This is a genomic window from Pantoea sp. USMM079 (assembly GCF_037153115.1).
In the GTDB taxonomy this organism is placed as follows: domain Bacteria; phylum Pseudomonadota; class Gammaproteobacteria; order Enterobacterales; family Enterobacteriaceae; genus Pantoea; species Pantoea communis.
The window spans coordinates 1-57,671 of sequence record NZ_JBBCKX010000010.1 but is presented as its reverse complement, the minus strand read 5'-3'; the positions used below and the strand labels follow the sequence as shown (position 1 = coordinate 57,671).

Below are 57,671 nucleotides of genomic sequence, written 5' to 3'. Positions count from 1 at the left end.
GGATGATTTCAATCATCTGGCGACCCTGACCGAAACTGTGAAGAGCGAAGAGCTGATTGAGCTGCCTGCGACGGATGTGCTGTGGCGCCTGTATCATCAGGAAGAGGCCACGGTGTTTGATCCGACCCCGGTCAGTTTCAAATGCACCTGTTCACGCGAGCGCTGTGGCGAAGTACTGAACACACTGCCGGTTGAAGAAGTGGACGAAATCCTTGCAGAGGATGGCAAGATCGATATGCACTGCGACTATTGCGGTTCGCATTATGTTTACGATGCCGTAGACATTGCTGCGATTCGTAATTCACCTACAAATAACAGCGATCAATTGCACTAATTCCCCTACGGGCGGCATCGCCGCCCGCATTTCTGTCAGGAATTAACCCATCAACTTCCGCGTAATTTAACTAACTTACACTGACTTTAGTTTCTTAACTGGCAGAATTCACTGCTTGTCACGTTCCAGCTCGCATTTTTAACTCTCTTCACTTTTACGCCCTGCTCAGACGTGTACACTGCGCGCGATCTGCCCTGTCCGGCCATGCACGACAGGACGCAGACCCCCTCATAAAAATGCTATGAAGCATCGATCTAAGGAGCAGCCACATGCGCGTTCACGGCCTGACATCGCAAGACCTTGCCGCTTTGGGCATTAGCGGCACCACAGAAGTGGTGTACAACCCTGACTTTGATACGCTGTTTCAGGAAGAAACCCGCCCGGAACTTGAAGGTTATGCGCGAGGCACCCTGACGCAGAGCGGCGCCATTGCCGTGGATACCGGTATCTTTACCGGACGTTCGCCAAAAGATAAGTACATCGTGCGCGATGACACCACGCGTGACACCTTGTGGTGGAATGATGTCGGCAACGGTAAAAATGACAACCAGCCGCTGTCGCAGGAAACCTGGCAGGCGCTGAAAGATCGCTGCACCGCACAACTCTCTGGCAAACGTCTGTTTGTCATCGACGCCTTCTGCGGTGCGAATCCGGATACCCGCCTCAGCGTACGTTTTGTGATGGAAGTCGCCTGGCAGGCGCATTTCGTCAAAAACATGTTTATCCGCCCTGATGAAGCCGAGCTGGCCTCCTTTAAGCCGGATTTCGTGGTGATGAACGCCGCGCAGTGCACCAACCCGGACTGGCAGGCTCAGGGGTTACACTCTGAGAACTTTGTCGCCTTTAACCTCACCGAACGCATGCAGCTGATTGGCGGCACCTGGTACGGCGGCGAGATGAAGAAAGGCCTGTTCGCCATCATGAACTACCTGCTGCCGCTGAAAGGCATCGCGTCAATGCACTGCTCGGCGAACGTGGGTAAAGCGGGTGACGTCGCGGTGTTCTTCGGCCTTTCTGGCACTGGCAAAACCACGCTGTCCACCGATCCCGATCGTCAGCTGATTGGCGATGACGAACACGGTTGGGATGATGATGGCGTGTTTAACTTCGAAGGTGGCTGCTATGCCAAAACCATCAATCTGTCAGAGAAAGCCGAGCCGGAAATCTATCGCGCCATCCGCCGCGATGCCCTGCTGGAGAACGTGGTGGTGCGAGCGGATGGCAGCGTTGATTTTGCCGATGCCAGCAAAACAGAAAATACGCGCGTTTCCTATCCGATTGAGCACATTGAAAACATCGTGCAGCCGGTATCCAAAGCGGGCCATGCGCAGCGCGTGATTTTCCTGACCGCGGATGCCTTTGGTGTACTGCCGCCGGTTTCGCGCTTAACGCCAGAACAGACCCAGTACCACTTCCTGTCGGGCTTTACCGCCAAACTGGCCGGCACCGAGCGTGGTGTCACCCAGCCAACGCCGACTTTTTCAGCTTGTTTTGGCGCGGCCTTTCTGACATTGCATCCAACGCAATATTCCGATGTGCTGGTGAAGCGTATGGAAGCGGCGGGTGCAAAAGCGTATCTGGTGAATACCGGTTGGAATGGCAGCGGTAAACGTATTTCACTGAAAGATACCCGCGCCATCATCAATGCGATTCTGGCGGGTGAGCTGGACGACGTAGCGATGGAAACGCTACCGGTATTTAACCTGCAGATGCCTGCGACCCTGGAAAAAGTCGATGATGCGATTCTGGATCCACGTCGCAGCTGGCCGGATGAAGCCGCGTGGCATGAGGCCGCGCAGGGTCTGGCGCAGCGTTTTGTCACCAACTTTGAGAAGTATACCGATAACGATGCCGGCAAAGCGCTGGTTCAGGCTGGCCCGCAGTTGTGAAGTGAATGAGCCGCCAAATGGCGGCTCATTGATACTCAGTCTTAAGCGGCGTGATTTTTACGCTCATGCTAACAACTGGGGTGCTGAGGGCTACGCAGCCAGTCGCGGATGCCTGCAGGCGAAACAGTCATCGCTCCACATTTATCTGAGCGAAGCGTTAACTGTGATGCGTGCTGACTAACGCCGTACCGTTATTCTCCGGTATCGGCAACCACGCGCGAATGCGCAATCCGCCATGCTCGCTTTCACCGATCTCCAGCGAGCCTTCATGCGCGTCGATAATACGCTGCACAATCGCCAACCCTAAGCCGGTGCCGCTGGTGCTGCGTGCGCTATCGCCACGTACAAAAGGCTGGAACAGATGCTGAAGCTGATCGGGCTTAATACCCGGACCATCATCTTCCACCTGGAACCAGGCGCGATTCAGTTCCTGACCGCTGCTGACTTTGATCCAGCCGTTACCATAACGCGCGGCATTCACCACCAGATTCGCCACGGCACGCTTAATCGACAGCGGGTTGATATCAAGCATCAACTCTTCCGGCATCACCGCATTTTCAATCTCACGCTCATAGCCGCTTTCTGCCGCCACCACTTCGCCTAACACGCTGTTGAGATCGGCGCGTTCGGTCTGCATCTCCTGCCCTGTACGCAGATAGTCGATGAACTGCTCGATGATGGCGTTGCACTCTTCGATATCTTTATTGATCGACTCGGCCAGATAGCCATCCTGTTCACTCATCATCTCGGTGGCGAGACGAATGCGTGTTAAGGGGGTGCGCAAATCATGACTGACACCCGCCATCAGCAGCGTACGGTCATCGGCAAGCTGTTTGACGCCCGCCGCCATCTGGTTAAAGGCTCGCGTTACGGAACGCACTTCCGATGCGCCATACTCACGCAGCGGAGGAGGAATGATGCCTTTACCGACCTGAAGCGCTGCATGCTCCAGGTCGACCAGGGGTCGGTTCTGAATGCGGATAAACAGCCAGGCACCGCCGATCGCCAGCAACATAATCGCTAGGGTGTAGCGGAACAGTGGCGAGAAATCGCCCTGATGGATTTCAGTCAACGGCACACGCACCCAGATGTCTGGCGACAACCAGGTTTTCAGCCAGACCACGGGGGAATTCTTGTTAACCTCGACACGGACATCGGTCGGGCCACCCAGCTGTTGCGCCATCTGCTCGCTAAGGAATTCGTAATGCTGTGCCCAGCGCAGGCCACTCTCTTCTGCCGCTGCGTTGGTGTACAACGAAATACCCAGTTCACGATAAATTTCACGCCGGAAGGCAGGTGGCACTTCCAGTTGCGTGCCATCTTCCAGCTGCAGTCGATCGGTCATCAACATACGCACTTCGTAAGCGAGGACTTTATTGAACTGCTGCAAACTTGGAAGAATGGCGAAATTCAACACCACCAGATAGGTCGTTACCAGGCTGACGAACAGCAAGGTAACGATCAATAACAGGGTGCGGGCAAACGAACTGCGAGGAGAGAAGCGCAATCGCCTCATGCTTTACTGCCGTCCGGAACGAAGACGTAGCCAAGACCCCAAACGGTCTGGATGTAGCGTGGATGCGCCGGATCTTCTTCTACCATGCGGCGCAGACGGGAAATCTGCACGTCGATAGAACGTTCCATCGCACTATATTCACGGCCACGCGCCAGGTTCATCAGCTTATCGCGTGATAACGGTTCGCGCGGATGGCTCACCAGTGCTTTCAGCACTGCAAACTCACCGCTGGTCAGCGGCATTGGCTCATCTTCACGGAACATTTCACGCGTGCCGAGGTTCAGTTTGAACTTACCGAAGGCGATAACCGCTTCTTCCTGTGAAGGCGCACCTGGCAATTCATTGGCCTGACGGCGCAGCACGGCACGAATACGGGCCAGCAGTTCACGTGGGTTAAACGGCTTCGGAATGTAATCATCAGCGCCGATTTCCAGCCCAACGATACGATCCACTTCTTCGCCTTTTGCCGTGACCATAATGATCGGCATCGGGTTGCTCTGGCTGCGCAAACGGCGGCAAATGGACAAGCCATCTTCGCCTGGCAACATCAAATCCAGCACCATTAAATGGAATGATTCACGAGTTAGCAGACGATCCATCTGCTCGGCGTTGGCGACACTGCGCACCTGAAAGCCCTGCTCGGTGAGATAACGTTCGAGCAGTGCGCGCAAACGCATATCATCATCGACGACCAGAATTTTGTAGTTCTCTTGCATTGTTCAACTCCCAAAGGCGCCATTGCCTGAGTCAATATTGTGTAAAAAAGATGCCTGCTTGTGACAGTTATTAATGGTTTATATTCTAGCCGAAATTGTTACAAAGCATATTAAACAGCAGCTTATATTTAATTTAAGCCCTGAAATGCGCGTTGTCTCCCGCTTTTTATCGGGGCTTTCCAGCCGCTTAGCGCTAATCCGAAAATTTACGCGGTTTTCTTTTCGAAAATGGATCACCGGGCCGAAGACCGCTCGTTATCACAGCATTTGGGGCCATTTGGCTTAAGTCGACAGGCCAGAATCATTCGATGGGCGATCATTCGCAGCATAATATCTGGCTCTTTTCGTTTTCAGTGCTCATCTGCTCTCGGAACAATACGCATCTCGCGCCAGATAAGGCCAGTGTTAAATAAAGTCCGATTAATCAGACACTAATCAGCACTTTCTTCCCGCACAACGATCTCAGAAACTGCAAGGGTTCCTGCTGATATTGCGCATCTTTGGAGAGAAAAAAATGAAAAAAACTGCGGTCTTGCTGAGTGTACTGGTGCTGGTCAGCCTTTCTCAGGCTCATGCGGCCACCAGCGCGGGTGAAGCGGCGGGAGCCGAGGCCTCCACTACCGCCAAAGGCAATTCAGACGCGATTGGTGTGGGTGCCGTGGGTGCACTGTTAGGGGTGGCACTGGCAACCATGGGCGGCGGTGACAAAGGCACCAGCAGCACATCGACCACCACCGCGACCACGCCAGGCAAATAATCCAAATCTTTCAGGCGCGGCAATGCTGCGGCGCTTCCCCTTTTACGCCAGCCCATTTCGCCACCGGAGAATAAGTTGCACCCAAGGCTTTTTTACCCAAGCCATTATTCTCCGCCTCTTTTTTACTCTGGGTTCTTCACATACTCGATGCAGTTAACAAACCAGACTTTCTGTCCTTCCGGCGTATTCACCACGACTTCGTCATCCACCTCTTTCTTGATCAGCGCACGGGCCATCGGTGAATCAATGGAGATGTAATCCTTAACCGCATCGCCATAGATTTCATCCGGCCCCACAATGCGGAATCGCTTTGCATCACCCTGTTCATTCTCCACCTCAACCCAGGCACCAAAGAACACCTTTCCTTCCTGTTGCGGCGCATAATCGACAATTTTCAGATCGGCGAGGCATTTGCGCAGATAGCACACACGGCGGTCTATCTGCCGCAACAGGCGCTTGTTGTAGGTGTAATCGGCGTTTTCTGAACGATCACCAAGGCTGGCCGCCCAGGAGACAATTTTTGTGATTTCCGGACGCTTCTCGTTCCACAAATGGTCGTGTTCGGCACGTAATTTGTTATAGCCTTCGCGGGTAATCAGTTGGGTTTTCATGACGTCTACTCGTGATAACAAGGTATCGTTACTGCAAAGAGGCCAACAATAAGCGACTGCTTTGCTCTCAGCAAGGTGTGCACAGCGATGTGCGCGCTGCATTCAGAAAAAGACGGATTCACCTGTCCCCGGCTGGCAATTTGCCGCCCCAATCCGTATAACTGTCCCCTGTTTTCCAACCCTGTGTAAGCATTGTTAATGATGATGAAAGATTCACTGAGCCAGATTATCGCAAGTGAGCTGAAGGCTCGCGCCGACCAGGTTGACGCCGCTGTAAGCTTGCTGGATGAAGGGAACACCGTGCCGTTTATCGCACGTTATCGTAAGGAAGTGACCGGTGGGCTGGATGATACCCAGTTGCGTCAGCTGGAGAGCCGCCTTGGCTATCTGCGTGAGCTGGAAGATCGCCGCCAGTCAATTCTGAAATCCATCGACGAGCAGGGCAAACTCACCCCAGAACTCGCCACGGCCATCAATGGCACGCTGAACAAAACTGAACTGGAAGATCTGTATCTGCCTTATAAGCAGAAACGTCGCACGCGTGGGCAGATCGCCATCGAAGCGGGCCTGGAGCCACTGGCTGAAACGCTATGGAGCGATCCTTCTCAGGAACCCGAGTCATTGGCTGCAAGCTATGTGAATGCGGATAAAGGCGTCGCCGATGTGCGCGCAGCGCTGGATGGCGCACGTTATATCCTGATGGAACGTTTTGCCGAAGACGCCACGCTGCTGGCAAAAGTGCGTGATTATCTGTGGAAAAACGCGCATCTGGTTGCGCGTGTGGTGGAAGGTAAAGAGGAAGAAGGCGCGAAATTCCGCGACTACTTCGATCACCACGAACCTCTCAGTACCGTTCCTTCTCACCGTGCGCTAGCGATGTTCCGTGGTCGCAATGAAGGCGTGCTGCAACTCTCTCTGAACGCCGATCCACAATTCGAAGAAGCGCCGCGCGAAAGCCACGGTGAAACGCTGATCGCCGATCACCTGCAACTGCGTCTGAACAATGCTCCGGCAGACAGCTGGCGTAAAGCGGTGGTGAGCTGGACCTGGCGCATCAAAGTGCTGCTGCATCTCGAAACCGAACTGATGGGCACCATTCGCGAACGCGCAGAAGATGAAGCGATTAACGTATTCGCCCGCAACCTGCACGATTTGTTGATGGCGGCTCCGGCAGGCATGCGCGCCACCATGGGCCTCGATCCGGGCCTGCGTACCGGCGTGAAAGTCGCCGTGGTGGATGCCACCGGCAAACTGGTGGCACATGACACCATCTATCCGCACACCGGGCAGGTGGCGAAAGCCGCATCGGCTGTGGCAGCACTGTGCATCCAACACCAGGTGGAGTTGGTGGCGATTGGTAACGGTACCGCTTCACGTGAAACCGAGCGTTTCTTCCTCGACGTGCAGAAGCAGTTCTCGCAGATCAACGCGCAGAAAGTGATTGTCAGTGAGGCTGGTGCATCGGTCTACTCCGCATCGGAACTGGCCGCGCTGGAATTCCCGGATCTGGATGTTTCCATTCGCGGCGCCGTCTCCATTGCGCGTCGCTTACAGGATCCGCTGGCCGAGCTGGTGAAAATCGATCCGAAATCCATCGGTGTCGGCCAGTATCAGCATGATGTGAGCCAAAGCCAACTGGCGAAGAAGCTGGATGCGGTGGTGGAAGACTGCGTAAACGCCGTCGGCGTGGATCTGAATACCGCTTCAGTCGCCTTGCTGACGCGCGTGGCAGGCTTAACCCGCATGATGGCGCAGAACATTGTCACCTGGCGTGATGAGAACGGCCGCTTCCAGAATCGCCAGCAGTTGCTGAAAGTCAGCCGTCTTGGGCCAAAAGCTTACGAGCAGTGCGCCGGCTTCCTGCGCATCAATCACGGCGATAACCCGCTGGATGCCTCCACCGTGCACCCGGAAGCTTACCCGCTGGTCGAACGTATTCTGGCCGCGACTGAACAGGCGCTGAGCGAGCTGATGGGCAATCCGGGTGGGTTGCGTGATCTCAACGCGCGCGACTTCACCGACGAGCGTTTTGGTCTGCCAACCGTCACCGACATCATGAAAGAGCTGGAAAAACCGGGGCGCGATCCCCGTCCGGAGTTCAAAACCGCACAGTTTGCCGAAGGCGTGGAAACGCTGAACGACCTGCTGCCGGGCATGATTCTGGAAGGCGCGGTCACCAACGTCACCAACTTTGGTGCTTTCGTGGATATCGGCGTGCATCAGGATGGTCTGGTGCACATCTCTTCACTGTCAGACAAGTTCGTCGAAGATCCCCATCAGGTGGTGAAAGCGGGCGATATCGTCAAAGTGAAGGTGATGGAAGTGGATATGCAGCGTAAGCGCATCGCCCTCACCATGCGACTTGACGAACAGCCCGGCGAGAGCAATGCGCGCGGCGGCAATAATCGCAGCAGCGGCAAAGAGAATGCACGTCCCGCCGCTAACAGCAAAGGACGCGGTAAACCTGCCAATGCACCTGCAGGTAACAGCGCGATGGGTGATGCGCTGGCAGCAGCATTTGGCAAAAAACGCTAACGCCCAGCCCTGAATAACGCGCGGAGACAGCTTCGCTCCGCGCGTACACAGTTGATAAATCCCCTCATCCGTCTACGCTGAAAAAATCCGTGTGAAAAAATGACCTTCCGCGTGGCCCGACGATCTGATGGACATAATCAACGCCCTACTTGATGAGATTTACGCAGGCCGCTTCCCCGTCGCCGCACGTGAGCGTCTGCTTTCCCACATTCGTGCAGCGCGAGATACCGCTAAACTGCCACGCAAAGCCCACTGGGATGAAAAGGATGTGGTGCTGATTAGCTACGCGGATCAGTTCCGTGAATCCGATCAGCCCACGCTCGCCAGCTTCTCGCACTTCTATCAGCAGCATCTGCAATCCACTTTCAGCCTGGTGCATCTGCTGCCGTTCTTTCCCTACTCTTCCGACGATGGCTTCTCCGTGATTGATTATCACCAGGTGAATCCTCTCTGTGGCGAGTGGCAGCATATCGCAGCGCTGCACAGTGAAACCCGGCTGATGTTCGATTTTGTCTGCAACCATATGTCGGCGCACAGCCAATGGTTTCGCCACTTTCTGGCGCAGGATCCCGGCTGGGACGACTTCTTTATTAGCATGCCACCGGCCACCGATCTCAGCGCCGTGACGCGTCCCCGCACCTCGCCGTTGCTCACGCCCTTTGAGATGGCTGATGGTGAGACACGCTTTATCTGGACCACCTTCAGCGCTGATCAAATCGACCTTAACTTTGCCAATCCTGAAGTGCTGATTCGCATGGTCGACGTATTGCTGGATTACCTGAACAAAGGCGCCGATTACGTTCGCCTTGATGCAGTGGGATATATGTGGAAGACGCCGGGTACAAATTGTATTCACCTGCCCAAGACCCACCAGCTGGTGAAGCTGTTTCGCGCCATCGCTAACGAAGTCGCACCGGGCACAGTGATCGTCACGGAAACCAATGTGCCGCACAAGGACAACATCAGCTATTTTGGTAACGGGCACGACGAAGCGCAGATGGTGTATCAATTTTCACTGCCGCCGCTGGTGCTCTATGCCATTCATTCAGGATCCGCACGCGCGCTGCGTCAATGGGCCAGCACGCTGGGCACCGGTAACGGTACCACCACGTTCTTCAACTTCCTTGCCTCGCACGATGGCATTGGCCTCAATCCTGCGCGCGGTATTTTGTCTGAAGTGGAGATCGTAGCACTGGTGCGAGATTTGGCGCTGGAAGGGGCGCTGGTGTCTTATAAAAACAATCCCGATGGCACCACCAGCCCTTACGAAATTAACGTCACCTATTTCGATGCTCTCAACCAGCAGAATGATGACGATGACACGCGTCTGCGCCGATTCCTGCTGGCACACGCCATTCTGCTCGCCTTTCCGGGCGTGCCGGCGATCTATATCCAAAGCATTCTGGGATCGCGCAACGACAATGAAGGCGTGCGCGCGGCAGGACACAACCGCGCCATCAATCGCCAGAAATACAGTTTGCGTGAAATGGAACAGTGGATCAGTGGCGAGGACCCGTTGCGTCAGCAGGTGTATGAACGACTCAGCGCATTGATCCAGCTGCGCACCCGCCAGAGTGCGTTCCACCCGGATAATGCGATGACGCTACTGGAGAGTGAAAATACCGTGCTGATGTTGCGACGACATGCGCCAGGCAGTGATGACGGGCTCTTGTGCGTGTTTAATCTCAGCAGCCGGGAAGTCACCACGCATCTGCCACAGACACGACATTTCCAGGATGTGATCAGCGGCGAGAAGATCGACGGCAGCCAGCCGATGACACTGGCTGCGTGGCAATTTATGTGGCTGCGTGGATAAACTGCTGCACCTGCTGACAAAACGCATCAGGATGAGAGATAAAGGGAGCGTGGGCGGCCTTCTCCATCACAACCGATGGCGACGCCGGCCAGCGCGCATCCAGCTCCGCCGCAATACGACGCGGCACCAGGCCGTCGAGTGATCCATAGATACGCATAAACGGCAGCGCAAGATTATCCAGCGCCGTACGCAGATCGTCCTGTCGCAAAATCTCTAACCCACCTTCCAGCACCGCGACCGAAGGCATTGGCTGCGATAGCACCACATCTTTGAGCTGACGTGCATCCTGGCGCGCATTTTCCGTACCCATGGTTTGCAAGGCCAGGAAACGTTCTACGGTGCGCTGGAAATCATTGCTCAGCTGCTGCTGGAAGCTCTCCAGCGTCTCAGGCTTGATGCCCGGCCAATCCTCGTGCGCGGTAAAACAGGGCGACGACGCCACGCTAATCAGCGCGGTGACACGTTCAGGCTGCGTCAGCGCAATCTGGCTGGCAACCAGTCCCCCCAGCGACCAACCGAGCAACACTGCACGCTCAGGAAGTTGCGGAAGCAGCTGTTGAGCCATGTCGGCTAAGTTCAGTGCACCAAATCCCTGGCTGCGGCCAAAGCCAGGCAGATCCACCAGGTGCAGACGAAAATGCGGGCTGAGTCGTGGAACAATGTTCTGCCACACTTCGGCATTCAATCCCCAGCCGTGCAGCAGCACAAGATCGCGATCGCCAGTGCCTGTGGTGTGCCAGTAAAGCGAACTCATCGGTTACACTCCCGAAAAGTGAAAAGAGGCCGCTATGCTATCAATCCCTGCCTTGTGTTGGCTATGCCGCCTGCCATTACAGATTGCCAGACACGGGCTATGCAGCCGCTGTGTGCAACAAATCCCGGCGCTGCCCGCGATCTGCCCCTGCTGTGCACTGCCGGCCAGCGGCACCCGATTGTGCGGCCGCTGTCTGCGTCGTCCACCGCCGTGGCACAGCCTGACTTGCGTGAGTGATTACCTGCCGCCGCTGAGTGATTGGGTCATCCAGCTGAAATTTTCTCGGGCAACCGCACTCAGAGTGATGCTGGCACGACTCCTTTTGTTAAAATTTTTAAATAGTCGCCGCGATAACCTTACGCCGCGCATCGATTTGGTGTTGAGTGTGCCGTTACATCGGCGTCGTGCCTGGCAGCGTGGCTATAATCAGGCTGAGCTGCTGGCAAAACCGCTGGCACACTGGCTAGGTTGTGAATATCGTGCGGGGGTGCGCCGCAGACGGCGGGGATTGGTCCAGCATGCATTGCGCGCTTCGGCGCGGAAAAAGAATCTGCGCGGGGCCTTTTCCCTTGAAATGCCGGTGCGCGGACGCCATATCCTGCTCATCGACGATGTGGTTACCACCGGAAGCACGGTGGCAGAAATCAGCCGCATTTTGCTGGCGCAAGGCGCGGCCAGCGTGCATATTGGCTGCCTGTGCCGTACCTTGTAGAGCGTCGGCGTTGGGCGTATTATAACCAAGTAATTTAGTCAACTATTGAGCAATCGCCATGATCGTTATTACTGATGCTGCGCAAGAGCACTTCTCAAAATTGCTGTCAAAACAAGAAGATGGCACGCAAATTCGCGTATTCGTCATTAATCCGGGTACGCCAACCGCGGAATGCGGTGTTTCTTACTGCCCACCCGATGCAGTAGAAGCCACTGATACTGAAATGAAGTTCGAAAAGCTGTCAGCCTATGTTGATGAGTTGAGCGCGCCTTATCTGGAAGATGCTGAGATCGATTTTGTCACCGATAACCTCGGTTCCCAGCTGACGCTGAAAGCGCCAAACGCCAAGATGCGTAAAGTGTCTGATGATGCGCCAATGGTTGAGCGCGTGGAGTATCTGCTGCAAGCGCAGATCAACCCACAGCTGGCGGGTCACGGTGGTCGTGTATCCCTGATGGAAATCACCGATGACGGTTACGCGATTCTGCAGTTTGGCGGCGGCTGTAACGGCTGTTCAATGATCGACGTCACGCTGAAAGATGGCATCGAGAAAGAGTTGCTGGCAGCGTTCCCTGAGCTGAAAGGTGTGCGTGACCTCACTGAACACCAGCGCGGCGAGCACTCTTACTATTGATTTTCTTGCGGCAGCGTACCCGCGCTGCCGCAGATTTCTACCTCGCTTTGCGTCCGTCATTCACCGCTTTCAGAACTTGCTTCACGGCTTTGTCGGCAAACATCTCTTCCAGCGTGACACATAACTTGCGCCGCCAGTTGGGATACTCATCCACTGTGCCAGGCACGTTGACCGGCATTGTCATGCCGAGCCAATCTTCCGGCTGCAATCCCAGTAATGCGCTTTCCGTACGGGCCAGGTAACGGTGCATCGCCACATTGATCGCCGGCGTCAGCGGTTGCTTCAACGCAGGTAGACGACTGCGAGCTGGCATGGCCCCCGCCAGCTGTAAAGCATCCAGCAATGCCTGCTTTTGTGCCGTGCGCTGCTGTTGCAGGGAATGCAGTACGCTATCGCGGTACATGCCGAGCTTTTCACCCAATGCCAAATCTTCCGCCTGCCAGAATCCGCTCAACGTGGGCAAATCATGAGTACTGGCGCTGGCAATGGACTGACGTGGATAAGCCGCAGGCAGGCGGTAGCGGCCATCGCGCGCCTGCTCAAAGAACAGCACTTTCCACGAGAAAATGCCGTGGCTGCGCATCATGCGAACGATGATCGGCGGCACAATGCCCAGATCCTCACCGATCACCATGCAGCGATGGCGCTGACTTTCCAGCGCCAGAATCGCCATCAAATCCTCCACCGGATACGAAACGTAAGCGCCTTTATCCGCTGTCTCACCGTACGGAATCCACCACAGACGCAATAACGCCATCACGTGATCGATACGCAACGCACCGCAATCGCGCATGTTGGCGCGTAGCAAATCGATAAAGGGCTGATAGCCGCGCGCGCGCATCTCATGCGGATCAAGCGGCGGCAACGCCCAGTTTTGCCCCAATGGCCCCAGGCGATCCGGCGGTGCCCCCACCGAAGCCCCCAGCTTATACAATTGCGGGTCCTGCCAGGTTTCTGCGCTGTGCTGCGCCACACCGACCGCCAAATCCCGGTACAATCCCACCGTCATGCCGAGCTGCTGGCTACGCTGCCAGCAGGCGGCAAATTGCTGCTGCGCCAGCCACTGCAACCAACACCAGAATTGAATCTCGTCCTCATGTGCAGCACACCACTGCTGCACCTCAGGCTGATGCGCATTGCGCCAGGTTTCCGGCCATGACGCCCAACCCCACTCCTTCTCCTGCTGAGCGCTGCGTTCTGCCAGAATGCCGTCAAACGCCGCCTGATAGCGCAGATGATCGCCACCCTCGGCGACAAATTGCAGGAATTCCTGCTCAGGCTGATAATGCTGCCAGGACAGGCGTAGCGCGGTGATTTTCAACTCAGCCACCGCTCGATAATCGATAAAGTCAGTGGCGCGCGCGGCTTGCACAGCCTTGCGCGTTTTGGCGCGTTTCCACCAGCGCTGTGCTTCAGCGCTTTGAGCGAATGCCGCCACCTGATTAACGTCGATATACAGCATATTCAGCCAGCGACGCGAGGTGGGGCTATAAGGGCTGGCGTGGTCAGGCTGCGCAGGATAAAGCGCGTGTAGCGGGTTGAGGCCAACAAAATCGCCTCCGTGAGCGGCGATCTGCTCCAGCATTTGCGCAAGATCGCCAAAATCACCTATCCCCCAATTGCGATCGGATCGCAGCGTATAAAGCTGTACCAGCGCTCCCCAGCGTTTTTCGCCTTGCGCTAGCGGTTCGGATAAATAGCAGCGACGCGGCGCGATGATGATGCGCGAGTGCCACTGCTGACGCCCTTGCCGTAGGGTCAAACGGTGATAACCCTGCGGCAGACGCGGCGGCAATGTGAAAGTCTCTCCTGCCTGAAGCAGGCCACTGTAAGTTTTGCCGTGTTCGGTTTCAAACTGCCAGTTAAACTCGCCTTTGCCCTGCGGGCAACACTGACGCGGACGGCGCGGAGTGAAAACCAGCACCGGTGGCAGTGGTGGCGTTTTACCTTCCGGCGTATTCATCACCGCCAGCAGTGCACGTTTGGTGTCGTCGCTAATGCGCACCCGCTCACCGTTCGCATTGGTAAAATCTACCGCAATACCCGCTTCCTGCGCGGCCTGATCCAGTTTGCTGAACGTCATCACGTCTCCTTGGGTGCAGTGCGCATCAATACGTATCCGACGAAAACCTTATCGAAACCATGTCGAGCGGCCATCAATAGCGAGCTGGAAATCAGCGCGCGGCCTGCCAGATGCGTTGCTGGTAATCGCGAATCGAACGATCGGAACTGAATCGCCCGGTGCGCGCGGTGTTGAGAATCGCCGCTTTAGTCCAGGCTTCCGGGTTCTTCCACAAGGCTTCAACCTGTTGCTGCGCGTCGAGATAAGCGTCGAAATCGGCCAGCACCAGCCAGGGATCGCCACCTTTGGTCAGGCTGGTGAGCAGCATATCGAATGCCTGCTTATCACCTTCGCTGAACTTGCCCTTCTCCAGATCTTTCAACAATCCATCCAGATACTTATTTTGCTTGCGCAGTTTTTTCGGGCTGTAACCGTTGGCTTTGAGCGCCTTAACCTCATCCACGGTATTGCCGAAGATAAAGATGTTCTTCTCGCCCACCGCTTCGGCGATTTCGACGTTCGCACCATCCAGCGTGCCAATGGTCAGCGCGCCGTTCAGCGCCAGCTTCATATTCCCGGTGCCGGACGCTTCATAACCGGCAGTCGAGATTTGCTCTGAGAGATCGGCTGCCGGAATCATCAACTCGGCGGCGGTAATGCGATAGTCAGGGATAAACACGACTTTTAACCGATCGCCGACTTTCGGGTCGTTATTGATCACCTCGGCCACTTTGTTAATGGCGTAGATGATGTTCTTGGCAAGGTAGTAGCCCGGCGCGGCCTTGGCACCGAACAGGAATACGCGCGGCACAAAGTCGGGGTTTTCAGGATTGTCCCGCAGCTGACGATAGCAGTGCAGCATATGTAGCAGGCTGAGGTGCTGACGTTTGTACTCGTGTAGCCGCTTAATCTGCACATCGAACAGCGCATCAGGATTCACATCAATGCCGGTCACGCGTTTGATGTATACGGTCAGGCGCAGCTTGTTCTGCTGCTTGATGGTGCGGAACTGCTGACGAAAAACTTTTTTACGCGCATAGGGCGCCAGCCACTCCAGCGCATCCAGATCGTTGGCCCACTCCACCTGCAACGTTTCGTCAATCAGGTTCGACAGCAATGGATTGCACTGCTTCAACCAGCGGCGCGGCGTGATGCCATTGGTCACATTATGGAATTTGTTTGGCCACAGAAGGTGGTATTCCGGGAACAGATCCTTCACCACCAGCTCAGAGTGCAGCGCAGCCACGCCATTCACGGCGAAGCAACTCACCACACACAGGTTCGCCATACGCACCTGTCCATCAGCCACCACCGCCAGCTTTTGCCATGTCGCGCTATCGCCGGGCCACTGCTTCTTGACGATTTTTTTCAGACGCTGGTTAATTTCGCGGATGATCAGCATATGGCGCGGCAGCAGATCGCGCACCAGCGACTCATCCCAACGCTCCAGCGCTTCCGGCATCAAGGTGTGATTGGTATAGGCGAAAACGCGGCTGGTGATGTGCCAGGCTTCATCCCAACTCAACTGATGCTCATCCAGCAGGATACGCAGCATCTCCGGGATGGCGATAGTGGGATGCGTGTCGTTGAGCTGGATGACTTCAAAATCGGGCAAGGTGTGGATCGAGCGCCCGGCAAGATGGTGGCGGCGCAGAATATCGCCCACCGCACAGGCGCACTGGAAATATTGCTGCATCAGGCGCAGGCGTTTACCTTCTGCGTGATTATCGTTGGGATACAGCACCTTGGTGAGTTTGTCAGCATCAATGCCGGGCTGTTCGGCCTGCAGGAACTTGCCATCATTGAACAGGGTGAGATCGAACGGGTGCACGCTGGTGGCTTGCCACAAACGTAACGGCAGTGTCACGCCATTGCGGTAGCCGACCACCGGCAAATCCCAGGCTTCACCTTTAAGATGAAATTTAGGTCGCCACTGTAGCGAGCCATCGCTGTTTTTCTTCACTTTGCCGCCGATGCCAACCTGCACATCCTGCGCGGCGTTATGGCGAAACCACGGATAACTGTTGCGCTGCCAGTCGTCCGGCGCCTCTTTTTGCTGGCCATCGTCAAAGGTCTGGCGGAACAAACCGTACTGATAATTAAGGCCATGTCCCATCGCGGCCTGCCCGACAGTGGCCATCGAGTCCATGTAACACGCGGCCAGTCGCCCCAATCCACCGTTGCCAAGCGCCGGATCCACCTCTTCCTCCAGCAACTCACTGAGTTCTACCTGATGCGCGGCCAGCGCTTCCTTCACCTCGTCGTACCAACCCAGATTCAGCAAGTTGTTACCGGTCAGGCGGCCGATAAGAAACTCCATCGACAGATAGTTCACATGGCGTTGGCCTGCGCGCGGTGTAGCGGGCGGCTGCGTGGCGAGCATCTCGGTCAGCACACGGCTTAATGCCTGCCACCACTGATGCGGTGTCATTTGCTGGGCGGAGGTGAGTCCAAGGTGCTGCCATTGGCGGGTAAGTGCGGCGTCGAAACGTGTTTTATTAAATTTTTGCTGCGACATATCAATCCCTTCGAGTCCGTTAACGGTAAAGACGGGCGAGCGCATAACCAGAAAGGATAAGTAAAGCCGGGGGCGAAGAAAAAAGCGACAGAGAAATGCGGATGGAGGGAAAAAAAGTGGATTTACGCGTGGCGCGCAACCAGATGCCATCCTGCGGGCGGCACAGCAACCGCCCCGACAGGATGGATTAGCAGAGTTCGAGATGGACTTCGTGTTGCTCAATCACCTTCAGCACGCTGGCGGGCGGCGTCTGATCGGTATACATGTAGTCAATCAGGCTCATATTCCCCAGGTTCACCATTGCATTACGGCCAAATTTCGAATGGTCCACCACCAACATCACGCAGCGTGAGTTTTCGATTATCGCGCGTTTGGTGCGGACTTCGTGGTAATCGAACTCCAGCAGTGAGCCATCCATATCGATGCCGCTGATGCCGAGAATGCCGTAATCGAGGCGAAACTGGGAGATGAAATCCAGCGTCGCTTCACCCATGATGCCGCCATCCCGCGTACGCACTTCGCCGCCAGCGATGATGACGCGGAAATCCGGCTTCGCCATCAGCAAAATCGCCACATTGAGGTTGTTGGTCACCACGCGCAGATTGTTGTGATTCAGCAACGCATGCGCCACCGCTTCAGGCGTAGTGCCGATATCGATAAACAGCGTGGCACCATCCGGAATCTGGCTCGCCACACGCTCGGCAATGCGCGCTTTTTCCGCCGACCACATCATTTTGCGGTCCTGCCATGCGGTGTTTTCAGAGCTGGAAGGCAGCGCCGCGCCGCCGTGATGACGCTGGATTTTATTCTGATCGGCCAGATCGTTCAGGTCACGCCGAATGGTTTGCGGGCTCACCTCAAAGTGATCCACCAGCTCTTCCGTACTGACATATCCCTGGCGTCGCACCAAATCGATAATGGCGTCATGACGTTGCGTCTGCTTCACATCTCTCTCCTCGGCTCAGAGCCGTTTTCTTTTTATACCTGCTACCGACGAGCCACATTGCGCGTATCGACAAACGCCATGGCCAGGCCGACCAGCAAGCCGGTGACATGTGCAGCGTTAGCAATCGACAGCCCAAAAGCGCCGTACCAGCCAATAATCAGCCATACAATAGCGAAGCCCATCAGACCACGCTCCAGATAAATGCCACTTTCGGGATCGCGCTCGCCACGCAGCCAGCAATAACCCATCAGCGCATACACCACGCCCGATAGTCCGCCGAACAGCACACCGCTGAATTTGGCCTGCATCCAGCCGCTCAACAGCGCGGAAATGAGCATAATCACAAACAGCTTACCGCTGCCAATACGCTTTTCCACTGCGCCACCGAGATACCACCACCACATCAGATTGAACAGGATGTGCAGCAGTGAGAAGTGCAACAACGCATGGCTAAACCAGCGCCACACCTGGAAATACTGTGAGGAGTCAGCAGGCCACGCCAGCCAATCCAGCGCCACATCATCACCAACAATCTGCATCATGATGAACACCGCCACGCAGGCGATCATGATCGTCATGGTGAGCGGGCCTGCGCGTTCACGAATATTCGCCCAGATGTTGCTGCGTTCATAGCGCAAGCCACTTTCGGTACTGCCTGTATGCCAGCTGGCGGCCTGATAGCGCGGATGATTAGGGTCGCGTACGAACTGGGCAAGTTCGTTTTCAACCATCTCCAGTCTGCCTTCATCATCCAGCATAATGACATAGTGGCTTTCGCGCTCAATTCGCAGCGTGACGCCGCGCGTTGCCATGTAATCCACAAACGCCTGCGCCATACGTGGGTTGTTGAACTGAGTGATGCGCATCGTGCGGGTTCTCCTTCCTTTGTGTGATCGTCTCAGACGCTGCCAGTATCTACCTGCGAGGGGAACACGGCGCGCCAGGCGTCAAAACCGCCATCGATGCTATACGCGGCGTTGAATCCCTGCCCTAACAGGAACTGTGCTGCACCTTTGCTGCTGTTGCCGTGATAGCACATCACCAACACCGGCAGCTCATGATTCGCCTGCGCGATAAAGTCCGCCAGATTGTCGTTCGACAGATGTAACGAGCCTGTCGCGTGGCCCATGGCATAGCTTTGTGGGTCGCGAATGTCCACCAGCTGCGCGCCTTGTGCCAGGTGCTCGTTAGCCTGCTGAACCGAAATACATTCGAAGTTTTCCATGGTGTCTCTCATAAGGTCGTCACAATTAGCGCCTAGTTTAACCTGAGAATCCGTCGCGATAACCTGACAAAAGTTATGGCTATGGATTTTTTTTCCTGCAGGAATGTTAGCTATATCACGCAAAAATGTTTTTATTGAGTTAAGCGCTGGCATCAATGTTGGTTTCCGATTATTATTACGCTCGAAAACGAACATTTTAGAACTATTCCGAACATCGGAGGAGATGACGTGGAAACCAAAGACCTGATCGTGATCGGCGGCGGCATTAACGGAGCCGGCATTGCAGTGGACGCTGCAGGACGCGGACTGTCAGTGCTGATGCTGGAGGCGCGGGATTTGGCCTGTGCAACCTCCTCCAACAGCTCTAAATTAATCCACGGTGGCCTGCGCTACCTGGAACATTACGAATTCCGTCTGGTGGGCGAAGCGCTGGCCGAACGCGAAGTGCTGCTGAAAATGGCACCGCACATTGCCTTCCCAATGCGCTTCCGCTTGCCACATCGCCCGCATCTGCGTCCGGCGTGGATGATTCGCCTTGGCCTGTTTATGTACGATCGCCTGGGTAAACGCACCACCTTACCGGGCAGTAAAGGCCTGCGTTTTGGCGCGGAATCGGCCCTTAAGCCTGAGATCACGCGCGGATTCGAATATTCTGACTGCTGGGTGGATGATGCGCGCATGGTCGTGCTCAACGCGCAGGAAGTGGTGAAACAGGGCGGCGAAGTGCGTACCCGTACCCGCGTTAACCGTGCATGGCGCGAAGGCGGTCTCTGGATGGTGGAAGCGGAAGATATCGATACCGGCAAAATTTTCACCTGGCGCGCTAAAGGCCTGGTCAACGCCGCTGGTCCATGGGTGAAGCAACTGTTCGACGATGGTCTGAAACTGAAATCACCTTATGGCATTCGCCTGATCAAAGGCAGCCACATTGTGGTGCCGCGCGTACACCGTGAAAAGCAGGCTTATATCCTGCAGAACGAAGATAACCGTATCGTGTTTGTGATTCCGTGGATGGACGAGTTCTCTATCATCGGTACGACGGATGTGGAGTACAAAGGCGATCCGAAAGACGTGAAGATCGATGACAACGAAATCAGCTATCTGCTGAAAGTGTTTAACGGACACTTCAAACAGCAACTGAGCAAAGATGACATCGTCTGGACTTATTCTGGTGTGCGTCCGCTGTGTGATGACGAATCGGATTCACCGCAGGCCATCACCCGTGATTACACGCTGGATGTGCATGACGACAATGGCCAGGCGCCGCTGCTGTCGGTGTTCGGCGGCAAGCTGACCACCTATCGTAAGCTGGCAGAGCACGCGCTGGAGAAACTGGCGAAGTACTATCCCAACGCCGGCCCAGCCTGGACTAAATCAGCAGTACTGCCAGGCGGTGATTTCTCTGGCACCCGTGAAGATTACGCCGCAGGCCTGCGTCGTCGCTATCCGTTTATCAGCGAAGGCATGGCGCGCCACTTTGCCCGTACCTACGGTAGCCGCACCGAAGAACTGCTGGCAGGCGCAAGCAGTCTGGCGGATCTGGGCGAGAACTTCGGTCACGAGTTTTATGAAGCTGAATTGCGCTACCTGGTGAAAAATGAATGGGTGCGCGAACTGGATGATGCAATCTGGCGTCGTACCAAACAAGGTATGTGGCTGACAGAAGCCGAGCAGGCACGCATTCGTGAGTGGCTGGCGGTCAACGGTCAGAAACCGGCGCTGTCGCTGGCTTCATAATCCAGGCCAAATAGAAAGGCCGTTATCCTGCAAGGGATAACGGCCTTTTTTATTGTGTCTGATGGTCAAAAGAGCGCGATAAATCGCGCATCATTGAACTTATAAGCCGGTATTCTCGCGAATATATTTACGCGCTTTCACCGCATATTCGAACGGATTGGCCAGCGCCGGATCCTGTTCCGCTTCCACCACCATCCAGCCTTTGTAGCCGTAATCGTCGAGGATTTTGAACACCGGTTTGAAATCAATCACGCCGTCGCCCGGCACGGTGAAGGTGCCTTTCTTCACGCCATCGAGGAACGACAGTGATTTTTCACGCACTTCAGCCACCACGCTGTCACGCACATCTTTCAGGTGCACGTGGAAAATACGTGGCAGATATTTGGTCAGCACATCCAGCATCGCCTGCTGTGAGCCTTCGGAGTAGTAGATGTGGCCAGTGTCATACAGCAGGCCGACATTCTGATTGGTCGATTCCATAAAGCGATCGATTTCCGCTGGGGTCTGAATGCCGGTCCCCATGTGATGGTGCAGCGTTACGCGCATGCCCTTCTTCGCCGCGATCTCAGCCAACTCGTTGTAGCCTTCCGCTGTCAGACGCCACTCTTCGTCAGTGAAGATCGGCTTCTGCTCCAGCACTGCCAGCGTGGTGCCCTGAATGCTTTTACTCTGCTCAGAGCAGCCAATCACGCGCGCGCCCATGGCGTGCAGGAAGTTCATGTGCTGGGTGAACTCGTCGATGGTTTTCGCCTTGTCGCCGTTGGCGAAGAAGGTGCTGAACCAGGCATTGCAGATCTGAATACCGCGAATTTCCAGCATCGGTTTCAGCACTGCCGGATCTTTCGGATATTTGCTGCCGACCTCACTGCCGGTAAAGCCTGCCAGCGCCATTTCACTGACGGTCTGCTGGAAGGTGTTTTCGCTGCCCAGCTCTGGCATGTCATCGTTGGTCCAGCCGATTGGCGCAATCGCCAGTTTTACATTGTCTTTGTTCATTTCAATTCCCTGATTCTGAGAGAGAAGTGTTAGCGCACAGGCTCAGTTATTTGGCGTAAAAGTCTGGACGCGCTGGCATGGTCACCGGCTCGATAGCGCCGCTGTTCTGGGCTTTATGGCAGGCATCCGCCGCAACGGAGGCAGCAAAACCATCCCAGGCGGAAGGCCCGGTCAACTTGCCCGCCGTGGCGTCATTGATGAAGGCTTGCAGCTCAACGTCGTAAGCCTCGATAAAACGGTCTTTCCAGTCAGTGAGCAGCGCATTGCCGAGACGCGCGTTTTTACGCATCTGAATAGATGAAGGCTCAGGCAGTTTGGCAATGCCCTCTTCGCCCACCACTTCACACTGAATGTCGTAGCCGTATGCGCAGTTCACGAAGATCTCGACATCAATACGAATGCCCTTCTGGGTTTCGAACAGCACGATTTGCGGATCTTTCAATTTGGCATGGCTCTTCGAGGTGGAACGCGGGAACACCACCTGCACCGATTTATAATCGTCTTCGGTCAACCAGCGCAGCACGTCCAGCTCGTGAATCAGGGTGTTGGTGATTGCCATATCGGTGGTGTAATTTTCCCCCACGCTCTGGTTGCGGTGCGCACAGTGCAGCATCAGCGGCTCGCCGATTTCACCGTCAGTGATCACTTTCTTCAACGCGCGATAGCCTGAATCGTACGGACGCATAAAGCCCACCTGCACCAGGCGTTTACCGTGTTTGATTTCGGCATCAACGATGCGACGGCAGCCTTCGGCGCTCATCGCCAGCGGCTTCTCGCAGAACACGGGCTTGCCAGCAGCAATGGCGGCAAGGGTGAATTCTTCATGGGTCGGATCCCATGATGTCACCAGAATGGCATCCACCTCCGGCGAGTTAATCACCTGATGACCATCCTGATACACCTCAGCTTCGATATTCAAACGCTGCAGCGCCGCGCGGGCCCCTTCCACGTTGATGTCTGAAACCGCCACCACTTTCGCGCCCTGCAACACATTGTTGCAGCGACGAATGTGATCCTGACCAATTGCACCGGTACCAATTACACCGAGTTTGAGCGTCATAATTACACCTGTAGAGTCGGATAAGTATGCCCTTCATATTTCAAGATGCAGGTGCGTTGGCTGCTCTCGTTGGCCGCCTTCCTGACTCTCGAATTATTTGGGGGACATAGGGTTAAACAAGGCCGGCGAACGCCGGCCTAAAAAGGGTGTTAGTACTTACGTGCTTGTTCGATATGCACGTTAAGTTTGTCGGCCACTTCCTGCGTGCGTTCAGACGTTGAAGTCTGAGCCACACCAACGTGCCACCAGCTGAAATATTTGTGAATCATGGTTTTTGGCAGCACTTTGATGTCGAACAGCACTGAAACGGTCTGTTTCTGCGCGTCAATCAGTGCCGCTTCCAACTGTTCCAGCGTGGTAATGCGATAGGTTTTGCAACCGTAACCGCCCGCAATCGCCGCGAAATCGACCGGAATAAAGCCGCCATCCAACTTGCCGCCTTCCGGGTTGCGGAAACGGAACTCGGTGGTGAAGCTGTCCATGCCGTGTTCCATCTGTAGGTTGTTAATACAGCCGTTGGTCATGTTATCCAGCAGCACCACGTTGATTTTCGCGCCTTCCTGAATCGAGGTGACCAGCTCGGAGTGCAGCATCATGAACGAGCCATCTCCCACCATCACATAGACTTCACGCTGCGGCTGGGCCAGCTTCACGCCCAACGCGGCATTGACTTCGTAGCCCATACAGGAATAGCCGTATTCAACGTGGTACGAGTTGTAATCTTTGGTGCGCCACATGCGTTGCAGGTCGCCCGGCAGACTGCCCGCTGCCGCGACAATCACTGCATCCTTTGGGAGCTGCTCGTTTAAGGTGCCCAGCACGCTGCTCTGCGTCAGCACTGACTGCGTCAGGCGCTCAAACTCAGTAAATAGCGCTTCACGGTCAATGTGGTCGGCGATTTCGGGAATGAAATCGTCGGTGTTGTAAGTAGCGGCATACACACGCTGCGTCTCTTTCAGCAGCTTGCTTTGTGCCTGTTCAACCTGACCGCCCCAGTGGTTTTCAAAGCCTTTTAGGCCGCTTTCCAGTGCAGTCAACCCTTCACGCGCATCCGCTAACAGCTGCACTGCATCGAGCTTGTAGCTGTCGAAATTGCTGACGTTGATGTTGAGGTAGCTCACTTCAGGATTCTGGAAAATCCATTTCGAGGCGGTGGTGAAATCGGTGTAGCGCGTGCCGATCCCGATCACCAGGTCGGCTTCTTTCGCCAACAGGTTAGCAGCCAGGCAGCCCGTTTCGCCGACGCCACCCACATTCAGCGGATGATCAGAAACAATGGTGCCTTTACCGGCCTGTGTTTCCGCAAACGGAATGTTAAAGCGTTCCGCGAATTTCAGTAGCGCGGCACCGGCATCGGAATATTTCAGACCGCCACCCACGATAATCAGCGGCTTGTGTTTACGCGCAATCAGCGACAGAGCATCTTCCAACTGAGCAGCTGTCGGCATACGGCGATCCAGACGGTGCACACGTTTCTGGAAGAAATATTCCGGGAAGTCCCAGGCCTCACCCTGCACGTCTTGCGGCAGCGCGATGGTCACGGCACCGGTTTCCGCCGGATCGGTCAGCACACGCAAGGCATTAATACAGGCAGTCATCAGCTGTTCAGGACGGCTAACGCGATCCCAGTATTTGCTCACCGCGCGGAAGGCATCGTTGGTACTGATGCTGAGATCGTGGCTCTGCTCAATCTGCTGCAGCACCGGGTCAGGCTGACGCGTGGCGAACACATCGCCCGGCAGCAGCAGTAAAGGAATGCGGTTCGCGGTCGCCGTGGCAGCTGCGGTGATCATGTTCGCCGCGCCCGGTCCGACTGAAGAGGTACAGGCGATAATCTGACGACGCAGCGACTGCTTGGCGAAACCAATCGCCGCATGCGCCATGCCCTGTTCATTACGACCCTGATGCACCACCAGATCGCCGCTGTCCTGCTCCAGCGCTTGCCCCAGTCCCAGCACGTTACCGTGGCCAAAAATGGCAAAAATGCCTTTCACAAATTTGGTTTCAACGCCGTCAACGTTCAGATACTGGTTATCAAGAAATTTCACCAGCGCCTGTGCCGTGGTAAGTCTGATTGTGCCCATATGCTTCTTCCTTTACATGCTGGTACCTGACGTGAGGTACAACGCGGTTCGGGTTTTCGCTGCCGTGACGGCACCCGCGGATAAGTGAAACGTGTGGCGATTATAAACAAATATTTTTTTCATTAAACGTAATTACAGAAGAAACATTTCATTTTGCGATGGAGATCAAATTCAGCGATGAAACGTTGCCAGCGAAGGCCGTTGCAGGGGTAAAAGTGAAATGACAAAATAGCATTTTAACAAGATAGCGAAATTTCATTTCACTTCAGTAGCTTCCTTTATTCACAGCCATTTTCCTGCGACCTGGCTCACAAGCCATAGCATCAGTGAAACCGATGCTAAACAGCATGCCGTGATAGCGCATCGTGCAGAGTTTTACCTCGGTCACAAAATCGCGATGGATGTTTCATTTCATATTGTATTTGGAATTTTTATTCCTCATACTGCCACCATAGCCAATCAGGCACCTTGAGAACCCGGAAGCATAGCGCTTGATGTTGGGCGTTTTCGCCCCAGTGTCTGCTTATCACAGAAGGAAACCACAGGTATGAGTACACAACAGAAGCGGCTTGATGTGATTTGTATCGGACGCATCGCCGTCGACCTCTACGGTCAGCAAATCGGATCACGTCTGGAAGATATGACCAGCTTTAATAAATATCTGGGCGGTTCTTCCGGTAACGTGGCCTATGGAACAGCTATTCAGGGCCTGAAATCGGCCATGCTGGCGCGCGTAGGGGATGAACATAACGGCCGCTTTCTGCGAGAAGAATTGCAGCGCGTAGGTTGCAACACCGATGGGCTGATCACCGATAAAAACCGCCTGACCGGCCTGGTGATCCTCGGTATTAAAGATGAGGATACCTTCCCACTGATCTTCTACCGTGACAACTGTGCCGATATGGGCCTGGTGCCGGATGACATTAAAGAGGAATTCATCACCTCTTCTCGCGCTGTCGCGGTCACCGGTACGCATCTTTCACATCCGCAAACCCGCGCGGCAGTACTGAAAGCGTTGGATATCGCCAAGCGAAATGGTCTGCGCACCGCACTGGATATCGATTATCGTCCGGTGCTGTGGGGGCTGACGTCACTGGGCGATGGCGAAACGCGTTTCGTTGAATCCGGCGAAGTCACGAAACAGCTACAGGAAGTGCTGCACTATTTCGATTTGGTGGTAGGAACGGAAGAAGAGTTCCACATTGCCGGCGGCAGTACGGATACGCTGACAGCACTGAAAAATGTGCGCCAGGCAAGTAAAGCCACGCTGGTCTGTAAACGTGGACCGCTGGGGTGCGTGGTGTTTGAAGGTGATATCCCGGACAGCTGGGAGCAGACAAAATTGCAAACCGGCGTTCGCGTTGAAGTCCTGAACGTGCTGGGTGCAGGCGATGCCTTTATGTCTGGCCTGCTGCGCGGCTGGCTGAATGATGAAAGCTGGGAACAGGCTTGCCGCTACGCCAACGCCTGTGGTGCGCTGGTGGTTTCACGCCATGGTTGCGCGCCGGCGATGCCAACCAAAGAAGAGCTGGACGATTTCCTCGGTCGCGACAAAGACGTAAAACGCCCGGATCTGGATGCGCGTCTCAACCATCTGCACCGCGTCACCACGCGTAAACAACAGTGGCCAGAACTCAATGTGTTCGCGTTCGACCATCGCAAACAGCTGGCCGATATGGCCCGTGAAGCAGGCGTCAGTGAAGATAAGATCCCACAGTTGAAACTGCTGCTGTTGCAGGCGGCGCAGGAAGCGGCCAACGAAGCAGGCTTAAATGAGAAGAGTGGGATTCTGGCGGATACCACCTACGGCCAGAAAGCACTGAACGCGATTACCGGCAAAAACTGGTGGATTGGCCGTCCGATCGAACTGCCAAGCTCGCGTCCCCTGCGTCTGGAGCACGGTAACATCGGTTCGCAACTGGTCGACTGGCCAGCAGAGCACGTGGTGAAATGCCTGGTGTTCTACCATCCGCACGACAGCGCCGAGCTGCGTAAAGAGCAGGATGAACTGGTACTTGATGTGTGGAACGGCTGTAACAAGAGCGGGCATGAGCTGCTGCTGGAACTGATTCTGCCGGAGAGCAATCCGGACCGAAATGAATCGTACTATTACGACATGCTGAGCCACTTCTATAGCCTGGGCATTCAGCCGGACTGGTGGAAACTGCCACCGCTGTCGGCAGAGAGCTGGCAGGCTATCAGCGGGTTGATCGAACAGAACGATCCCCACTGCCGCGGCATTCTGCTGCTCGGCCTTGATGCGCCGGAAGAGACGCTGAAAGCCGGTTTCGCCGCTGCAGCGCAGGCACCGTGGGTCAAAGGCTTCGCCGTCGGCCGTACCATCTTCGGTCAACCGTCACGTCAGTGGCTCAACGGCGAGCTGGATGACAAAGCGCTGATTGAAACGGTGAAAGGCAACTATCTGCGACTGATTGGTTACTGGCGCGCGGCGCGTGGCTGATTGGCGTTAAAGCAGTGCAAAAGCGGCTCGCAAGGGCCGCTTTTTTTATGGGCATCAGCACTGCCGCTAATCACTTCTTTTTGTGAGGCATTTCATAAACCGATGAAATAAGCGTCACGATAGCGTCAAACAAATGAAATTTTCCATCCATCTGGTACTATAGCGCTCATTATCCAGCCATATTTTCATTTTTTGACGGGCCGAAGTCATGACCAACAATCCAACCCAATTAACCTTGTTACAGGACGATATCCGTCGTCGCTATGAGACGCTGAGTAAACGCCTGAAGCAGGTGGCTCGTTATATCCTTGATAACAGCAACAGCATTGCATTCGATACCGTGGCTTCCATCGCGCAACAGGCCGATGTGCCGCCCTCCACGCTGATCCGCTTTGCCAACGCCTTTGGTTTTAGCGGTTTCAACGAAATGAAACAGGTTTTCCGTCAGCACCTGATGGAAGAAACCGTGAACTACACCGAGCGCGCCCGTCTGTTCCGCCAGACTGCCACTGATGACAGCGCCAGCTCGCCTGAAAGCCCGGTAGAAATCCTCAACGTCTTTACTATGGTGAACAGCCAGGCATTGCAGCAGTTAGCGATGCAGGTCAATCCGGACCAGCTGAACAAAGCGGTGAAGATGCTGGATGAAGCGGAGAATATCTACATCATTGGCCTGCGTCGCTCCTTCAGCGTTGCGTCCTATCTGGTGTATGCGCTGCGCCATCTGGAGCGTCGTGCGTTTCTGATCGACGGTCTCGGCGGCATGTTCACCGAGCAGTTGAGCATGGTGAATCCCAAAGATGTGGTGATTGCCATTAGCTACTCGCCGTATGCGCGTGAAGCGGTTGAGCTGGTTGAGTTGGGTGCCAAACGCGGGGCACATCTGATTGCCATCACCGACAGCCAGGTGAGCCCGCTGGCTGCCTTCAGCGATGTGTGCTTTGTGGTGCGCGAAGCGCAGGTTGATGGCTTCCGTTCGCAGGTGGCCTCCCTCTGCCTGGCGCAGACGCTGGCGGTTTCATTAGCGCTGAATAATACCGGCACCGGCGAATAACTTCGCCAGATGTTGTACATCAAAAAGGGCAGCCATTTGGCTGCCCTTTTTACATTTGTCATTCATATCTTGCGGTGTGCTGCCAGGTGCACATCACTGCGCACCCAACGACAAGCGTATCGCTAGTCGGTAGCGTCGCCATTATGGCGACCTGCGACTTTATTTGCTGCGCGGGTACTTATCGCTGTTCACCCAGGCGTGGTCTTTCTCCCAGGTGAACTTCCACAAACGCACCGGACCGGCCATCACGTTCAGATAGTAATTGTCGTAACCCGCAATGGTGGCCACCGGATGGTAGCCACGCGGGACGGTCACCACATCGCGGTTATACGGCGCCATGCACTCGTCAAGTGAACGGTCGTCGGTATACACGCGCTGCATCGCGAAGCCTGGCTCTGGATCGAAACGGTGATAGTAGGTCTCTTCCAGATAGGTCTCATCCGGACTGGTTTTCTGGTCGTGCTTATGGCTGGGGTACGAACTGGTCGCACCCTCGTCGGTATACACTTCCACCACCAGCAGGCTGTCCGCTTCTTTGTTGTCCGGCAAAATGTTGTGCACCAGACGCTGGTTGCGTCCTTTACCACGCTGCTCTACACCCACATCTTCCGGTGCAATCAGGCGTGCAGGCAGATTGCCTTTGCTCGGTGCATTACACACCGCCAGCTCCAGATCGCTATCGGCGTAGACTTCTACTTCATCATCGTGCGGCACATACACCGAGTACGGTGGAATACGCTCGAACGGTGACAGGCGCTTACCCAGGTTCGGGAACTCCGCGTTGCGGGTTTTTACCGAGGCAAAACCCGCCACCAACACCAGACACAGTTCTTTATCGCCGCTGCTGAGCTTTAGGCTCTGGCCCTTCTTCAGCAGGTAGGCATCAAAGCCGACGTACTCCCAGCCCGCACTTTCTGGCGTGACGTGCTGGATACGACCATTACTGTCTGGCTGCTGCGCTTTCGAAATCAAAGACATCATCGATCTCCTAAGTTAAGCGAGATTAGCCCAGCGTTGGCATGCTGAACTCTGAAACAGTCTGCTGACCGCTCGGCCAGCGCACGGTGGCGGTTTTCATGCGGGTGTAGAAACGCACACCGTCTGGACCGTGCACGTTCAGCGCACCAAACACCGAACGCTTCCAGCCACCGAAGCTGTGGAACGCCATTGGCACTGGCACCGGCACGTTAACACCCACCATGCCCGCTTCCACGTTCTGCACAAACTCACGCGCGGTGTGGCCGTTGCTGGTGAAGATGGCGCTGCCGTTACCGAATTCATGGCTGTTGACCAGCTTCAGTGCACTGTCAAAATCAGTAGAACGCATGATGCTCAGCACCGGCCCGAAGATCTCTTCGCGCCAGATCACCATGTCCGGGGTCACGTTATCAAACAGGGTGCCGCCCACGTAATAACCCTCTTCATGGCCTGCGACTTTTACGCCGCGACCATCTACCACCAGTTTTGCGCCCTCGGCTTCACCTTTGTCGATGTAGCCCAGCACTTTCTTCTGATGCGCGGCAGAAACCACCGGGCCCATTTCGTTCTCTTCAGCACCTTTCTGGATACCGGGGCCGATGCGCAGCGCTTTGATCAGCGGCGTCAGACGCGCAATCAGTTTGTCAGCAGTATCATTGCCCACTGCAACAACCACAGGCAGCGCCATGCAACGCTCACCGGCAGAACCAAACGCGCCGCCCATGATGGCATTCACGGTGGCATCCAGATCGGCATCAGGCATTACGATGGCGTGGTTTTTCGCCGCACCAAACGCCTGCACACGTTTGCCGTGGGCGCTGGCGGTTTTATAGATGTGCTCGGCCACGCCGGAAGAACCGACGAAGCTCACTGCGGCAATACGCGGATCTTTGTACAGCTGCTCAGCATCTTCGTTAGAGGAGTGCACCACGTTGAACACGCCATCCGGCAGTCCCGCTTCTTTCAGCAGTTCAGCCATACGCACAGAGGCTGATGGATCCAGCGCCGGTGGCTTCAGGATAAAGGTGTTACCGCACGCCAGGGCGATTGGGAACATCCACAGTGGCACCATCGCCGGGAAGTTGAAGGGCGTAATACCCGCGACCACGCCAACCGGCTGCATCAGCGAGTAGCTATCCACGCCGGTGCCGACGCTTGGTGAGTTTTCACCTTTGATCAGATGCGGGATTCCGCAGGCAAACTCGATCACTTCAATACCGCGCGTCAGCTCACCCAACGCATCCGACCACACTTTGCCATGCTCAGACACGATCAGCGCAGCCAGTTCGTCACGGTGTTTTTCCATCAGTGCTTTGAAGTTGAACATCACACGGGCACGACGCAGCGGCGCTGTTTTCGACCATTCAGGGAACGCGGCATGGGCGATTTCGATCGCTTTTTCCACTTCAGCAGCGGTGCTCTGCGTCAGTTCACGCGCGACTTTGCCGGTGGCTGGATCGTATACCGGGATGGTTTCATTGCTGGCGCTGTGGGTAATCTTGCCGCCGATAAAGTTTCCTACGATAGTCATGTCGTTGCCTCTTTGATGTGAAGTTCCCTGCAGGCAGTCGGTTATCACTGCAACGCCACCTGACCAGGCAATACGAAAAGCGTGCTATGAAGCTATTACAATGAAATAAATTTTTCAAATACTTCTTTTTGGAAAATTTCCTTTTAGCGGCATGGATCGCATTTTTACCGCCTTCCCTGCAGCACGGCCGCAAACCTCGCTCGATCGGCGCCCTGCCTCTCTTGTCGACACGCAATCATAACCCTCTGTGACCACACAATTTCCACTGAGATCACGCCAGCATGATGTTACGCGAAACGAAATATGAAATTTTTGCGAGGAAGATCCAATATCTGATATTTCATAATTCACTAACAATGAAATAAATGTTTTCTTTGCAGCATCTGAACCGTATCCTATTACAGGAGCCACACATGGCCATCGATCCAACCCGTTTCTGTATCAACCGTAAAATTGCGCCCGCGCTCTCACTTGAAGCCTTTTTCCAGTTAGTTCAGCGACTGGGTTTGAGCAAAGTGGAACTGCGTAACGATATGCCGGGCGGCAAGGTCACCGATGGTCTTAGCGCATCGCAGCTGCGATCGCTGGCGGATAAGTATCACATCGAGATCGAGACCATTAACGCGCTCTATCCGTTTAACCGCCCTGATGACGCGCTGTTGAGCAAAGCCGAAGCGATGTTGCAAGAAGCGAAAGCCATTGGAGCCAAAGCGCTGGTGATGTGCCCATTGAACGAGGGTATTGCCATCGCACCAGAGAAAACGCTGGAGGCGTTGCAGATCCTGGCACCGCGCTTCGCTGAATACGGTATTCAGGGGCTGGTTGAGCCGCTGGGCTTCCCGGTGAGTTCACTGCGCTCTGCGGTGCAGACGCAAAAGCTGATTAAGCAGGCGGGCGTGCCGTTTAAATTGCTGCTGGATACCTTCCATCATCACCTTTACGAGAACGCCGAGCAGGAGTTCCCGCAGGAGATTGAGGTGAACCAGATTGGCTTAGTGCATCTCTCAGGCGTGGAAGACACCCGCCCAACGGCGGCACTGACGGATGAAGAGCGCATTATGCTGAGCGACCGCGATGTGCTGAACAGCGTGGCGCAAGTGAAGCGTCTGGAGATGCTGGGCTATAAGGGCATTTACGCCTTTGAGCCATTCTCCTCGGAGCTGGAGAAGTGGGGCGCGAAAGAGATTGAGCGCGAGATTCGCCAGAGTATTGAGTTGCTGCAAGCCTGATTTATAACGGCGGCCGAGGGTGTGTGCCGCCGTTTCCCCTACCCTTATCTGTGTCCATAACAAGACACACTTTGTTAGTGTTGGCCTCGGTCGGAGGCCCTTTTTTCCATCCTCGTCATATTTTACGTCATAGCTGCGTTGGCCGCGTTTGTGCGCCCCAGTCACTTACGGACGTAAGCTCCTGAGGACTTACAAACTTGCCGCCTTGCTCTGACGTAAACTATTTAGAGGATGCCTGAGCGATTTAACAACGTTTGCACACCTCAATCACTTACGGACGTAAGCTCCTGAGGACTTACAAACTTGCCGCCTTGCTCTGACGTAAACTATTTAGAGGATGCCTGAGCGATTGACATGAATAATTTGAGGATGCCTTATTGATTGAAAATTAGGCATTTTCCTTGATCTCCACGCCCGTTTCTTGTGGCAGCCGCTTCATCATGCGTAGCGTGCAGAACAGCGCCAAACATACCAGCAGCGCAGTCAGCAGATAGACCAGCGACACCCCGGCGTAACTCATGATAAAACCCGCAATCGGTCCGGTGATACCTAGCGACAAATCCATAAACGCCGTGTAGGTCGCCAGCGCGCTGCCCTGGTTCTGCTGGGGCACCACTTTCACCGCCACCACACCAATCGCCGGGAACACCAGCGAGAAACCTGCACCGGTCAGAAACGCACCCATTTTCGCCATCCACGGATCGAACGATCCCGCCACCAGAAACAGTCCAACCGCTTCGACGGCAAAACAGATGCTGGCGACGCGCAGGCCACCGAGCTTATTAATCGCATTGGGGAACAGCAGACGCGTACCGACAAAGGCGGCGCTGAACATCGTTAAGGCAAAGGCAGCACCATCCCAGCCCTTATCCTGATAGAACAGGGTGATAAAGGTAGCGATCACGCCAAAACCTGCTGATCCCATCGCCAGAATCAGGCCAAAACCGTAGATTTTGCCCAGCACATCGCGGAACGGCAGCGGTTTGGCTTTGCTGCCTTTCACTGGCGCACGCGGCAGCGCCAGCGCAATCGCCAGCAAGCAGATGGCGATAATAATGCCTGAAAGCAGCAGTAAACCGCCGCTGCGGAAAATCACCACACCGAGCGGCGCACCGACCGCCATCGCGCCGTAGGTGACAATACCGTTCCAGGAAATCACCCGGCCAATATGCAGCGACCCAACGCGCGCCACACCCCACAGTGACGTGCCGGTGCCCGAGAAACTTTGCCCCACGCCCAGTATCACGCGCCCCAGACACAACAAAATCAGGCTGAGGACGCCCTGCCCTTCCGTCAGTGCCGAAAGCAGGATACAGATGCCGCTAATCAGGCAACCCACCAGCCCCAGCACCACGACCTTCTTCGGCCCCCACATATCAGCATAGCGCCCCGCATGCGGACGGCTCAGCAGCGTGGCGATGTACTGCAGGCTGATCACCAATCCCGCCCAAAAGGCGCTGTAGCCCAATCCGTCATGGACAAAGCCCGGCAGCACCGCCAACGGCAGGCCAATCGTGAGATAGCTGGCGAAGTTGAACTTCACAATGGAGAGGATCAGAAGATTCAGGCGAAGTCGGCCGTGTTCAGGGGCTGCGGCAGGCTGGTCAGGCATGAGTGATTGCGCTCGTGGGTGACTAAATATTTGTATAGAAGGCTAACTATACGCCTTTTCCTGCCGACTGCATCCGGTGATCGCCCTAATTTGTGGTCATCATTTCGTCATATCGCCCACTTACACTCGCGCCCATCAAATCCCAAAGAGGATACACAATCTGATGCTGCTCCTGATTTGCTGTCAGGCGCGCGTGCCGCAGTGCCACTCCTTTGCCGGAGGTGGCCAGTGACGCATGCCGTGCCTATCGAACTGAAAAATCTCAGATGGTCAGTGAATAACCTGACGATTCTGCACGATCTCTCCCTGACCATTCCCGCAGGCGAAATCCTTGCGCTGCTCGGCCCGAGCGGCTGTGGCAAAAGCACGCTGCTGAAACTGCTGGCGGGCCTGTTGCAACCCACAGCAGGCGAGTTGTGGATTGGCGATCGTTACGCTGCCTCCGCGCGTCATTGCGATGCGCCGGAAATGCGCAACCTCGGCATGGTTTTCCAGGATTACGCTCTGTGGCCGCATATGACCGTAGCGCAAAACGTCGCTTTCCCGTTGCGCATGCGCGGTGTGAAAAAAGCGGCGGCACGTGAACAGGCCGATGCGGCGCTGGCGCAGGTCGGCCTGGCTGATTTTGGCGATCGCAAACCCGCGTTGCTCTCTGGCGGACAGCAGCAGCGTGTCGCCCTCGCCCGTGCTTTGGTTGCCAAACCGGCGATTTTGTTGTTCGACGAACCGCTCTCCAATCTTGACCGCGACCTGCGTGAAACCCTGGTGCACACCATGGCGGATTTACTGCGCAGCGCGGGCATTACCGCTGTTTATGTCACGCATGACCGCGAGGAAGCCAACACGCTCGCCGACCGCATTATTCACCTGGCACAGGGCCAGATTGTTTCCGTTACTCACCTCTCAGGGGACCGCAATGCCATCTCTCAAGTCAGTTAAAACAGGAGCCATCAGCGCGATGATTTTGACCTCCGCTATGATGATCAACGATGCCCAGGCACTGACGGTGTACACCGCCGGTCCGGGTTCGCTATCAAAAAGTCTGGCCACCGGATTCGAAAAGCAAACCGGTATTAAAGTGAATATCTTCCAGGCCACCACCGGCAAAGTGATGGCGCGTCTGGAAGCCGAACAGGCTAATCCGCAAGCCGATGTGCTGATCTCTGCCTCATGGGATACCGCTGAAGATCTGCAACATCGTGGCTGGCTGTTGCCGTACGAAAGCGCCAATGCCGCTAAAGTGCCGGATCAGTTCAAAACGGCCAACTACGTGGCACAGGGCATTTCCGCGCTCGGCATCGTGTGGAACACCAAGAGCGGCACGCCAGAGCCAAAAACCTGGCAGGATCTGACTGCACCCGCGTTTAAAGACAAAGTCACCACCCCCGATCCGGCACTCTCTGGTGCTTCACTCGATCTGCTGATTGGCCTGCAAAACAGCGAGGGTGAAAAAGCCTGGCAGCTGTTTGACCAGTTAAAAGCCAACGGCATGGTGATGAGCGGCCCGAATGCCCAGGCGGTGACGCCAGTATTGCAGGGTGCGAAAGCGGCGGTGTTTGGTGCAGTGGATTACGTCACCTATAACAACATTGCGCAGGGTGAAAGCGTCAAAGTGATCTTCCCGGAAAACGGCACCGTGGTGGCCCCGCGTCCGATGATGATTCTGAAAAGCAGCCAACATGCCGATGATGCGAAGAAGTTCGTCGATTATGTGCTGTCGGATGAAGGCCAGGAGCAGGTCGCGAAGGCCTGGTTGATGCCTGCACGTACCGATATCAAAGCCCAGCGTCCGCTGTTCACCGAGATCAAACTGCTGCCCGCCAATAGCGATGGCAGCAGCGAGCGCTCGGCGGTGCTGAAGCGCTTTGGCGCTCTGTTCGGACAGTAAATGATGTCGCGTGCCCTGAATGGATTGATTCTGCTGGCGCTGATGCTGCTGGTGGCACTGCCGCTGCTGTTTATCGTGCTACAGGCACTGTTTCCACAGCTTGGCGAGGGGAACTGGAGTGGGGCTTTCAGCGCGTTACCGGCGCTGTTTGAAGATCCCCAGCTGGTTCCGATGTGGCTGGGCACGCTGAAAATCGGCGGCGGCGTGGCGCTGTGCAGTTTGCTGCTGGGCTTACCGCTCGGCGCGCTGCGCGGCCTCTTCCGCCTGCCGGGTGCGGCAATGTGGGATCTGTTATTCCTGATCCCCTTCCTCACGCCGCCCTATATCGTGGCGCTGTCATGGACGCTGGCGCTGCAACGCAACGGCTATTTTGAGCAACTCATCGGCATCAACTTTGATAGCCTGCTGTTCAGCAGTACCGGTATGACGCTGGTGATGACGCTGAATATCTTCCCGGTGGTCTACTTTGCCGTATCGCGTTCATTGATGGCGAGCGGTCAACGCCTCGCCTGGGTGGCTCGCGTGCACGGCGCATCAGCCTGGCGCGCTTTTGCCCAGATCACATTGCCGCTGACACTGCCAGCGTTAGCCGGTGGCGTGCTGCTGGCATTCACGCTGGCGATTGAAGAATTCGGCGTGCCTGCGGCGCTCGGCACTCAGGCGCATCTGACGTTGATGACGGTCGGTATCGAAACCAAACTGGCGGACTGGCCAATCGATTTACCGGGCGCGGCATCACTCTCGTTGATGCTGAGCCTGGTGGCGCTCACCGCCTGGTTCCTGCAACGTAAACTGACCGGCAGCAGCGATGTGACGGCCGTTAACGGCAAACCGGTGGTGCAGGAACTGGCTGAAGGCGGACGCTGGCTGCCGCTGATGTTGCTGCCGTTTATCCTCACCGTTTTACTCGCCGTGGTACTGCCGCTGGGCGCAATGACGCTGAGTGGATTACTGAATACCCTTTCCGGCGGCCTGCATCTGGATAACCTGACGCTGCGCCACTTCGGCGCGCTGTTCAGTCAGCAAGGGGATGCGTTAGCGGCCTTCTCCACCAGCATTGGGCTGGCGCTGGGCGCAGCACTGCTTACTGGGCTGCTCGGTTTCCTGATTGCCTGGCGCGTGTCAGAAGGAAAAACGCGCCTGCTGGCGATGATGGATGGCCTGGCGTTGCTGCCTGCCGCCATGCCCGGCGTGGTGGTCGGCGTCGGGTTGATTCTGCTGTGGAACCGCGGCTTCTGGCCGGTTTCCCCTTACAACACAATGTTTATTCTGCTGCTTTCCTACAGCTGCCTGCTGCTGCCTTGGCCGGTACGCTATGTCAGCAGTGCGCTGCGCCAACTGGCCCCCACGCTGGAACCGGCGGCGCGCGTGCACGGCGCGTCACGCTTACAGGCGCTGCGCCTGATCGTCCTGCCGCTGGTCGCACCGAGTCTGCTGGCCGCGATGATGATGGTGTTTGCCGTAGCATCGCGCGAACTGGTGACCTCGCTGCTGCTGGCACCCGCCGGGACGCAAACCGTGGCGATTTTTATCTGGCGTCAGTTCGAGCAAGGTTCCGTGGGTCAAGGGATGGCGATGGCCACCGTGACACTGCTTGCCAGCCTCACCCTGATGCTGGGCGCCACAGCGCTAATGCAACGTCAGGGGAAATAACACACTGACGTTTCGCTTATTCCTAAATAAACAATCACTTACTTTCATTCAACTACACTCTCCTGAGCCATTGATGACTCAGGAGAGTAAATGAACAACCTGCCCCAGGAAAAAATTGGCCAGAACATGCTGGTCAAAATGGCGATGCTGGTGATTATTCTGGCGGGCATCCGTGCTGCGTCAGAAATTCTGGTGCCCTTCCTGCTCGCCAGCTTTCTGGCGATTGTGCTGAATCCACTGGTCACCCTGCTGATGCGTCGAGGCGTGCCACGTGGTCTGGCCATCACTGCGGTGATCAGCGTTATATTTATCGTCATCCTGTTGTTGGTTGGCGTGATGGCCAGTTCGGCCAGTGACTTCAGCGACACCTATCCGCAAATCCGCAGCATGCTGGAACAAAAGCTCGGCGTGGTGCAGCACTTTGCCGCTCGCTTTCATATCAATGTCTCCACGGAAGCCTTAGCCGCCCGGCTCGACCCGAATGTGATGATGGATATGGCCACCACGCTGCTGAAACAGTTTTCCGGTGCCATGACCAACGTGCTGCTGCTGATCCTCACCGTGGTATTTATGCTGTTTGAAGTGCGTCATCTGCCGTACAAAATGCGTAACGCGATGGTCAATCCGCAAATCCGCATCGCCGGACTCCATAAAGCGTTCAAAGGCGTGACCCACTATCTGGCGCTGAAAACCCTGGTCAGCGTCATCACCGGGCTCGCGGTATGGCTGGTGCTGGAATTGATCGGCGTGAAATTCGCGCTGTTCTGGGGCGTGGTGGCGTTTATCCTCAACTTCGTGCCCAATATCGGCCCCATCATCGCCGGCATCCCGCCGTTTATTCAGGCTCTGGTGTTAAATGGCGTCTACGATGCGCTGTTCGTGGTCGCGCTGTTCAGTGCGATTCATATGGTGTTTGGCAATATGCTGGAGCCAAAGCTGATGGGGCGCGGATTGGGGCTCTCGACGCTGGTGGTGTTTCTGTCGCTGATATTCTGGGGCTGGCTGTTGGGGCCGGTGGGCATGCTGCTGTCAGTACCACTGACCAGCGTCACTAAGATATTGATGGAGACCACGCCGGGTGGCAGCCGACTGGCGATTATGTTAGGCAATGGCCGACCGGGATCGCGTCCGCGTTAATAGCCAGGGGTTTGCACCGCTACAGCATGTGCACATCAGCGTCGCGGCGAGAGGCTTCGCGCAGGTTGATGTGCACATTAGTGTAACGGCGCGATACATCGCGCCAGATTGGCGTTTATTGCGTGAATACGCTGTTATCCGTAATCGCCTGCACATCGACTTTGTTCGGCAAAATCTTCAGCTCGCTAAACAGATTTGACACCTTCTGCACTTTCGCCACATCTTCTGCCGTTACACCCCGAACGCCGTGTGAAATGCGCGGCGTAATCTTCTGCGCATCTTCCGGCGAGAGGCGTGTTAACTGGGCATAGACTGCGTTGTACTGCTGCGGGTGCTCCAGTGCCCATTCGCGGGCTTTGGCTAAACGATGGGTGAAATCGACAATCGCCGCCCGCTTAGCGGGATCGTCCAGCGAACTCTGCGTGGCAGTGACAAACGACAGTGCCGTGGTTAACCCTTTGCCATCGCGCAGCAGGCGTGCACCGTGCTGTTCAGCAATCCCCAGATAGGGATCAAACGTGGCCCAGGCGGCAATCTGCCCGGAATTAAACGCGGCACTGGCATCGGTTGGCAAAACAAACCGCACCGGCACCGTATCGCGTTTGACCTGCGCTTCTTCCAGCGCTTCATACAACAGATGCTGCGAAATGCTGCCGCGCGCCGATGACACCACCACTTCTTTTCCGGCCAGATCTTTTACGCTGTGGATTGGCGAATCCGCCGGAACGATCAATCCGTTCGAACCGGCATCGCCGACGTTGGTGGCGATGATCTTCAACGGCACGCCGCCGGACGCCGCCATCAATACCGGCAAATCTCCGGCGTAGGAGGTATCGACCGCACCCGCACGCTGTGCTTCAAACAGCGGTGCCGCCCCCTGGAAATTCGCCCAGCGATATTGATAGGGCGCATCTTTCATGACATCGGCGGCCTCAATCAGCGAACGCAAATTGCGCGCCTGATCGCCCAGCACCAGAGTGACTTTGCTCAAATCAGGCGCCGCCTGACTACTAAACGCCGCGCACAGCAACAGCGTCGAAACTACCGTTTTCAGCCATTTCATAAGGGATTCTCAGAGTGCGTTGCGGTTGAGCTGGCGGATGTAGGCATCCCAGTGCAGCTGATATTTGTGGTTACGGATGCTGTTGTCGAAGGCTTGCGCCGCTTTCTCGGATACCTCATCAGGCAGGATGATCAAATCCGCACCGCCCGACTGAGCCGCTAGCTGCGCCTGGCAAGCACGCTCCAGGTAGTAAAGGTTATAGAACGCTTCTTCAATACTGCCGCCGCTGGTCAGCAGGCCGTGATTGCGCAGGATTAGCGCATTAAGATCGCCGAGATCGGCCACAATGCGTTGCTGCTCATCAAGATCCAGCGCAATGCCTTCATAATCGTGATAGCCAAGGCGATGGTGGAAGCGCGTGCTGTGCTGCGAAATCATCAGCAAACCGTTGCGCTGCGCAGAGACACCAATGCCCGCCGCCGTATGCGTATGCAGCACGGCATGCGCATCCGGACGTGCACGGTGAATTGCGCTGTGAATCACAAATCCCGCGTGGTTAATCCCCAGCCCCGTCGGGTCATCAATGATGTTTCCGTCGATATCAATTTTCACCAGCGTCTCCGCCGAGATTTCATCGAAGGTTTGACCGAAAGCGTTAATCAGAAAATGGGGCTGATCGCCCGGCACACGCAGAGAAAAGTGGGTGTAGATATGGTCGGTCCAGCGCAGCCTTGCCGCCAGGTGATAGGCCTGCGCCAGCTTCACACGCGCCTGCCATTCGCCTTCGCTAATGCGTTGGCGCAGGGAAGCCACATCCAGGGTTTCAGTGCTCATTTTCGCTCCTCATTTCAGGTCAATATGCTTTCCCATCATCGTGGCACAGCGCTTTTCCCGCTGGGAAATGCCAATAACGGCAAAACATTGTCAATTAACGCAAAGCGACGCCGATATTTGACCTGAGTCAGCCCAGAGCAAAATCAAAACGCTAATATGCACGGCCCCTGGAAGTGTTATGCTGCTGACGCCGCAGCTTAGCCCTCATCTGCTGCTTAAAATGACCGAGGAAAGTCAGGTGCCACCGCAAAGAAAAAATCGCGATTTTGGCTGGCTGTTAATTGTCTGTGCCGGGTTATTACCACTGGTACTGGGCATCCTTTGTACGGCCATTGAAGCGCGGCACACGGTGAGCCAGCAGCAGATCTCCACCGCTAACTCCTTACTCACTCAAGCCGAAAAAATGAGTGATAACGCCTGGGATATGATCACCCAGCTGCGTCAGTACCATTATCAGCCTTGTGCGAAAATCGAGGATCAACTGCAGCGCGCTGGCACCCTCAACGCCTATTTCCGTTCCGTCGGTCTGTTGAGTGGCGAGAACATCAGCTGCTCATCGGCCTTTGGCCTGGTGCATGGCACCCTGACCCAGATGATGATGCAACCGCCGCCGATTACCGGTAAAGCCTGGTGGAGCATCTCCATTCGTGGCACTTACGGCGTGCCCAATCGACCCGCCGTGGTATTTGTGCGTCAACTGCCTGATAGCACCGGCTTCTGGGCGGTGATTGATGGTCAGTATCTGATGGACTTTATGCACGCGATTGGCGAGTCGCGTGGCTATCAGATGAGCATGCGCTTTAGCGGCGGCGCACCGATAACCAGCGGCCCGGCCGATATCGAACCCGAGCTGTATCTGAAAAGTGAGCCTTATCAGGCCGAATCCAGCCGCTATCCGATTAGCGTTAATGTCACCGTGCCCGCCTCCGAGTTGCTGAAAGCCTGGCGTCAGGCGCTGTTTATCTTCCTGCCGATGGCCGCGATTTTTTCTATCCTGCTGATGGTATTGACCGCCAACTGGCTGCGCCGCCGCATTTCGTGGGCCGATGAAATCCGCCGCGCGATGCGTAGCCGTCAATTCTCGGTCCATTACCAGCCGGTTTACAGCACGGAAATCGAGCGCTGCAAAGGCGCGGAAGCCCTGTTGCGCTGGCAATTGCCGAATGGTGAGATGATCCGTCCGGATATCTTTATCAGCCACGCCGAATCTGAAGGGATCATTGTGCAGCTGACCCAACATTTGCTGGATTTGATGGCAGAGGATATTCAGGGCTGGCAGGTCGAGCCCGGTTTCCACATCGGCCTGAACGTGGCGGCAGAACATTTGCAGCATGCCGATTTCGTGCAGGATATTCAGCGTTTTGCCCGCCGCATTAAAGACAAGCAAATGGTGGTGACGCTCGAGTTGACCGAACGCAGTCTGATTGATGACGGCGAACTGGTGGCACGCAAACTGCGGCATCTGCAGTCACACGGCATGAAGGTGGCGATTGATGACTTCGGCACCGGCCACTGCTCACTCTCGTATCTGCTGACCTTCCCGCTGGATTACCTGAAAATCGATCGCGGCTTTATTAACGCCATTGAAGGTCTGGAGGTAGAAACGCCGGTGCTGGATGCCATCATAAATCTGTGCCACAAACTCAAGCTGGATGTGCTCGGTGAAGGTGTGGAGACCTCGTTGCAGTTCGACTACCTGAAGCAACGTGGCGTTGTCTACATTCAGGGCTACTATTACGCCCGTCCGATGGATAATGACCGGCTTCGCGCCTGGCTCAATGAGCAAGGGCGTCAGCCACTTCTCGTTGAGGAATCCCATGAGCCTGAATTGCGTCATTCTTGATGATTACCAAAACGTTGCCCTGTCGCTGGCCGATTGGGCATCGCTGCAACCAACCGTACACACCACCGCACTGACCCAGCATTTTGACAATGAAGATGAGCGGGTGCGCCATATCGAACACGCCGATATCCTCGTTGTTATGCGCGAGCGCACACCGCTCACGGCCGAACTGATTGGTCGCTTGCCTAACCTGAAACTGGTGGTCACCTCCGGCATGCGTAATGCCTCGATTGATCTGCACGCCTGTGCCGAGCGCTATATCGCCGTGTGCGGCACCGCCAGCAGCAGCGCTGCACCGATGGAGCTCACCTGGGGTTTGCTGATTGGGCTGGCACGCCACATCAGGTTAGAAAATCAGGCAATGCGCAATAACGGGCCGTGGCAGCAAACGCTGGGGCTCGGTTTGCAGGGCAAAACGTTGGGCTTAGTGGGGCTGGGTAAAATCGGTGGCGAGATGGCCAAAGTGGCGCAGGCCTTTGGGATGCGCGTTTGCGCATGGAGTCAAAATCTCACCGACTCACGCGCGACCGAATGTGGCGCAGAACGGATGCCTTCGCTGCACGCCTTGATGCAAGCGAGCGATTTTGTCTCGGTGCACCTGGTGCTCAGCGAGCGCTCGCGACACGTGATCGACCACGCTGCACTGGCGCAGATGAAGCCAGGCGCGCTGTTGATCAACACCTCACGCGCCGCACTTGTCGACCAGCAAGCGATGATTGCCGCGCTGCAATCCGGTCAATTGGCTGGGGCCGGAATCGATGTGTTCGAACAGGAACCGCTACCTGCTGACCACCCGTTGCGCCATCTGCCCAATGTGCTGGCCACGCCGCACCTTGGCTATGTCGCCGACAGCAATTACCGCACCTACTTCACGCAGGCAGTGGAAGATATTCAGGGATGGATAAGCGGCGCACCACTGCGATCGCTACTCTGAGCGACGGCGTTTTTCGGCGATACGCAGCGCCACTTCCAGTGTGTCATCCGCCAGCGTGACTGGCGGGCGCTGGCCATTCAGGCGCTGGTTAATACGTTCTAAGGTCGGCGTCAGCTGTCCCACCAACTGCTGATACTCATCAAGCTGGGTAATGGGTTGATTACGCGCGATACTGGTTTGCGTCAGGCGTTGCAGCTGCCGCAAACTCTCGGCCGCCTGGCTGGTGAGCAATCCCGCCTGCCGCCAGGTTTTCAGGCGTTTCAGCAGTTCATCAGGTTGTTGGGCCAGTAATGCCAATTGGGCATCGGCACGTTCACCGCAGTCAATCCAGCCAATCGGTGCCACAGGATCGGTAAACGTTCGCCGTGCATCAGGCGCATAATTGATAAGATTCTTTTCTACACTGTCAATTTGCGACAGCCAGGGATTCTCAAACAATCGGGCGTTTTTTCTCGACATGAACACTCCACCTGAGCCAGGCGGCAGAGTATTACCGAATGATGACAGGCTGGCAAGCAAAGCTTACCGCTTCGCTTAATGATAAGAATTTCTTATTTATTTGCGCAACAATCAGGTATAGCAATCAAGCCGCCACTTGTCAGAACAATGGATTAATCAATCAGCGATGCGCAGTTGATATCGCTGATAATCATCAAAATTTTCTCCGCGTTTTTTTCAGAAAAAAATAAATGACACCCTTTGCCACCCTTTTGATGCATTCCTGGCTGAAACGCACGCATTACGCGGCCTGACGCGCGATAACCAGGATTTTATAAGCTGCGTTTCCCCCCTCATTCCGCCAGAGTTTTAGCCAAAAAATAGCCAGTTGCTGGCTGAAACATGACAAATATCACACAAAATCGGTATACTCTGTCGCGGGACGTAATCATTTCGCCCCTAATTATTACCGTTGCTACGCCGGATAAAGTCCTCTTTCACGGCTATGCTTAAATCTTCTCAACGCCGTGGACTGGCCACAAAATGTAGTCTGCAGCGTTGAGGATTTTTCGAATTCCAATACAGGGTTACAACATGAAACTACGTAGGAAGCGTGTAAAACCTATCGGGCTGGATGACGTCACGATTATCGATGACGCCCGTTTACGTAAAGCCATTACCGCTGCGTCTCTGGGCAACGCGATGGAGTGGTTTGATTTCGGTGTTTATGGCTTTGTGGCGTATGCGCTGGGTAAGGTGTTCTTCCCGGATGCATCGCCTAGTGTGCAGATGATTGCTGCACTGGGTACCTTCTCGGTTCCCTTCCTGATTCGCCCACTGGGTGGACTATTCTTCGGTATGCTCGGCGACAAATACGGTCGTCAGAAAATCCTCTCAATCACCATTGTCATCATGTCGATCAGTACCTTCTGTATCGGCCTGATCCCCTCTTATGCCACCATCGGCATCTGGGCACCGATTCTGCTGCTGCTGGCGAAAATGGCGCAGGGCTTCTCAGTGGGCGGTGAATATACCGGTGCCTCGATCTTTGTCGCAGAATATTCGCCTGACCGTAAGCGTGGCTTTATGGGCAGCTGGCTCGACTTCGGCTCCATAGCCGGCTTCGTGCTGGGTGCGGGCGTCGTGGTGCTGATTTCCACCGTCATCGGTGAAGCGAAATTCCTTGAGTGGGGCTGGCGTCTGCCGTTCTTCCTCGCGCTACCGTTAGGGATCATCGGTCTGTATCTGCGTCACGCACTGGAAGAGACACCGGCGTTCCAGCAGCACGTTGATAAGCTGGAACAAGGCGATCGTGAAGGTCTGCGTGACGGCCCGAAAGTATCCTTCAAAGAGATCGCCACCAAGCACTGGAAAAGTCTGCTGGCCTGTATCGGTCTGGTGATTGCCACCAACGTGACCTACTACATGTTGCTGACCTACATGCCGAGCTACCTGTCGCATAACCTGCACTACTCGGAAGATCACGGCGTGCTGATCATTATCGCCATCATGATGGGTATGCTGTTTGTGCAGCCGGTGATGGGCATGCTGAGTGACCGCTTTGGCCGTCGCCCGTTTATCATCATCGGCAGTATCGCGCTGTTCGCCTTCTCGATTCCGGCCTTTATGTTGATTAACAGCGGCGTGCTGGGGCTGATTTTTGCGGGTCTGCTGCTGCTGGCGGTGATCCTTAACGCCTTTACCGGCGTGATGGCTTCGTCGCTGCCGGCGATGTTCCCAACGCACATTCGTTACAGTGCGCTGGCCAGTGCCTTCAATATCTCGGTACTGATTGCCGGTTTAACCCCGACCTTCGCCGCGTGGTTGGTTGAAACAACCAACAATCTGTATATGCCGGCTTATTATCTGATGGTGGTCGCGGTGATTGGTTTGATCACGGGTATCTATATGAAAGAGACCGCCAACAAGCCGCTGCGCGGTGCCACACCGGCGGCGTCGGATATTGAAGAAGCGCGTGAAATCCTGCAGGAGCATCACGACAACATTGAGCAGAAAATCGAAGATATTGATGAAGAGATCGCTAAGCTCGAGGCGAAACGTAAAAACCTGGTGCAGCAGCACCCGGACATCAACGAGTAATCTTCCCCACTCCCGCCGCCCGGCGGGAGTTTTCGTTTCCGCACACAATCCTTCATCCCCGCTGGCGAAAAGGGGTAAACTGTTGTCACTTTTTTCACCAGCAAAAGTTGTACGAACATGTCTGAATTCAATCTTCTCCAACGTCCAAGAAGACTGCGCAAAAGCGCATCAATGCGTGAAATGTTCCAGGAATCCCACCTTCGTCTGAGCGATCTGGCCCTGCCAATCTTCGTTGAAGAAGGCGTGGACGATTACGTGCCGATTAACGCCATGCCGGGTGTGATGCGTATTCCTGAGAAACGTCTCGCCTATGAGATTGAGCGTATCGCCAAAGCCGGTATTCGCTCAGTGATGACCTTCGGTATCTCGCATCACACGGATGCAACCGGCAGCGATGCATGGAATGAGAATGGCCTTGTGGCGCGTATGTCGCGTATCTGCAAAGACACCGTGCCAGAAATGATCGTGATGTCCGATACCTGCTTCTGTGAATACACCAGCCACGGCCACTGTGGCGTGCTGTGCGATCACGGCGTGGATAACGACCAGACATTAATTAACCTCGGCAAACAAGCCGTGGTCGCCGCGCAAGCCGGTGCGGATTTTATCGCCCCTTCAGCGGCAATGGATGGCCAGGTGAAAGCCATCCGTCAGGCACTGGATGCCGCAGGCTTCACCGATACGGCCATCATGTCTTACTCCACCAAGTTCGCCTCTTCATTCTACGGTCCGTTCCGGGAAGCAGCAGGAACGGCATTAAAAGGCGATCGTAAAACTTATCAGATGAATCCGATGAACCGCCGTGAAGCGATTCGCGAGTCCCTGATTGATGAAGCCGAAGGGGCTGATTCACTGATGGTAAAACCGGCTGGCGCCTACCTCGATATTCTGCGTGATATCCGCGAGCGCACTACTCTGCCGCTGGCTGCGTACCAGGTGAGTGGTGAATACGCGATGATCAAATTCGCCGCGCAGGCAGGTGCCATCGACGAACGTAATGTGGTTCTGGAAAGCCTTGGTGCGATTAAACGTGCCGGTGCTGACCTGATTTTCAGCTATTTTGCCCTTGATCTCGCCGAGCAAAAAGTGCTCTGATAATCGCTACGCTTGGCAATGGATATCGCTACCGTTGCCAGGCGGTTTATGCCTTTGTGGCAGTAAAACACCAGTGTTGTTGTACCCGAATAATTCAAAAGAAAGAGTAACGCGATGAAAGCACCTGCACTGCCTGCGGACGAGTCACGTCGTCTGGCCCAGTTACGTGCGCTCAACATTCTGCACACGCCTGCAGAAGAGCGTTTTGATCGTTTAACCCGCCTTGCTCGTCGTTTGTTCGGCGTGCCGGTTGCGCTGGTTAGCCTGCTGGAGGAGGACCACCAGTGGTTCAAATCTATCGCTGGCCAAAGCGCGGCGACCGCACCCCGTAATACGTCGTTCTGTGGCCACGCGGTCCTGCAAGACGATGTGATGGTGGTCGAAAACGCCCTTGAAGATGAGCGTTTCCACGATAATCCGTTAGTGAAAACCTCAGAGAATCCCGTGCGCTTTTACGCGGGTTGTCCGCTGCGTACGCCAGCGGGTGCCAAAGTGGGCACGCTCTGTATCGTCGACCACCATGCGCGCGAATTTAATGCGGATGACATGAATACGCTGCGCGATTTGGCCGCGATGGCCGAAGCAGAGTTGGTGGCGTTCCAGACAGCGACCTCGGATGAACTGACGCAAATCACCAACCGTCGCGGATTTATGACGCTGGGACAGCTCGCGCTGAATGAGTGCGAAGTCAGGCAACTCCCGGCCAGTCTGACCTTCCTCGACCTCGACCGTTTTAAAGCTATCAATGATACGCTCGGCCACCGCGAGGGGGATCGTGCATTGATGGATTTTGCGGATGCGATGAAAGTGAGTTTCCGCCACGCTGATATCTTTGCCCGCCTGGGCGGTGATGAGTTTGTGGTGCTGTTTAACGGCTTACAGCAGGCCGATGCCGAGGGCGTTTTGGCGCGCTTTGATCGTTTCCTGCAAAAGCAAACTCAGGATCTCGACCGCCGCTACGCACTGCACTTCTCATCAGGCATTGTGGAGTTTGATCCCGATCATCCGCTGTCGCTGGAACAGCTGCTGGAAGGCAGCGATGCGCGTATGTACGAAGCCAAAAACGGCAAAAAAAAGCAGGCACAGTAATGTCAGGGCGTGCATAAGCACGCCCATTTGCCACCGCATCTTACAATGGACGCGCCAGATCGCTAATCAGCGTCTGATTAAACTTCTGCGGCTCTTCCATCTGCGGCGCATGTCCCATACCTGGGAACTCAATTAAATGTGCCTCCGGAATCATCTTTGTCACCTGTTTGCCCAACACATTGTAATGACCTAACTGCGCTTTGACCGCAGCGGGAGCAATATCGCTGCCAATCGCGGTGGTATCGGCGGTTCCGATCATCAGCGTTGTCGGCACTTTCAGGTCTTTGAATTCGTAATAGACCGGCTGGGTGAAAATCATGTCGTAAATGAGCGCAGAGTTCCACGCCACCTTCTTGTGGCCTGGCCCGTTGTTGAGACCTGCCAGCATATCCACCCACTTGTCGTACTCCGGCTTCCACTGACCGCTGTAGTAAGTCGTCTGCTCATACTTTTTAATACCCGCCGCACTGAGCTTCAGTTCGCGCTGATACCACTGATCCACCGAGCGCCACGGTGCGCCTTTGGCTTTCCAATCCTCCAGTCCAATCGGGTTCACCAGCACCAGCTTCTGTGTCTGCTGTGGATACATCAGCGCATAGCGCGTCGCCAGCATGCCACCGGTTGAATGCCCGATAATCACTGCCTTAGCAACGCCAAGATGCGCTAACAGTTGATGGGTATTCAGCGCCAGTTGCTGGAAGCTGTATTGGTAATTGGCGGGTTTCGTCGAGCTGCAAAAGCCAATCTGGTCCGGCGCAATCACCCGATATCCCTGCTGGCTAAGCGCTTTGATGGTGTCTTCCCAGGTTGCACCACAAAAATTCTTACCGTGCAGTAATACCACCGTTTGACCATTAGCCTGCTGCGCGGGTTTGACATCCATGTACCCCATGCTCAGCGGTTGCTGCTGTGAGGAGAAATTAAAGTGTTCAAGTGGGTAGGGATACTGAAAACCTTCCAACTGCTCGCCATACACATTGGCCGCTAACGCGGAGGTGGTGGGTAGCGCAGCCATCGCCGTCAAAATCACGGCAAGTGACTGTTTTAGCGGGAAACGAAAAGCCATGCGCACTGCTCCTGAGCTATGAAAAAACCATCAGTCTGGCACGTTAATCGCCAGTGCGTATTGATGAGGTGTGCCAGCGCCACGTTTTCTCATACTGTTAAGCTCGGCAAAGCGATGGAAAATTTGAGTTAAAAATAACGGGCGTGATTACGCTAAATATTCAACATCGATTCAACAAAAGCGGCCTTAATTTCACTAAAAGCAAGACCAGCCTTGATGACAAATAATAAAACAGCCAATTCCTTATAAAACTTTACGTTAATCGGATGAATGGAAAGATTAATTATTTTACACTGTATCCAGTTAATGGAGGATCAAAAAGATGCCGCAAAAATACAACGAAGGGGTTATTGATTCGGTGACCAAATGGATTATGGACAATCTGGATCAGCGCTTAAGCATTGATGATATCGCAGTGAAATCGGGTTATTCTAAATGGTATTTGCAGAAATTATTTGCCCGCTATCATAATGAAACGCTGGCACGGTATATCCGTAAAAAGAAACTGGCATGCTGTGTCAGCGAGCTGAAATACAGCAACGCACCGATCATCAGTCTGGCCGTAAAATACCATTTTGAAAGCCAGCAATCGTTCACTCGCTCCTTTAAGCAAGTGATGGGTTGCACCCCACTCTACTGCCGTAAGCGTCAGCTGGGGAGCGAAGCCGAGCAGCAATTGAAAGAGAGCACTGATCCATGCGTGATTTGCCGTAAGCATGGATTTAACAGCAGTGAGAAAATGAAAGAAGTGAGAACGCCAGCGCTGCGCTCAGGTCAATTTCCCTCACGCATTGATTGTGTGATGCGTTAATAAGTCGCGTCACTATTTTTCTTTGCAGGATTTGCATAACAACGGATGGTTCGCCATCCGTTGTTAAGAATAGCCCTCATTGGCCACGCTGAAATATTCTTCTCATCAGATAGCCTGTCAAAATGATCCGGGAATAATTTTATCCGTCCTATTTTCAATGCATTCTTATCAATAGGTTGATTTACAAACCATTAATTCACACCCGACCACGAAATGTTTTCCGGTATTGTAACGGAGACGTATTCAAATTCTTTTTAAAATGTCGCCTTAACATTAATGGCGAAGAGAATCCGGCCTTTTCTGCGATCAGCTCAATCGGCTGGTCGGTTTTTTCCAAAAATCGCTGCGCCAATGCCAGACGCTGATTCACTAACCAATCACTGAAACAGCTGCCGGTGGTTTGGTTAAAACGGCGCGTAAAACTGCGACGACTCATCAACGCTCTCTCCGCCAACTGATCCAGCGTGAGGGCCTGCTGCAAATTTTCGGTGGCCCAACTGAGCGCCGACATAAATCGATCGTTGCCCGCCGAGTGATAGACCGGCTGCTCAATATATTGTGCCTGGCCGCCCTGCCGATGCGGCGGTACCACCAGCATGCGCGCCACACTGTTGGCCACATCCACTCCACACTGTTCACGCACCAGATGCAGGCAGCAATCGATACTCGCTGCAGTGCCCGCCGAGGTCACAATCTGCCCTTCGTCGATATACAACACGTCACGGTCAATCGTCACATCGGGGTAAAGCCGTTCAAAATCACTCATCCAACGCCAGTGTGTCGTGGCGCGCTGCTGATGCAGCAAGCCAGCGGCTCCGAGCACAAAGGCGCCAAGACACAAGCCAACAATCTGAGCCCCACGCTGGGCAGCCTGCTGTAACGCCTGCAACAACGCGGGCGGTGGCGCAACGGCAGGATCGCTCCAGCTGGGCACCACCACCATATCCGCTTCGGCCAGCATAGCCAGTTCATGCTCCGCGACAATCGAAAAACCGCTGTTGGTGCGAAGCGGACCGGCGTGGGTGGCACAGATCATTAATTGGTAGCAAGCTCGGCCATCTTCGCGTTCCGCCTTCTCAAACACCGCACAGGGAACGGAAAGATGAAACGGGATGATGTCGTCAAACACCACAATACCGACCTTAATGGGCGCATCCAGTTGCGCCATTTTTGGCGCAAAGTGAACGTTATTTGTCATGCGCAGTACTCCTTCACTTTCGGCACAATCGCCATACTGCTGTGCATCGGAAGTCACCCTGACTTCCCAATCAAAGAGATGATTAGTGATGAAAAACCTTTTTGCTTCAGGCACCTTAGCATTAGCGATGGCAATTTCAGGCAGCGCTATTGCCGAAGAACACAAAGCTGAAAATGCACCGACCATTCGTACCATGAGCGGTGCCACCGCCACCCCCCAGTTGACGGCCAATCAAACCGCGGTCATCGTGATTGATATTCAGAACGAATACTTCGCTGGCGGCAAAATGCCCATTCCAGACGGTATGAAAGCACTGCAAAACAGCAAGCGCCTGGTTGAGTTTGCACACAAGCATGGCATGCCGGTGTTCTTCGTCCGCCATGAAGGCGCGGCAGATGGCCCGCTGTTCGCCAAAGGCAGCCGCTTCGCTGAATTCCACAAGGATTTGCAGCCGGGCAAAAATGATCGTGTCATTACCAAAGCCACACCGAGTTCTTTCGTGGGAACCGATTTGAAACAACAACTCGACAGTCTGGGCATCAAGCAGTTAATTGTCACCGGTCTAATGACCCATATGTGCGTGTCGTCCACCGCACGTGATGCCGTACCGCTTGGCTACTCGGTCATTATCCCGGAAGATGCCACCGCCACGCGCGATCTGGCGACCTGGGATAACAAGGTAGTCGATCACAAGGTGCTGCAGCAGAGCGCATTGACAGGCGTTGCTGATGTGTTTGCCGAGATCAAAACCACCGACGCGGTATTAGCGCTGCCCGTGCATTAATCACTGCACTGCTTTACCCGGTAATAACTTTTCAGACATCACCTTGCGGCAGGACAGACTCTCCTGCCGCGCCTGCTGTTGCTGCTCCGCTGACAAATCCTGCCACACGCTTTGCAGATGTTCTGCCAGACCTGACTGGAAATGAATTTTCTGCAGCGCATAGTCCGAGTTGCTGCCTTCAATAATCTGTTGCATCGCCAGGGGTGAGTTGTCGCGCCCGTCATGGGTCAAGGTGCAGAACATGGCGATGTAATAGCCTTTATCTTCATCGCTATAGTGCGGCATCAGCCACCAGACAGCCGCGCTGATGACGATAAGCACGGGCAGAAGGAATTTAAGTTTGAACATGGAATCATGGGCCTGTTGGAAAAAACGCGGCGATCTTAACAGATTCATCGGTTAACAGCCCTTAAACACCCACGGCAACGGTACGGCAAGAGAACGCCGCCTGCGTATTCTCTTAAAGTAACGTTTTCAGAGTTTATTTATTGAGCAGTTCGGCGCTGTTTGTTAATTTTGAGCCACTTTTCGCGCCATTGCGCTTCATCGTGCCCGCTGTCACAGGGCCAGTTTTTCGCCCTAAAGCGGCAGAAGCTGGGATAGCGGCCGACAGGGTTACAGGAATGATCATGTCCAACCATAAACTTAAAATGCATTTGATTTCGCTGGCGTTGCTGGCGGAAAAAAAGCTGACCACACGCAAACGCCTTCCCGCCTATCACGCCGCAGCCGAACAGGATATTAACCTGCAGGGTCGTGCTAATCCGCCTGCGCCCATTCCGCGTCAGGTTTGGATGTACTGGGAAAGTGAAAAGCTCCCGGCTGAAGTCCAGATTTTTGTCGATAAGATTGCCCGTGAAAACCCTGGCTATGCGTTGACGGTAATCAACAATCTCAATCTGCATGACTATTTACCAGACCTGAAGTTTGTCCACGCGGGGATGCGGGCTTCGCACAAAAGCGATGTGATTCGCCTGGAGCTGCTGCATCGTTATGGCGGAATCTGGATGGATGCCACCATTATCCTCAATCGCAGCCTCGATGAGCTGTTAGCGGTGAATGCGGATGAGCGTTATGACCTGGTGGCTTTTTATCGCGAGGAATCCACCCGCGATCGCGCTTATCCGGTTATGGAATCCTGGTTTCTCGCCGCGCCGAAAAACAATGCCTTTATCGGCCGCTGGCTGCACTGCTTCCGTCCGATTGTGGAGTTAGGCTCTGAAGCCTTCTTCCAGCAATTATTGGCGCTGCCGAACTACGACACAATTCTGCAGGGCATCAAGACGCCGGATTATCTGGTGGTGTATATCGCTCAGCAGCAGGCGCTGCGGGAAGAGAATCACTACAACTTCTACTTACGCAAAGCGGAAGCCGGTGCGTTATTGTATCAAACGCTGAGCGGCTGGCGTCCGGTGAAGCTGAGCCGCATGCTGATGGTGGACGCTTTACCGGAGGTGTTGCCACCGGTGTATAAGCTCACCAGCTTTGACCGCAAATATATCGCGACGCATCTAAAGTACGGCGTGGTCAACAGCGATAGCCTGCTGGGGCAAGTATTGCTGCACGACCAGCCGAAAAACCTGACACCTGCAGTGACGCCGTTACGCAGAGCCAGGCATTAGCGCTGCAACCTCAGCATAAAGCTGAACCTCGTACACTGGCGTCGCCTTTGATGGCGACGTGATAACTCACAGCGCCTGCGCACACGCCCAGGCTGAACTCCACGCCCACTGGAAGTTGTATCCGCCGAGCCAGCCGGTGACATCCACCACTTCACCAATAAAGTACAAACCGGGCACATCGCGCGCTTCCATGGTTTTGGAGGAGAGTTGCGTGGTATCGACGCCGCCCATCGTCACTTCGGCAGTGCGATAACCTTCAGTGCCATTCGGCTGCACGCGCCACTGATGCAACGTGATGACCAACTCGGCCTGCTGCTTGCTGTTGAGCTGCTTCAGCGTCACATCCGGGATCTGCTTCAGCTCCTGCAACACTTCCACCAGACGCTTCGGCAGGATTTTCGCCAGGCTGTTTTTCAGGCTGAGATTCGGATGCGCCTCGCGCTGCACGTTGATGAATTCTTCCAGCGAGGTTTCCGGCGACAGGTTAATGGTGACAAACTCACCCGGCTGCCAGTAGCTGGAGATTTGCAATACCGCCGGACCCGACAAACCGCGATGGGTAAACAGCATCGCTTCTTTAAACAGCGTGCCATCCTGCGCGGTGATGGTGGTGGGCAATGACACACCCGATAAGGTATGCAGCTGCTCAAGCAGTGGCTTATGCAGCGTAAACGGCACCAGGGCTGCGCGCGTCGGGAACACTTTCAAACCAAACTGCTCGGCCACTTTGTACCCGAATGGTGTCGCGCCCAGACCCGGCATCGATAAGCCACCGCTGGCGATCACCAATTTCTCAGCCTGCACCTCGGAGCCATTCAGTTGCAGCCTGTAGCCGTTTTCATCGCGCGTCACGCTCAGCACTTCACTGCGCAAGCGCAACGTAACCTGCCCGTCTTCGCACTCTTTTAACAGCAAATCCACGATCTGCTGCGCCGAATCATCGCAGAACAACTGGCCGAGGGTTTTCTCGTGATACGCAATCTTGTGGCGATTCACCAGATCGATGAAGTCCCACTGGGTGTAACGCGCCAATGCCGACTTACTGAAATGCGGGTTGTGCGAGAGATAGGCGGCCGGTTCGGTGTACATATTGGTGAAGTTACAGCGGCCACCACCGGACATCAGGATTTTACGTCCCGCCTTTTTGCCGTTATCCAGCAACAGCACACGACGACCCAACTGCCCTGCCTGCGCCGCACAGAACATGCCGGCAGCGCCTGCACCTATTACGATAACGTCAAACTTGTCCACAGTGCTTAATCCACATAATTGAAAGGCGGTGATTGTAGAGATCTGCGGCATTTCGCGCCAGCGTCAAAAAAATGCCGTAAATGTGTCATATTGTAACTCACTTATTTTTCAGTCTTTTTACCTTGTCTGATGGGGTTTGTGGCAATTTTAAGACAAAAAAGGACTATATTTTCCTTTCACATCATGCGGGTTGTCGCCGATAATGCGCCGCGTTCATGTCCTCCAAAAAATGGCGTAACGTTTATGCTACATCTGTTCGCTGGTCTTGACCTCAGTACCGGCCTGTTTTTGGTTATCGCTCTGCTGTTTGTATTGTTCTATGAGGCAATCAACGGTTTCCACGACACTGCTAACGCAGTCGCTACCGTCATCTATACCCGCGCGATGCGGGCGCAATTGGCAGTTGTGATGGCGGGTGTTTTCAACTTCTTAGGCGTTTTGCTGGGCGGCTTGAGCGTGGCTTATGCCATCGTGCATATGCTGCCAACTGATTTACTGCTGAATGTGGGTTCCGCGCACGGCCTGGCCATGGTGTTCTCCATGCTGCTGGCGGCGATTATCTGGAACTTAGGTACCTGGTATCTGGGTTTGCCTGCGTCCAGTTCTCACACCCTGATTGGCGCCATTATCGGTATTGGTCTCACCAATGCGCTGATGACCGGCACCTCGGTGGTTGATGCCCTCAACCTGCCGAAAGTCATTAATATCTTCCTGTCACTGATCCTGTCGCCGATTGTCGGCCTGGTGATTGCGGGCTCGCTGATTTTCATCCTGCGTCGTTACTGGAGCGGAACCCCTAAACGTTCGCGCATCCACATGACACCGGCTGACCGTGAAAAGATCGATGGCAAGAAGAAGCCACCGTTCTGGACGCGTATTGCCTTGATCGTTTCGGCGATTGGCGTGAGCTACTCCCACGGTGCGAACGATGGTCAGAAAGGCATTGGCCTGATTATGTTAGTGCTAATCGGTGTTGCGCCTGCGGGTTTCGTGGTCAACATGAATGCCTCAGGTTATGACATCACCCGTACTCGCGATGCGGTGAATCATCTGGAACAGTATTATCAGCAGCACAGCGATTCACTCACCCATATCGTCCAGATGGCGCCGCCTGCGGTGCCAACGCCGGAAGAGTCTGTGGGCGGGCCGCATGAGTTCCATTGCGACAGCAGTCGTGCGCTGCAGGCTATCAATCGTGCACAAGTGTTGCTGACCAATCTGAACAGCTATGACCAACTGACGGTGGATCAGCGCAGCCAGATGCGTCGCCTGTTGATGTGCGTCTCGGACACGGCCGATAAAGCCGCGAAACTGCCAGAGACCACTCCGGACGATAAGCGCTTCCTCAATAAGCTGAAGGGCGATCTGCTGGGCACCGTGGAATACGCACCAATCTGGATCATCATGGCGGTGGCATTAGCGCTGGGCATCGGCACCATGATTGGCTGGCGTCGTGTGGCAACCACCATCGGTGAGAAAATCGGTAAGAAAGGCATGACCTACGCGCAGGGCATGTCAGCACAGGTGACCGCTGCGGTGTCGATTGGGGTTGCCAGTTATACCGGTATGCCGGTTTCCACCACGCATATCCTGTCATCGTCCGTTGCCGGTACCATGCTGGTGGATGGCGGTGGCTTGCAGAGCCGCACCATTAAAAATATCGCCATGGCGTGGGTGTTTACCCTGCCGGTGTGTATTGTGCTGTCAGGTTCGCTCTACTGGATCGCGCTGAAAATTATCTAAGCTGCTATCAGCAAACAAGAGGGCGACGGTTCAACACTGGTCGCCCTTTTTTATTGCCGCTGTTTAGTGCCAGATCGCCAGACCAATCAGGCTCACCACCACCAAAAAACAGAGCCCGCTGGTCAGGACAAACTGCCTGCGTACGCGCTCGCAGCGGCGAATAAATTCGTCGTCGTGATGATCGCGATAGCGTTTATCCCAGATATAACGCACCAGTCGCACCTGCTTGCTCGGCTGACCATGAGACGTGAAGAAACCCGCCCCATCCACATATTGATACAGCAGCGGATCGCAACCGCGCAGCACAGCCAATAGCGAGCGCAAAGAAGAGAAGTAGCGCGCCATATTCACCAGACAAACCACACACAGAGCCCAAAAAAGCGCGATAGTGCTGATCATGTTCCCCTCCCAGCTGGAGCCGTAATGACGTCGAAGGCAGCGGGGAAATGCTGTAGACGCCCCACGGGAAATTAACCAGCCACAGATGAATCGAATTGCATTGTTGTTATGCGAACCCGAGCGCGTCACCCAGACGGCAGTGGCACTCATTTTCAGTGTAGGAGATCTGTTCAATTTTTTTCCAGCGATGATTTTCGTTCACCGCGAGTGAAAATTGCGATAGCGCTTGATCTTCCTCACAAGCGAGCCGTGGATTGCAGCATTTGTTAACAACTCTGGCTATACTCAGGTCATAACAACAGAACGCCTGCAGGGCATAAATTGTGGTTGGTGGCGCTTCATCGCTGTTTCGCGCAAAGGATTTCGCTCGCCGAGCGGCGGGAATTCAGGTAGCCCCAGAATCTTGAGAAGGAGTTTTATCATGGCTTATAAACACATCCTGATTGCAGTAGACCTTTCCCCGGAAAGCCAGTTGCTGGTTGATAAAGCCGTTTCACTGGCCCGTCCTTATGATGCAAAAATCTCGCTGATCCACGTTGATGTGAATTACTCAGACCTCTACACCGGGCTGATTGACGTCAATCTGGGCGACATGCAGAAACGCATTTCTGAGGAGACGCACACCGCGCTGAAAGAGCTTTCTACCAACGCCGGTTATCCGATCAGTGAAACCCTGAGCGGCAGCGGCGATCTCGGCCAGGTGCTGGTGGATGCGATTAAGAAATACGATGTGGATTTGGTGGTCTGTGGTCACCACCAGGATTTCTGGAGCAAGCTGATGTCATCAGCGCGCCAGCTGATCAACACCGTGCATATCGATATGCTGATTGTGCCGCTGCGTGACGAAGAAGACGAATAAAAACAGGGCCAGTAATGGCCCTGTTTTTTTGGTAGCGGCGTAATACATGAAGTGAACCCCTTAACCTGGACAGTTATAACATCGCCTGTTGGTACTGAGTTCGGTATTGTACCGGACTCAGTCCACCTAACCCCGTCTTGATCCGTTCGTAGTTGTA

The 57,671-nt window shown here is 54.9% G+C and carries 50 protein-coding genes (1 of these 50 running past the window's edge); 25 read left to right on the top strand and 25 right to left on the bottom strand.

From position 1 onward, the window contains the following. Together hslO and pckA are read left to right on the top strand one after the other, a co-directional pair. Positions 1-334, top strand: partial view of an Hsp33 family molecular chaperone HslO gene (hslO, locus tag WFP70_RS14990; RefSeq protein WP_034819644.1) — the final stretch only. It extends 539 nt beyond the left edge of the window; 334 of the gene's 873 nt are visible here — the last part of the coding sequence; its start codon lies beyond the left edge, outside the window; it ends in the stop codon at positions 332-334. Positions 335-603: 269 nt separating this feature from the next. Further along, a complete protein-coding gene (gene pckA, locus WFP70_RS14985; protein WP_337023718.1) occupies positions 604-2,223 on the top strand; it encodes a phosphoenolpyruvate carboxykinase (ATP) in 1,620 nt (539 codons plus the stop codon). 157 nt (positions 2,224-2,380) lie between these two features. On the opposite strand, the gene envZ is transcribed toward pckA, so the two are convergent. Then, positions 2,381-3,739, bottom strand: a complete 1,359-nt coding sequence (gene envZ / locus WFP70_RS14980; RefSeq protein ID WP_058960579.1) for a two-component system sensor histidine kinase EnvZ — start codon at positions 3,737-3,739, stop codon at positions 2,381-2,383. After that, positions 3,736-4,455, bottom strand: a complete 720-nt coding sequence (gene ompR / locus WFP70_RS14975; protein WP_001157751.1) for an osmolarity response regulator transcription factor OmpR — start codon at positions 4,453-4,455, stop codon at positions 3,736-3,738. The genes envZ and ompR overlap by 4 nt, the downstream gene beginning before the upstream one ends. Before the next feature lie 514 nt (positions 4,456-4,969). On the opposite strand from ompR, the gene yjbE reads away from it, so the two are divergent. Further along, positions 4,970-5,212 carry an exopolysaccharide production protein YjbE gene (gene yjbE / locus WFP70_RS14970; protein ID WP_182056804.1) on the top strand — a complete coding sequence of 81 codons (243 nt, stop codon included), beginning with the start codon at positions 4,970-4,972 and terminating at the stop codon, positions 5,210-5,212. A 122-nt stretch (positions 5,213-5,334) separates the two neighbouring features. Here yjbE and greB read toward each other — a convergent pair whose 3' ends face one another. Beyond that, on the bottom strand, positions 5,335-5,823 hold the full coding sequence (greB, locus tag WFP70_RS14965) for a transcription elongation factor GreB (protein ID WP_337023719.1): 489 nt from the start codon (positions 5,821-5,823) through the stop codon (positions 5,335-5,337). Between the two features lie 204 nt (positions 5,824-6,027). Between greB and WFP70_RS14960 the strand changes: the two genes are divergently transcribed. Together WFP70_RS14960 and WFP70_RS14955 are read left to right on the top strand one after the other, a co-directional pair. Further along, a complete protein-coding gene (locus WFP70_RS14960) occupies positions 6,028-8,358 on the top strand; it encodes a Tex family protein (RefSeq protein ID WP_337023735.1) in 2,331 nt (776 codons plus the stop codon). Between the two features lie 127 nt (positions 8,359-8,485). Next, the gene (locus WFP70_RS14955; protein ID WP_337023720.1) at positions 8,486-10,174 is read left to right on the top strand and encodes an alpha-amylase family glycosyl hydrolase; all 1,689 of its coding nucleotides are present in this window, start codon (positions 8,486-8,488) and stop codon (positions 10,172-10,174) included. On the opposite strand, the gene bioH is transcribed toward WFP70_RS14955, so the two are convergent. Then, positions 10,155-10,928 carry a pimeloyl-ACP methyl ester esterase BioH gene (gene bioH, locus WFP70_RS14950; RefSeq protein WP_337023721.1) on the bottom strand — a complete coding sequence of 258 codons (774 nt, stop codon included), beginning with the start codon at positions 10,926-10,928 and terminating at the stop codon, positions 10,155-10,157. The two genes, WFP70_RS14955 and bioH, sit on opposite strands and share 20 nt — an antisense overlap. A gap of 34 nt (positions 10,929-10,962) precedes the next feature. Here bioH and gntX point away from each other — a divergent pair, with 34 nt between their 5' ends. Together gntX and nfuA are read left to right on the top strand one after the other, a co-directional pair. Beyond that, a complete protein-coding gene (gntX, locus tag WFP70_RS14945; RefSeq protein ID WP_337023722.1) occupies positions 10,963-11,640 on the top strand; it encodes a DNA utilization protein GntX in 678 nt (225 codons plus the stop codon). 58 nt (positions 11,641-11,698) lie between these two features. Next, positions 11,699-12,274 carry a Fe-S biogenesis protein NfuA gene (nfuA, locus tag WFP70_RS14940; RefSeq protein ID WP_034819678.1) on the top strand — a complete coding sequence of 192 codons (576 nt, stop codon included), beginning with the start codon at positions 11,699-11,701 and terminating at the stop codon, positions 12,272-12,274. A gap of 37 nt (positions 12,275-12,311) precedes the next feature. On the opposite strand, the gene malQ is transcribed toward nfuA, so the two are convergent. The 5 genes from malQ to glpE form a co-directional block, all read right to left on the bottom strand. Beyond that, positions 12,312-14,357 (bottom strand): 4-alpha-glucanotransferase, encoded by a 2,046-nt coding sequence (gene malQ, locus WFP70_RS14935; RefSeq protein WP_337023723.1) that lies wholly within the window; start codon positions 14,355-14,357, stop codon positions 12,312-12,314. Positions 14,358-14,448: 91 nt separating this feature from the next. Next, positions 14,449-16,854 carry a maltodextrin phosphorylase gene (malP, locus tag WFP70_RS14930; RefSeq protein WP_337023724.1) on the bottom strand — a complete coding sequence of 802 codons (2,406 nt, stop codon included), beginning with the start codon at positions 16,852-16,854 and terminating at the stop codon, positions 14,449-14,451. A 187-nt stretch (positions 16,855-17,041) separates the two neighbouring features. Next, positions 17,042-17,800: a DeoR/GlpR family transcriptional regulator gene (locus WFP70_RS14925; RefSeq protein ID WP_034819687.1), complete on the bottom strand. Its 759-nt coding sequence runs from the start codon at positions 17,798-17,800 to the stop codon at positions 17,042-17,044. Between the two features lie 41 nt (positions 17,801-17,841). Further along, positions 17,842-18,666, bottom strand: a complete 825-nt coding sequence (glpG, locus tag WFP70_RS14920) for a rhomboid family intramembrane serine protease GlpG (RefSeq protein ID WP_034819691.1) — start codon at positions 18,664-18,666, stop codon at positions 17,842-17,844. Between the two features lie 32 nt (positions 18,667-18,698). Further along, the gene (glpE, locus tag WFP70_RS14915) at positions 18,699-19,025 is read right to left on the bottom strand and encodes a thiosulfate sulfurtransferase GlpE (RefSeq protein WP_034819693.1); all 327 of its coding nucleotides are present in this window, start codon (positions 19,023-19,025) and stop codon (positions 18,699-18,701) included. Positions 19,026-19,253: 228 nt separating this feature from the next. On the opposite strand from glpE, the gene glpD reads away from it, so the two are divergent. Then, on the top strand, positions 19,254-20,762 hold the full coding sequence (gene glpD, locus WFP70_RS14910; RefSeq protein WP_034819696.1) for a glycerol-3-phosphate dehydrogenase: 1,509 nt from the start codon (positions 19,254-19,256) through the stop codon (positions 20,760-20,762). Positions 20,763-20,861: 99 nt separating this feature from the next. Here glpD and iolE read toward each other — a convergent pair whose 3' ends face one another. From iolE to iolD, 3 genes are all read right to left on the bottom strand, one after another. Beyond that, positions 20,862-21,758 (bottom strand): myo-inosose-2 dehydratase, encoded by an 897-nt coding sequence (gene iolE, locus WFP70_RS14905; protein WP_034819699.1) that lies wholly within the window; start codon positions 21,756-21,758, stop codon positions 20,862-20,864. Positions 21,759-21,804: 46 nt separating this feature from the next. After that, positions 21,805-22,818, bottom strand: a complete 1,014-nt coding sequence (locus WFP70_RS14900) for a Gfo/Idh/MocA family protein (protein ID WP_038644253.1) — start codon at positions 22,816-22,818, stop codon at positions 21,805-21,807. A gap of 149 nt (positions 22,819-22,967) precedes the next feature. After that, positions 22,968-24,902: a 3D-(3,5/4)-trihydroxycyclohexane-1,2-dione acylhydrolase (decyclizing) gene (gene iolD, locus WFP70_RS14895; protein WP_337023725.1), complete on the bottom strand. Its 1,935-nt coding sequence runs from the start codon at positions 24,900-24,902 to the stop codon at positions 22,968-22,970. A 547-nt stretch (positions 24,903-25,449) separates the two neighbouring features. On the opposite strand from iolD, the gene WFP70_RS14890 reads away from it, so the two are divergent. Both WFP70_RS14890 and WFP70_RS14885 read left to right on the top strand, forming a co-directional pair. Then, on the top strand, positions 25,450-27,363 hold the full coding sequence (locus WFP70_RS14890) for a bifunctional 5-dehydro-2-deoxygluconokinase/5-dehydro-2-deoxyphosphogluconate aldolase (RefSeq protein ID WP_034819708.1): 1,914 nt from the start codon (positions 25,450-25,452) through the stop codon (positions 27,361-27,363). Positions 27,364-27,571: 208 nt separating this feature from the next. Continuing rightward, positions 27,572-28,417 carry a MurR/RpiR family transcriptional regulator gene (locus WFP70_RS14885; protein WP_034819711.1) on the top strand — a complete coding sequence of 282 codons (846 nt, stop codon included), beginning with the start codon at positions 27,572-27,574 and terminating at the stop codon, positions 28,415-28,417. A 159-nt stretch (positions 28,418-28,576) separates the two neighbouring features. Here the strand turns inward: WFP70_RS14885 and iolB are convergent, their stop codons facing one another. Next, positions 28,577-29,395 (bottom strand): 5-deoxy-glucuronate isomerase, encoded by an 819-nt coding sequence (gene iolB, locus WFP70_RS14880; RefSeq protein WP_038644251.1) that lies wholly within the window; start codon positions 29,393-29,395, stop codon positions 28,577-28,579. A 25-nt stretch (positions 29,396-29,420) separates the two neighbouring features. Continuing rightward, complete coding sequence (locus WFP70_RS14875) at positions 29,421-30,926, bottom strand: CoA-acylating methylmalonate-semialdehyde dehydrogenase (RefSeq protein WP_038644250.1); 1,506 nt, start codon at positions 30,924-30,926, stop codon at positions 29,421-29,423. Between the two features lie 413 nt (positions 30,927-31,339). Here WFP70_RS14875 and WFP70_RS14870 point away from each other — a divergent pair, with 413 nt between their 5' ends. Beyond that, a complete protein-coding gene (locus WFP70_RS14870) occupies positions 31,340-32,155 on the top strand; it encodes a TIM barrel protein (protein ID WP_058960626.1) in 816 nt (271 codons plus the stop codon). Positions 32,156-32,543: 388 nt separating this feature from the next. Here WFP70_RS14870 and WFP70_RS14865 read toward each other — a convergent pair whose 3' ends face one another. Next, positions 32,544-33,767 (bottom strand): MFS transporter, encoded by a 1,224-nt coding sequence (locus tag WFP70_RS14865; RefSeq protein ID WP_337023726.1) that lies wholly within the window; start codon positions 33,765-33,767, stop codon positions 32,544-32,546. 228 nt (positions 33,768-33,995) lie between these two features. Between WFP70_RS14865 and WFP70_RS14860 the strand changes: the two genes are divergently transcribed. From WFP70_RS14860 to WFP70_RS14845, 4 genes are all read left to right on the top strand, one after another. Beyond that, entirely contained in the window at positions 33,996-34,706 is a 711-nt protein-coding gene (locus WFP70_RS14860) for an ABC transporter ATP-binding protein (RefSeq protein WP_337023727.1), read from the top strand. Beyond that, positions 34,684-35,655: an ABC transporter substrate-binding protein gene (locus tag WFP70_RS14855; RefSeq protein WP_182056821.1), complete on the top strand. Its 972-nt coding sequence runs from the start codon at positions 34,684-34,686 to the stop codon at positions 35,653-35,655. The genes WFP70_RS14860 and WFP70_RS14855 overlap by 23 nt, the downstream gene beginning before the upstream one ends. Next, positions 35,656-37,308: an ABC transporter permease gene (locus tag WFP70_RS14850; protein ID WP_337023728.1), complete on the top strand. Its 1,653-nt coding sequence runs from the start codon at positions 35,656-35,658 to the stop codon at positions 37,306-37,308. A gap of 90 nt (positions 37,309-37,398) precedes the next feature. Further along, positions 37,399-38,445, top strand: coding sequence for an AI-2E family transporter (locus tag WFP70_RS14845; protein WP_337023729.1), 1,047 nt, complete (start codon positions 37,399-37,401; stop codon positions 38,443-38,445). 115 nt (positions 38,446-38,560) lie between these two features. On the opposite strand, the gene WFP70_RS14840 is transcribed toward WFP70_RS14845, so the two are convergent. Both WFP70_RS14840 and WFP70_RS14835 read right to left on the bottom strand, forming a co-directional pair. Beyond that, entirely contained in the window at positions 38,561-39,508 is a 948-nt protein-coding gene (locus WFP70_RS14840; protein ID WP_337023730.1) for an ABC transporter substrate-binding protein, read from the bottom strand. Between the two features lie 9 nt (positions 39,509-39,517). Further along, positions 39,518-40,282, bottom strand: coding sequence for a class II aldolase/adducin family protein (locus tag WFP70_RS14835; RefSeq protein ID WP_160868882.1), 765 nt, complete (start codon positions 40,280-40,282; stop codon positions 39,518-39,520). A gap of 238 nt (positions 40,283-40,520) precedes the next feature. Between WFP70_RS14835 and WFP70_RS14830 the strand changes: the two genes are divergently transcribed. Together WFP70_RS14830 and WFP70_RS14825 are read left to right on the top strand one after the other, a co-directional pair. After that, complete coding sequence (locus WFP70_RS14830) at positions 40,521-42,125, top strand: EAL domain-containing protein (RefSeq protein ID WP_337023736.1); 1,605 nt, start codon at positions 40,521-40,523, stop codon at positions 42,123-42,125. Then, a complete protein-coding gene (locus tag WFP70_RS14825; RefSeq protein ID WP_034819735.1) occupies positions 42,100-43,059 on the top strand; it encodes a D-2-hydroxyacid dehydrogenase family protein in 960 nt (319 codons plus the stop codon). The genes WFP70_RS14830 and WFP70_RS14825 overlap by 26 nt, the downstream gene beginning before the upstream one ends. Here WFP70_RS14825 and WFP70_RS14820 read toward each other — a convergent pair. Further along, entirely contained in the window at positions 43,051-43,518 is a 468-nt protein-coding gene (locus tag WFP70_RS14820; protein WP_337023731.1) for a hypothetical protein, read from the bottom strand. The genes WFP70_RS14825 and WFP70_RS14820 overlap by 9 nt on opposite strands. Positions 43,519-44,091: 573 nt before the next feature. Between WFP70_RS14820 and proP the strand changes: the two genes are divergently transcribed. The 3 genes from proP (at position 44,092) to WFP70_RS14805 (ending at position 47,781) form a co-directional block, all read left to right on the top strand. Next, the gene (gene proP / locus WFP70_RS14815; protein WP_034819744.1) at positions 44,092-45,597 is read left to right on the top strand and encodes a glycine betaine/L-proline transporter ProP; all 1,506 of its coding nucleotides are present in this window, start codon (positions 44,092-44,094) and stop codon (positions 45,595-45,597) included. A 117-nt stretch (positions 45,598-45,714) separates the two neighbouring features. Continuing rightward, positions 45,715-46,692: a porphobilinogen synthase gene (gene hemB, locus WFP70_RS14810; protein WP_034819746.1), complete on the top strand. Its 978-nt coding sequence runs from the start codon at positions 45,715-45,717 to the stop codon at positions 46,690-46,692. 114 nt (positions 46,693-46,806) lie between these two features. Beyond that, positions 46,807-47,781, top strand: coding sequence for a GGDEF domain-containing protein (locus tag WFP70_RS14805; protein ID WP_034819748.1), 975 nt, complete (start codon positions 46,807-46,809; stop codon positions 47,779-47,781). Positions 47,782-47,821: 40 nt separating this feature from the next. On the opposite strand, the gene WFP70_RS14800 is transcribed toward WFP70_RS14805, so the two are convergent. After that, positions 47,822-48,847, bottom strand: a complete 1,026-nt coding sequence (locus WFP70_RS14800; protein ID WP_337023732.1) for an alpha/beta fold hydrolase — start codon at positions 48,845-48,847, stop codon at positions 47,822-47,824. A 322-nt stretch (positions 48,848-49,169) separates the two neighbouring features. On the opposite strand from WFP70_RS14800, the gene WFP70_RS14795 reads away from it, so the two are divergent. Further along, the gene (locus WFP70_RS14795; RefSeq protein ID WP_058960638.1) at positions 49,170-49,658 is read left to right on the top strand and encodes a helix-turn-helix domain-containing protein; all 489 of its coding nucleotides are present in this window, start codon (positions 49,170-49,172) and stop codon (positions 49,656-49,658) included. Positions 49,659-49,854: 196 nt separating this feature from the next. On the opposite strand, the gene WFP70_RS14790 is transcribed toward WFP70_RS14795, so the two are convergent. After that, positions 49,855-50,856: a GlxA family transcriptional regulator gene (locus WFP70_RS14790; RefSeq protein WP_160833796.1), complete on the bottom strand. Its 1,002-nt coding sequence runs from the start codon at positions 50,854-50,856 to the stop codon at positions 49,855-49,857. An 88-nt stretch (positions 50,857-50,944) separates the two neighbouring features. Here WFP70_RS14790 and WFP70_RS14785 point away from each other — a divergent pair, with 88 nt between their 5' ends. Then, on the top strand, positions 50,945-51,640 hold the full coding sequence (locus tag WFP70_RS14785; protein WP_097119398.1) for a cysteine hydrolase family protein: 696 nt from the start codon (positions 50,945-50,947) through the stop codon (positions 51,638-51,640). Here the strand turns inward: WFP70_RS14785 and WFP70_RS14780 are convergent, their stop codons facing one another. Both WFP70_RS14780 and WFP70_RS14775 read right to left on the bottom strand, forming a co-directional pair. Beyond that, the gene (locus WFP70_RS14780) at positions 51,641-51,988 is read right to left on the bottom strand and encodes a hypothetical protein (RefSeq protein WP_034820073.1); all 348 of its coding nucleotides are present in this window, start codon (positions 51,986-51,988) and stop codon (positions 51,641-51,643) included. It lies immediately after the preceding gene. Positions 51,989-52,121: 133 nt separating this feature from the next. Continuing rightward, positions 52,122-52,271 (bottom strand): hypothetical protein, encoded by a 150-nt coding sequence (locus WFP70_RS14775; RefSeq protein ID WP_155287940.1) that lies wholly within the window; start codon positions 52,269-52,271, stop codon positions 52,122-52,124. Between WFP70_RS14775 and WFP70_RS14770 the strand changes: the two genes are divergently transcribed. Beyond that, positions 52,270-53,262 carry a glycosyltransferase family 32 protein gene (locus tag WFP70_RS14770; RefSeq protein WP_034819759.1) on the top strand — a complete coding sequence of 331 codons (993 nt, stop codon included), beginning with the start codon at positions 52,270-52,272 and terminating at the stop codon, positions 53,260-53,262. The two genes, WFP70_RS14775 and WFP70_RS14770, sit on opposite strands and share 2 nt — an antisense overlap. Before the next feature lie 66 nt (positions 53,263-53,328). On the opposite strand, the gene WFP70_RS14765 is transcribed toward WFP70_RS14770, so the two are convergent. Then, positions 53,329-54,513 (bottom strand): NAD(P)/FAD-dependent oxidoreductase, encoded by a 1,185-nt coding sequence (locus tag WFP70_RS14765; protein ID WP_337023733.1) that lies wholly within the window; start codon positions 54,511-54,513, stop codon positions 53,329-53,331. A gap of 243 nt (positions 54,514-54,756) precedes the next feature. Between WFP70_RS14765 and pitA the strand changes: the two genes are divergently transcribed. Then, complete coding sequence (pitA, locus tag WFP70_RS14760) at positions 54,757-56,256, top strand: inorganic phosphate transporter PitA (protein WP_337023734.1); 1,500 nt, start codon at positions 54,757-54,759, stop codon at positions 56,254-56,256. Between the two features lie 63 nt (positions 56,257-56,319). Here pitA and uspB read toward each other — a convergent pair whose 3' ends face one another. Then, positions 56,320-56,655, bottom strand: coding sequence for a universal stress protein UspB (gene uspB, locus WFP70_RS14755; protein WP_058960644.1), 336 nt, complete (start codon positions 56,653-56,655; stop codon positions 56,320-56,322). 421 nt (positions 56,656-57,076) lie between these two features. Between uspB and uspA the strand changes: the two genes are divergently transcribed. Beyond that, on the top strand, positions 57,077-57,514 hold the full coding sequence (gene uspA, locus WFP70_RS14750) for a universal stress protein UspA (protein ID WP_034819767.1): 438 nt from the start codon (positions 57,077-57,079) through the stop codon (positions 57,512-57,514). A gap of 73 nt (positions 57,515-57,587) precedes the next feature. Here the strand turns inward: uspA and WFP70_RS26800 are convergent. Further along, the coding region (locus WFP70_RS26800; protein WP_442956338.1) for an IS3 family transposase at positions 57,588-57,671 on the bottom strand (84 nt) is incomplete at its 5' end.

Excerpts from the sequence above, each read along its gene's own strand:
- WFP70_RS14835 (WP_160868882.1), bottom strand. The coding sequence starts at position 40,282 with ATGAGCACTGAAACCCTGGATGTGGCTTCCCTGCGCCAACGCATTAGC.
- greB (WP_337023719.1), bottom strand. The coding sequence starts at position 5,823 with ATGAAAACCCAACTGATTACCCGCGAAGGCTATAACAAATTACGTGCC.
- iolE (WP_034819699.1), bottom strand. The coding sequence starts at position 21,758 with ATGAACAAAGACAATGTAAAACTGGCGATTGCGCCAATCGGCTGGACC.
- WFP70_RS14785 (WP_097119398.1), top strand. The coding sequence starts at position 50,945 with ATGAAAAACCTTTTTGCTTCAGGCACCTTAGCATTAGCGATGGCAATT.
- WFP70_RS14770 (WP_034819759.1), top strand. The coding sequence starts at position 52,270 with ATGTCCAACCATAAACTTAAAATGCATTTGATTTCGCTGGCGTTGCTG.
- bioH (WP_337023721.1), bottom strand. The coding sequence starts at position 10,928 with ATGAGTTCGCTTTACTGGCACACCACAGGCACTGGCGATCGCGATCTT.
- WFP70_RS14780 (WP_034820073.1), bottom strand. The coding sequence starts at position 51,988 with ATGTTCAAACTTAAATTCCTTCTGCCCGTGCTTATCGTCATCAGCGCG.
- WFP70_RS14855 (WP_182056821.1), top strand. The coding sequence starts at position 34,684 with ATGCCATCTCTCAAGTCAGTTAAAACAGGAGCCATCAGCGCGATGATT.
- iolB (WP_038644251.1), bottom strand. The coding sequence starts at position 29,395 with ATGTCTTTGATTTCGAAAGCGCAGCAGCCAGACAGTAATGGTCGTATC.
- WFP70_RS14955 (WP_337023720.1), top strand. The coding sequence starts at position 8,486 with ATGGACATAATCAACGCCCTACTTGATGAGATTTACGCAGGCCGCTTC.
- WFP70_RS14800 (WP_337023732.1), bottom strand. The coding sequence starts at position 48,847 with ATGGCTTTTCGTTTCCCGCTAAAACAGTCACTTGCCGTGATTTTGACG.
- gntX (WP_337023722.1), top strand. The coding sequence starts at position 10,963 with ATGCTATCAATCCCTGCCTTGTGTTGGCTATGCCGCCTGCCATTACAG.
- pitA (WP_337023734.1), top strand. The coding sequence starts at position 54,757 with ATGCTACATCTGTTCGCTGGTCTTGACCTCAGTACCGGCCTGTTTTTG.
- WFP70_RS14820 (WP_337023731.1), bottom strand. The coding sequence starts at position 43,518 with ATGTCGAGAAAAAACGCCCGATTGTTTGAGAATCCCTGGCTGTCGCAA.
- WFP70_RS14840 (WP_337023730.1), bottom strand. The coding sequence starts at position 39,508 with ATGAAATGGCTGAAAACGGTAGTTTCGACGCTGTTGCTGTGCGCGGCG.
- ompR (WP_001157751.1), bottom strand. The coding sequence starts at position 4,455 with ATGCAAGAGAACTACAAAATTCTGGTCGTCGATGATGATATGCGTTTG.
- WFP70_RS14795 (WP_058960638.1), top strand. The coding sequence starts at position 49,170 with ATGCCGCAAAAATACAACGAAGGGGTTATTGATTCGGTGACCAAATGG.
- glpG (WP_034819691.1), bottom strand. The coding sequence starts at position 18,666 with ATGCGCATCACTCAGTTCAACAACCCACGTATGGCGCAGGCGTTTGTG.
- WFP70_RS14805 (WP_034819748.1), top strand. The coding sequence starts at position 46,807 with ATGAAAGCACCTGCACTGCCTGCGGACGAGTCACGTCGTCTGGCCCAG.
- yjbE (WP_182056804.1), top strand. The coding sequence starts at position 4,970 with ATGAAAAAAACTGCGGTCTTGCTGAGTGTACTGGTGCTGGTCAGCCTT.
- WFP70_RS14960 (WP_337023735.1), top strand. The coding sequence starts at position 6,028 with ATGAAAGATTCACTGAGCCAGATTATCGCAAGTGAGCTGAAGGCTCGC.
- WFP70_RS14845 (WP_337023729.1), top strand. The coding sequence starts at position 37,399 with ATGAACAACCTGCCCCAGGAAAAAATTGGCCAGAACATGCTGGTCAAA.
- WFP70_RS14775 (WP_155287940.1), bottom strand. The coding sequence starts at position 52,271 with ATGATCATTCCTGTAACCCTGTCGGCCGCTATCCCAGCTTCTGCCGCT.
- WFP70_RS14875 (WP_038644250.1), bottom strand. The coding sequence starts at position 30,926 with ATGACTATCGTAGGAAACTTTATCGGCGGCAAGATTACCCACAGCGCC.
- pckA (WP_337023718.1), top strand. The coding sequence starts at position 604 with ATGCGCGTTCACGGCCTGACATCGCAAGACCTTGCCGCTTTGGGCATT.
- envZ (WP_058960579.1), bottom strand. The coding sequence starts at position 3,739 with ATGAGGCGATTGCGCTTCTCTCCTCGCAGTTCGTTTGCCCGCACCCTG.
- WFP70_RS14900 (WP_038644253.1), bottom strand. The coding sequence starts at position 22,818 with ATGACGCTCAAACTCGGTGTAATTGGTACCGGTGCAATTGGTCAGGAT.
- malQ (WP_337023723.1), bottom strand. The coding sequence starts at position 14,357 with ATGACGTTCAGCAAACTGGATCAGGCCGCGCAGGAAGCGGGTATTGCG.
- WFP70_RS14890 (WP_034819708.1), top strand. The coding sequence starts at position 25,450 with ATGAGTACACAACAGAAGCGGCTTGATGTGATTTGTATCGGACGCATC.
- uspA (WP_034819767.1), top strand. The coding sequence starts at position 57,077 with ATGGCTTATAAACACATCCTGATTGCAGTAGACCTTTCCCCGGAAAGC.
- glpE (WP_034819693.1), bottom strand. The coding sequence starts at position 19,025 with ATGGAAAACTTCGAATGTATTTCGGTTCAGCAGGCTAACGAGCACCTG.
- hemB (WP_034819746.1), top strand. The coding sequence starts at position 45,715 with ATGTCTGAATTCAATCTTCTCCAACGTCCAAGAAGACTGCGCAAAAGC.
- WFP70_RS14870 (WP_058960626.1), top strand. The coding sequence starts at position 31,340 with ATGGCCATCGATCCAACCCGTTTCTGTATCAACCGTAAAATTGCGCCC.
- WFP70_RS14850 (WP_337023728.1), top strand. The coding sequence starts at position 35,656 with ATGATGTCGCGTGCCCTGAATGGATTGATTCTGCTGGCGCTGATGCTG.
- nfuA (WP_034819678.1), top strand. The coding sequence starts at position 11,699 with ATGATCGTTATTACTGATGCTGCGCAAGAGCACTTCTCAAAATTGCTG.
- WFP70_RS14865 (WP_337023726.1), bottom strand. The coding sequence starts at position 33,767 with ATGCCTGACCAGCCTGCCGCAGCCCCTGAACACGGCCGACTTCGCCTG.
- WFP70_RS14825 (WP_034819735.1), top strand. The coding sequence starts at position 42,100 with ATGAGCCTGAATTGCGTCATTCTTGATGATTACCAAAACGTTGCCCTG.
- WFP70_RS14885 (WP_034819711.1), top strand. The coding sequence starts at position 27,572 with ATGACCAACAATCCAACCCAATTAACCTTGTTACAGGACGATATCCGT.
- malP (WP_337023724.1), bottom strand. The coding sequence starts at position 16,854 with ATGTCGCAGCAAAAATTTAATAAAACACGTTTCGACGCCGCACTTACC.
- uspB (WP_058960644.1), bottom strand. The coding sequence starts at position 56,655 with ATGATCAGCACTATCGCGCTTTTTTGGGCTCTGTGTGTGGTTTGTCTG.
- proP (WP_034819744.1), top strand. The coding sequence starts at position 44,092 with ATGAAACTACGTAGGAAGCGTGTAAAACCTATCGGGCTGGATGACGTC.
- WFP70_RS14790 (WP_160833796.1), bottom strand. The coding sequence starts at position 50,856 with ATGACAAATAACGTTCACTTTGCGCCAAAAATGGCGCAACTGGATGCG.
- iolD (WP_337023725.1), bottom strand. The coding sequence starts at position 24,902 with ATGGGCACAATCAGACTTACCACGGCACAGGCGCTGGTGAAATTTCTT.